Below are 57,671 nucleotides of genomic sequence, written 5' to 3'. Positions count from 1 at the left end.
TCTTTACGGGTGGTATTAGCATCTACAATGGCACCGATAATACTATTTGGTACATCGGCATAATTTGCCCTAAGCTGTTTTGTATCTTTGGGTAAACAGTAGCCGCCATAACCAAATGATGGGTTATTGTAATGTGAGCCAATACGAGGGTCTAACCCAACTCCCTCTATGATTTGGCGGGGGTCAAGCCCATGGGTATCTGCATAAGTATCAAGTTCATTAAAATAAGCGACACGCAGTGCAAGATAGGTATTTGAAAAGAGTTTCACAGCTTCCGCTTCTGTCGAGTCAGTAAACAGCACTTCAATATTTTCTTTTCGCGCACCTTCTACTAAAAGGTTCGCAAAAATTTCGGCACGCACACTTCGCTCACCTACGATGATTCGTGAAGGGTATAAGTTGTCATATAGTGCTCGGCCCTCACGTAAAAACTCAGGTGAAAATAGCACATTTTTGCACCCCAGATCTTCTTTAATACGCGCAGTATAGCCGACTGGAACTGTTGATTTTATCACCAAAACTGCATTGGGATTAATTGAGTTCACCTCTTTGATGACAGCTTCGACAGACGAGGTATTAAAATAATTAGTTTCTACATCATAATCAGTCGGGGTTGCGATTATCACATAGTCTGCCTCTCTATATGCCTCTATTTTGTCCAGTGTAGCCTTAAAATTAAGGTCTTTATTTGCTAAAAAATCTTCAATTTCGACATCAACAATAGGAGACTGCTTATTGTTAAGCAGTCTCACCTTTTCAGGAATAATATCAACAGCTATGACGTCATGATGCTGCGCTAAAAGCATTGCATTTGAAAGACCAACATAACCGGTACCAGCGATAGCAATTTTCATTATCCATCCGTTAATAAATTCTGTTTAATAGCGTTTTTGCAAACGGTTTGCTTTAAAAGTCACTATTAATAGCTATATATTTTATATGCAGGTGTTAACTTATAGTTTTAAATAATTGTCCATGACCCCCGCGCTAATGCGTATTGCTTAATCCTGTCAAATTTTGAGATCTACTTAAGAATGTAAATCCTCGATTAAGCTTTATGAAAACTAAAAACGGCAACCTCTCAAGGCCCTTCAAAGAAGCCTAAATGATGTTTGTAGTGGCATAGTGAATTTGGCCAGCTAGTTAGAGGTGATATCATCACCTCATAAGTTAACAGGTGACACTAAGAAAAACGTAGTCTGAAAGCGGCTATTTAAGAAGGTTATACGCTTTCCGCTTAGGTTTAAACAAATGTTTTACAAGCTACTTATAAGGCAGCAACATCTAGATTTTTTATCAGGGTTTTAATTGATGCTTGCCAATCGCAAGCCTCGATGTCCCAGGCAATTTTTATCTGTTGGCAATCAAGCACACTGTATGGTGGCCGCTTTGCTGGCAAAGGATAATCCAGTGTATTTATCCTCTGGAGTATAGGGACTGTTAGTAGCTTACGTTGTACACTAGCTTCCTCGACAATGGCTTTAGCCAATCCATACCAACTAGTACTAACATTACCGCAGTAATGAAAAGTACCCCAGGTTGTTTTACCCAGCGCGATTTGTGCAGCCATGTGTAATATCGCTTTAGCTAAATTCCCTGCATAAGTAGGACAACCTATTTGATCATCAACAATACGTAACTCATTTCTATTCTGAGCGAGTCTAATAATTGTTTTAGCAAAATTATTACCATATTCGCTGATTAACCAAGATGTTCGAATAATGACATGTTGAGAACACGCTTGTTGAATAGTTAACTCACCTTGACGTTTTGACGCGCCATACACATTTATGGGACGCGAAGAGTGAGCCTCGAGGTAGGGAATTGTCGCTTGTCCATCAAATACAAAATCAGTCGAAATATGAATAATAGGGATATTGGATTGATTAGCAACCAAGGCTAAATTTCTAGCGCCTTTATGATTAACATTGTAAGCCTTATCAATATTCGACTCCGCATTATCTACCTCAGTATAAGCTGCTGTATTGATAATGAGTTTAGGCTTATGAGTAAGAACAAAGAGCTTTACCGCATCAAAATCGGTGATATCAAGCTTGAACGGTTTCGTTCTCGAGGCTTTCAAGCTAAAAGATTCCGAACTAGGATAGTCAGGGTTTGTGTGGACTGATTTAACCAGATCAATAGATGAAAAAACCTGATTGTCTATCAACGCTTGTTGTAAACATTGCCCCAACTGACCACTCGCACCAACTAACCAACATTTCACTTTAGCAGGTCCTTAAATCGCAAACCTTTCTCGTCTTTGTCAGACAATATGACACTCTTAATGGGCCAAGTAATGCCTAATTCAGGATCATTCCACTTAATACAAGCTTCATTACTGGGGTCATAATAATCTGTGCATTTATATTCCACATCAGCTATTTCAGTGAGCGCGACAAATCCATGAGCAAAACCTTCAGGAATATAAAGCTGGCGCATATTAGTCTCGGTTAATTCTACGCCGACCCATTGGCCAAAGGTAACTGAGCCTTTGCGAATATCAACGGCCACATCAAAAATGGTACCTTTCACAACACGAACCAATTTAGCTTGAGGATTAACTTTTTGATAGTGTAAGCCACGCAAAACACCTTTTCTAGAGCGAGAGTAGTTATCCTGAACAAACGCTTTATCAATACCTAACAAACGCTGATATCTATCGGCTTGGAAAGTCTCGACAAAATAACCACGAGCATCATTAAACACTGAAGGTTCAATCATTTTAACGTCAGCAATCTTAGTATCAATAACCTTCAAAATTGGTGCTCCTTACATAATGACATTAAGTAATCACCATAAGCGGTTTTGCAATGAAACTTGGCCTGGATAATTAATGCATCTTGAGTGAGCCAACCATTGGCGTAGGCAATTTCTTCTAAACAAGCGACCTTTAAGCCTTGTCTTTTCTCAACGGTTTGCACAAAGTGACTCGCTTCAAGTAACGAATCATGCGTACCGGTATCTAACCAGGCAAAACCACGACCTAAGGTTTCGACACTTAAATCACCACGCTGTAAATAAGCCATGTTCACATCGGTAATTTCAAGCTCCCCTCGAGCTGAAGGAGTAATAGATTTAGCTATGTTAATGGCATCATTATCGAAAAAGTATAAGCCTGTTACGGCATATTGAGATTTAGGCAATGATGGTTTTTCATCAATGCTGAGCGCTTTTCCGTCAGCGTCAAACTCTATTACACCGAACCGTTCTGGGTCGCAAACATGATAACCAAAAATCGTCGCACCTTTAGTTTTAGAGGCAGCATTGAGTAGCTTATCTCTAAAATGATGGCCATAAAAAATGTTATCGCCCAACACTAAAGCCACATTATCTTCAGCAATAAAGTCTTCTGCGATAATCAGTGATTGCGCAATACCTTCAGGTGCAGCTTGTATCTCATAACTAAGGTTAATACCGAACCTTTCCCCTGTACCAAGTAGTCTTTTAAAGCTTGATAAATCTTCTTCGGTACTGATGATTAACACATCTTTTATACCTGCCAGCATTAACACAGAAATTGGGTAATAAATCATGGGCTTGTCATAGACAGGTAATAGTTGTTTAGACGTACCTAAAGTAAGCGGGAATAAACGGCTACCAGTGCCTCCCGCCAATACGACTCCTTTATAGGCTTGCTGATTAATTTTGTGCATCAGCCTTGCCCTTTTCACCATCGTTAATATTTTTAATGCTCTTTTCTTCACACACACTATCAATATCGATATGATTTTTAGACAGAGTATTTTGAGGTAATGTTAACCACATCCCAGCATTCGCGATATACCATTTAACCGTTTTTCTAAGGCCTGTTATAAAGGTTTCTTTCGCTGACCAAGCTAAATCACTTTTGATTTTAGAAGCATCAATAGCATAACGTTTATCATGACCTGGTCGATCGTTAACGTATGTGATCAAATCCCTAAATTGATCGCCTGCTTTGTATTCTGGTGCTAACTCCTCCAGCAAATCACAGATCAGATTAATCACATCAATATTAGTGTATTCGTTATTTCCACCGATATTATAGGTTTGCCCGACTTGCCCTTTTTTGATGACGTTATATAAAGCATCGACATGATCATCAACAAACAGCCAATCTCTGACTTGTAAGCCATCACCATAAACCGGTAAAGACTTGCCAGCTAAGGCACTTAAAATCATGTGCGGAATTAATTTTTCAGGAAATTGATAAGCGCCGTAATTATTAGAGCAATTACTGATGATAATAGGGAGACCATAGGTTCGATGCCAAGCACTGACTAAATGTTCTGCAGAAGCTTTTGATGCCGAATAAGGTGAACTTGGCGCATATGGGGATGATTCAGAGAAAGGTTCATCCGTTGGGGATAAATCACCATAAACCTCATCAGTAGAAATATGAAGGAAACGAAATTGAGACTTTTTGTCACCACTCATCTTGTGCCAGTAGGTTCTAGATGCTTCAAGCAACTGAAAAGTACCTACAATATTAGTTTGTATAAACTCCGAAGGTCCTGAAATAGAACGATCCACATGACTTTCTGCCGCTAAGTGCATCACAACTGAAGGTTGATAATGTTCGAAAACTCTCTGCAACGCCTCAGCATCACAAATATTAGCTTGAACAAAGTGGTAACGAGGTGAGTCAGAAACCTCTTTTAAAGCATCTAAATTACTTGCGTAAGTTAACACGTCAAGATTTAACACTTGCTCTTGAGTGTGATTTATAAGGTAGCGTATTAGTGCGCTGCCAATAAACCCCGCCCCACCGGTTATCAAAATCATTTTTATATCTGACCTAATTCTATATCGAAAACACTGAAGGAATGCGCTTTATTACCTATATAGTAACAAATAAAACAAAAATGCCAGAGCATCGCTCTGGCATTTTTAATTTGTATTTAGTTAAGTCAGTTAACCCCGACTAAACAATGATGTTCAAGCTAATAAATCAATTAGCTGCAGATACTGCATCGGCAATACTTTGAGCTTGAGTCTGCGTCATATCTTCACAAGTTGATTCAACCATCACTCGAATCAGTGGCTCAGTACCAGATTTACGTAACAAGACGCGGCCATTGTCACCCATAACAACCTCAGCAGCCTTAACAGCTGCTTGAACCTGCTCAGATGCAATAATTTCATCAGCGTTATCTGCTTTAAGGCGCACGTTAATCAAGATTTGTGGCAGTTTAGTCATCCCAGATTTGACTTCAGATAAGTTTTTACCTGAATCAATCAAAGCATTTAACACTTGAAGCGAAGCAACAACACCATCACCTGTGGTGGTGTGTTTAAGGCTTAATATATGACCCGAGCCTTCACCGCCGAGTTGCCAACCAGTCTCTTTTAATTGCTCAACCACATAACGGTCACCCACTTTGGCGCGAACAAAAGGAATATCCATCTCTTTTAGCGCTAACTCAAGACCTAAGTTAGACATTAAGGTGCCGACTACGCCACCTTGTAATTCACCTTTAGCTCGTGCGGCTTGAGCTAGAATAAACAAGATTTCATCACCATCAACTGCATGGCCATTATGATCAACAAACAAGACTCTATCGGCATCACCGTCTAACGCAATACCTAAGTCTGCTTCATGCACCATCACTGCGGTTTGCAGGCTGTCTAAGTGGGTTGCACCGCAACGCTCGTTAATGTTGAGACCATCAGGCTTGTCATTAATGCTAATCACTTCTGCGCCAAGTTCAGCATACACTTCTTTAGCAATGTGGTAAGCAGCACCATTGGCTGAATCAACGACAATCTTAAGCCCTGTAAGTGATTTATCTTTATCGAAAGTTCCTTTACAAAACTCAATGTAACGACCAGCAGCATCTGATATACGACGTACCTTACCTAATTTATCTGAATCAACACAGGTCATCGCGCCGTGATTAATCGCTTGATCAAGTAAATGCTCAATTTCTAACTCTTGCGCATCATTAAGTTTGGTTCCCGAATTAGAGAACAGCTTAATGCCATTGTCATAATAAGGGTTGTGTGACGCACTAATCACCACGCCTGCATCGGCTCTAAAAGTCGATGTTAAATAGGCAATCGCAGGTGTCGGCATAGGCCCAACTAACGCACAATTAATACCAGCCGCAGAAAAGCCAGCTTGCATTGCCGTTTCAAGCATATAACCACTGATACGGGTATCTTTACCAATAATCACTTCTTTGGTACCAGCAGAGGCTAAAACCGTACCTGCCGCCCAACCTAACTTCATCGCAAACGATGGGTTAATCGGAAACTCACCCACTTTGCCACGCACCCCATCGGTGCCAAAATACTTACGAGACATTATCACTCCATTAAAAACTACAAGCTCATGGCTGACTGCTGATGGCACTTAACACATAGCTAACAGCTCACAGCTCTTTTAAAAAATCGAATGCTTTGATTCACTGTGGCTAAGTTTACCTAATTTTTAGCCAAGTTTAACCATATTTATTGACAGGACATCATTGAGTTCGAGTTATGTCGCACTAAATTTAATTTCAGTGACCGACGTAGCATTAGCTAAACAACTTATCTGTTGCTAACTTTAGAGTAACCTGAGCATGGCTAAACACTATTATACAGGTCTTGCTAATGCCAGCTGCTTTATAGGCGAAGTTACAAAAGGCGCTGACATTAAGACTTAAGATGAGATTTTTTTGAGGTGATGTGCTGTTAGTTGTTGGTAATAAAATAACTTACTTCCCATACTGCAGATTCATTATGGGAATAGAATTAAACACATCAAAATCCATCGACATATCACTTCACAGTGATGTAGTGATTAGCAATTAAATAGTTAATCACTTGCTTGGCGCAGGCTTCAATGTCTTTTTCGGCCGTTTTAACGTGGACTTCAGGCGTTAAAGGGATGTCATAATCCGAGTCGATACCTGTGAAGTGTTTAATCTCACCCGCTCGTGCTTTTTTATAAAGCCCTTTAGGGTCTCGCTGCTCGCAAATTGCAATAGGCGTATCAATAAACACTTCAATAAATTGTCCTTGATTAAGCTGCGCTCGCACCATTTCTCTGTCTTGTAAAAATGGCGAGATAAATGCTGTAGAAACAATCAACCCAGCATCCACAAATAGCTTTGACACTTCACCAATACGACGAATATTTTCAACTCGGTCAGTATCACTAAAACCTAAATCGCCATTTAAGCCATGACGAACGTTATCACCATCTAACACGTACGTTTTACAGCCCAAATCATAAAGCATTTTATCTACTGCATTGGCGACGGTAGATTTACCTGAGCCACTTAACCCTGTAAACCACAACACCGCAGCGCTATGTCCATTGAGCTTGGCGCGTTCATCATGGCTAACACTAGCAAGGTGCCAGACAACATCGGTTGATTTTTCAGCGCTAACGTCAATAGACTGATAAGGCGTTTGTGACATGGTAAATCCTTGTAATACTTAAGCCGTTAAAAAGGAAAGAAATATGGCACTGCCAGAATAACAATCGCACCATAAACTATACTGACGGGCAAACCGACTTTAATAAAGTCATTAAACTTATACTGACCGGCATTAAACACCATCAAATTGGTTTGATATCCATAGGGGCTAATAAAACTGCCACTGGCGGCAAATGCAACCGTCATCACAAACGGCAAGACATCGACTCCAAACCCTAACGCCACACTGTAGGCAATTGGAAACATCAGTGCGGCTGCGGCATTGTTGGTTACAAGCTCTGTCATAAACCAAGTTAAAAAATATATAATAATCAATGCTAAGTAAACATGATTACTGTCAAATCCATCACTTATCCAATCACCCAACAAGCCAACAACACCGGCATTGGCCAATGCATGAGATAACAAAATAGCCGCAGAAACAATTAACCAAATATCAATGGGCAGCCTACGCATAATTTCATTAACGCTAATCGACTGAGATAAAATAAGACAGCCAAGTAAAATCACTAACCCTTGAAATAATTCAACCCATCCCAAAGCCGCTAACGCAACAGTAGAAACAAAACCTCCCACCGCTAACCACGCCCGCCAGCCATTTAATCTAACTTCAGTTTCAACACCACTCAAAAAGATAAAGTTTTTACTGATATTACGGCGAGATTTAAAATCTTCACCGACAGCAAGTACTAAAAAATCACCCGCTTTAATGCACACTTCACCTAACTTACCCGACACTTGCTCACCATCACGTCTAATCGCAACAACAGCAGCATCGAACAAGGCTCTGAAGCCAACATGTTTAAGTGTTTTTCTAATTAAAATACTTTCAGGTCGAACAACGACTTCAGTCAAATTGGCGGTTGTCAGTTCATTTTGATGGGCAAAAGTTTTAAGGCCTGAGAACTGAGCTAGTTGTTCAACTTTAGTTATGTCACCTGAAAAAATTAATCTGTCATCTTGCCTGAGTATTTCACTAGGAGAAACAGGGCTGATTAAACATCCATCACGCACCACTTCCACCAAAAATAATGACTCTAAATTGCGTAAGCCATTATTTTCGACAGTTCTTCCTATCAACTCAGAATGCTCGGTTATTTTGGCATCAATAAAATAGCCCTTACTACAATCCGACACGGGCGCATTTTCAGGTAAAAATCGAACAGAAAAGGCCAATACCCCACCACAACCAACAACCAATAAACAACCAATGGCTGTAAATGAGAAAAAAGATAACGATTGCCCTGCAGTATCCAAATAGAGACTGTTGATAATTAAATTAGTAGATGTACCAATCAGGGTTAATGTTCCCCCTAAAATGGCTGCATAGGACAAGGGCAGTAATAATCGACTAGCAAAATGGTGTGGGTTATTTCGAATCGGCGAAAGTAGTGTCGCCACGACCGCGGTATTATTTAACAAAGCAGAACTGATCGTTGTTAACGAAAACAGCCGAATAAAAGTAGCCTTGTAGCTTTTTAAAATCATTTTAGAGGCTATAAGGCGTAAGAGACGGGTTTTTTCTAATGCGAAAGAGCAAATGATCAATAACACTAAAGTGATCAACCCAGGATTAGCAATACTAGATAACAGCTGTTGCTGGGTTACTAAGCCTGAAGCCACTAGTAGTAATAAGGTTACGCCAAAAACGGCGCCAGGCCGATTCTGAAAGCGCAATAATGCCACGATAGTGGCAACAAAAATAAATACTGTAACGTAGGCTTCAAATGACATATAACAATGGTTCACGCTAAGTAAGTAAAAAAATAGGACTAAAGAGCACCACACACTTTTAACGAAAGAATAAGCACCTTATTAATCAGTGCCATCACTTCTATTAACTCTATCAATGTGTGGTTTCCTCAGTATTCGCAGCCATGTTTTATAATTCGCTTGCGAAAGGGTAGCTTGCAATAGTCTTGGCTGTTTATATTGGTTAAGCGTTAGCTAGCGGTTTACATGTGATAAAAACAACTCATTGCAATTACAACTCCCATGACAAGCTAGCCAATCACTTTGGCTCCCCAGTGTGGAAAGTGCTTACGTACTAATGCATTGAACTCAACTTCAAACTCAGAGTATTGATGCTTTGAACTTACCTCGCCTTCAACCGCCGAGCGGATCATTGCAGCGCCCACTGTCACGTTAGTCAGCCTATCAATAATAATAAATGCGCCCGTTGAACGATTTTGGCTGTATGAATCAAATTGCACTGGCGCTGTTAAGGTAAAATGACAGTTACCCATTTCATTGAGTGCCAGTTGTTGGGTACTTTCGGTAGCTAATGTATTAACATCAACTTTAAAGTTAAAAGCATCCACATAACCGTATACCGACTTGCTGCCTGCTTTGATTTCATACTCACGGTCTAGTTGAAGTGGTTCTTCAGCCATCCAAACAACATCAGCTTCAAGGTGATTAGATGAATGAGGTTGATCATGGGGCCTAACAAGCATGTCTCCACGGCCAACATCAATTTCATTCTCTAAGGTAAGCGTTACTGACATACCAGCTGAGGCTTTTTCTAAGTCACCATCAAAGGTCACAATCGATTTAATTTTGCTTTCTTTACCTGATGGTAGTGCAACTATAGTGTCACCTACCCGGATTTCACCTGACGCTACAGTGCCGCAAAAGCCTCTAAAGTTCAGGTTTGGGCGGTTAACATATTGAACCTGAAAACGGAAAGATGCATTAGTATCTTCAGTAATAGATACCGTATTAAGCAACTTAAGTAACGTAGAACCTGGGTACCATTTCATATTGTCACTTTCGTTGACGACGTTATCGCCTTTTAAAGCAGAAATAGGCACAAAACGGATATCATCAAAGGCTAAATCTTGGGCAAATTCACGGTAGTCTTTCTTAATGTTTTGATAAACGGATTGGTCATAATCAACGGCATCCATTTTATTAATCGCAATAACAACGTGCTTAATGCCTAATTGTGAACAAATAAAACTGTGTCTGCGAGTTTGAACTTGAACCCCATGGCGAGCATCAATCAAAATAATCGCTAAATCGGATGTCGATGCGCCGGTCGCCATATTACGGGTGTACTGCTCATGGCCTGGTGTATCAGCAATGATAAATTTACGTTGCTCAGTAGCAAAATAGCGATAAGCGACATCAATGGTGATCCCTTGCTCACGCTCAGACTGCAAACCGTCAACTAATAAGGCTAAATCGAAAGCTTCATCAGTGGTATTAAAGCGCTTTGAATCTTTCTCAATGGCCGCCATTTGATCTTCAAAAATCATTTTGCTATCAAACAATAAACGACCAATTAACGTAGATTTACCGTCATCAACACTGCCACACGTTAATACTCTGAGCATGTCTTTATTTTCATGAACGTTTAGATATGCTTCGATATCAGATGCAATTAAGCTTGTGCTATCACTCATTACTTTTCCTTAACTACCGCAGTTATTCTGGCGCTAGTTTTATCAATTCTATTTGGGTTAACTGGACGAGATAAAAACGAATGTATTTCTGTTATTAGAAATATCCTTCCATTTTTTTCTTCTCCATTGAGCCTGCTGAGTCATTATCAATAACGCGACCTTGTCGCTCAGATGTGGTGCATAACAACATCTCTTGAATAATTTCAGGTAGAGTTGTAGCTTCTGATTCCACTGCGCCCGTTAATGGGTAACAGCCTAAAGTACGAAAACGAACCATTTTTTGTTCTACCACTTCATTAGGTTCAATTGGCATACGCTCATCATCGACCATAATCAAGGTGCCATCGCGCTCTACCACAGAGCGAGGTTTTGACAAATATAGCGATGGGATTTCAATGCCTTCAAGGTAAATGTATTGCCAGATATCCAGCTCAGTCCAGTTTGAAAGCGGAAATACACGAATACTCTCGCCTTTATCAACCTTGCCGTTATAAATGTTCCAAAGTTCTGGTCGCTGGTTTTTGGGGTCCCAGCGATGCTTACTGTCGCGGAATGAATAAACACGCTCTTTAGCGCGAGACTTTTCTTCATCACGTCTTGCACCACCAAAAGCAGCGTCAAAGCCATGCTCATCTAGCGCTTGCTTAAGCCCTTCAGTCTTCATAATGTCGGTGTGTTTAGCACTACCGTGCGTAAAAGGGCCAACATTCATCGCCATTCCACGAGGGTTTTTATGCACAATTAAATTAAAACCATGTTTTTCGGCCATTTGATCACGAAAAGCAATCATTTCTTTAAATTTCCAGTTGGTGTCGACGTGCATCAACGGGAATGGAATTTTTCCTGGGTAAAAGGCTTTTCGAGCCAAATGAAGCAATACTGAGGAGTCTTTGCCCACAGAGTACAACATCACGGGATTATCAAATTCAGCGGCGACTTCACGCATGATTTGTATGGATTCTGCTTCAAGTTGCTTTAAATGAGTCAATTGTGTCGACATATCAGTTCCAATAAACCTTCAATAATTCATATGAGAAAAAGAGACCCAAATGTCAGAGTCATCCCTTTAATAATTGTTAAGCTGAATTTACATATAATTATATTACCAGCATCAAACAATAGTAAAAGTTATTAATGGCGAGTTTAGTATAACGAAAAGGAATATAAAGGAATGAAAGGTTTGCAAAGTAACTCGCCGCGGACAGCTTGTGCCTGTAAGTGGCACAAGTGAGGCAAAATGAAGGAGGAATTATTGATGATAAAAAAGGTGGGATGAAAAACAAGCTTGATTAACTTAAATAGTGACGCTAACTCAAACAGAAAAAGTATTTACATTATATCGACTATAGTATGCAGCATTGATGTCAAGTCACTGCAAACGCTATAACAAAATTAGATAAACCAACTATCCTAGAGAATCAAAAAATTGAATGGCTCTAGCTTAAAAAGCTCGAACTTAAAAGGCACTAACTTAAAAGGCACTAACTTAAAAGGCACTAACTTAAAAGCTGTTAACTTGAAATCCAACTCCTTAGGAGTTGCAGTAAAAAGGCTGTTATTCTTTGCCTATAACAACCTCACAATCAGGTAATAATTGCTGGTATTTTTCAGCCAAGGCTAGTTTAGCTTCTTCATCACCATGAACAATGCGAATATGCTTAGGCTTGTGATGCATGCATTTTACAAAATTAATTAAATTAGATTGGTCTGCATGGGCAGAGTAACCACTAATGGTATAAACCCCTGCTTTAATATTAATTCGATTATCATCGAGCACCACATATCCGCCTTTAGGGCCGTAAGTTTGAATATCGCGCCCCGGGGTACCATGCGCTTGATAACCGACAAATAAAACATCTGCTGTTGGCATACCTAAAAAACGTTTTAAATAATTCATTATTCGCCCGCCACTACACATACCCGATGCCGCAATAACAATTGCAGGTTTGCTACGATTACTCAGGTAATTAATTACAGCTAAATGGTCTTTATGGCTGTCTATGGTATATAGCTGCTTAAAGTCTAAAGGATGCCGGCCAGTGCTAACCACCTTTTTAGCCTCTTTATCCCATAATTGCTGGAACTCAAGGTACTTCTCGGTGAATTTAGCCGCCATAGGTGAGTCAACAATAATATCAATTTGTTGCCACATAGCGTTATCTGGGTTGCGATTAATGATTTGTTCAAATTCGTATAATAATTCTTGGGTGCGGCCAATACTAAATGCAGGTATTAACACTACGCCTTTGTCCGCCACGCATTTAGTCACGATCTTCTTCAGCAGTTGAGTGCGGTGCTTGCGGCCTTGATGGTTTTTATCCCCATAAGTGGACTCAATCACTAAGGTATCTGCACGATAAGGGCTACGGGGACTCGCTAATAAAGGGGTATAAGTTGCGCCTAAATCACCAGAAAATACCACTCTGTGTTTATCCTTACCCATCAAGTCAAACTCAACATACGCCGAGCCTAAAATATGTCCCACAGGTTTAAATTTAAGCTTGATTGAAGAGACATCACACTGAGATGGCACAGCATTATTCTTGGCTGCAGGACTAGCGAAATCATTAGAATTCGCTTTAGAGTTGGAGCAATGTCTTTGACTTAAGTTGGCGTTAAGGGAAACGCTAGAGTGAGTATTAATCTTAAGGCTAACCCATTGGTTATATTCAACAGGACGAATAAGAGCTCGCAGTTTTTTCAAAAACGTTTTAATTAAGTTTTTGTCACGGGTAACACCAACTTTAAGGGCATCTTCAATTACCAAAGGTAACAAAGCTGCTGTGGCTGTTGTTGCGTATATGGGTTTATTAAAGCCTGCAGCAATGAGATACGGTATACGTCCCACATGATCAATGTGGCAATGAGTCACAATAAGCGCTTGAACAGCACTAATATCAAAATCAATCTGTAATTGCTGCGCCGAAGATTTACCAGCTGTTTCAGCCCCTTGAAACAAGCCGCAATCGATAAGATAACTTGAAACAACACCTAGCTCATTCACATCTAACTGATGACATGAGCCAGTGACACCATTCACAGCGCCATGATGAAGTATCCGCATATAAAATCCATTTTATGATTTAGATACCACTAACTTAGCATACAAAATAAGTAACACAATTATAGTGTTCAAGAAATGACTATGAGTTGTAAAATGCCAATGAGGTACAGGCCAATAGCGTCAAGCATTCGTAACAAGTTCTATCATTTAGATCACTAAATGTTGAAATATAAGCACCTGAAATAAAAGAACCTGAAATGAAAGATCCAATTGTACGCAAATGTTTAAAAGACTTTTATAAAAGCTTGAAAACAAAAAAGGCCTCAAGTTTTCACTTAAGGCCTAGTATTTGTAAATATTTATCGGTTAACTAGCTAAAAGGCATTGATCAAAGTATTAAGTTCAGCTTTAAAGTCTTTACCCAATTTTTTATCACGCAAACCGTATTCAACGAACGCTTTCATGTAACCGAGTTTATCGCCACAATCATGTGATTTACCAGTCATATTGAACGCTTCAACTGTATCTTGTTCAATCAGCATATCAATCGCATCTGTTAACTGGATTTCATCTCCTGCACCTGCTGGCGTTTTGGCTAATAATGCCCAGATTTTTTCAGATAATACATAACGACCAACAACCGCTAAGTTTGACGGCGCACTACCAATAGCTGGTTTTTCTACCATAGCTTTGATTTTAGCTGAATCACCTGGGGCAATTTCTTCTCCATTACAGTCTGCAATACCGTATTTATTCACTTCATTATCAGGTACTGGTGCAACCATAATCTGACTAGCAAAACTGGTATGATAACGTGCCATCATCGCAGCTAAATTGTCAGTCGTTTGATCAGCTGTATATTCATCTAAAATAACGTCGGGCAGTACAACTGCAAAAGGTTCATTACCGATACAAGGTTTTGCACACAATACCGCATGCCCTAGTCCTTTAGCCTCACCTTGACGCACACTAATCACCGAAACATCTTTAGGGCAAATAGATTGTATCTCATCTAAAAGCTGACGCTTAATACGCTTTTCAAGGGTTGATTCAAGCTCGTAAGATTTATCGAAATGGTTTTCAATGGCATTTTTACTAGCATGAGTAACCAGTACAATTTCTTTCACACCAGCAGCAACACATTCATTAACGATATACTGAATAAGTGGCTTATCTACGATAGGCAGCATTTCTTTTGGGATAGCTTTTGTTGCAGGTAACATCCTTGTCCCAAGACCTGCAACGGGAATAACTACTTTCATGAAAACCCCTATTTAAATAGATGACTGAAAAGTAATGATAAAAATATACTAGACTAAATTAATCACATTTTGAACAGTTGGTTTGTTTTTTTCAGTTTGCTGAAATAATAAATCACAAATACCATCAGTAGGAGCAAAACCTGTAGGGGTTTTTAGCAAAATATCTCGAATAGTTTCGTGGTCAAAAGCGTGACAAGCAACATCTAAGCGCTCAAGAATTTTAGAGTATTCAGCCCAAGAAAGATGAACCTCATTGGCCGTCATTATTCTTTCATGCTCGGTACCCGTGACATCATCACCGATCAATAGTTCTTCATAGAGCTTCTCACCAGGGCGTAATCCACTATATTCAATCGCTATTTCGCCTTCGGGGTTAAACTCATCACGGACATCAAAACCACTCAGTCGGATCATTTTACTGGCTAGGTCGACAATTTTGACAGATGCCCCCATATCTAAGACAAATACATCACCGCCTTTACCCATAGCACCAGCCTGAATAACAAGCTGCGAAGCTTCAGGGATGGTCATAAAGAAACGGGTGATTTCTGGGTGAGTCACAGTAACGGGGCCGCCATTAGCAATTTGCGTTCTAAAAAGCGGCACTACTGAGCCTGATGACCCTAAAACATTGCCAAATCGAACCATACAAAAACGAGTTTGATGCTTCTCTTTTGAAAAAGCTTGTAACACAAGTTCTGCCATACGCTTGGTTGTGCCCATAACGTTAGTTGGTCGTACCGCTTTATCTGTTGAAACTAAAACAAAGGTTTCAACTTTGGCTGCAATAGCAGCTCTTGCGGTATACAAGGTGCCAAAAACGTTATTTCGAACTCCTTCAACCACATTAAGCTCTACCAGAGGAACATGCTTATAAGCCGCTGCATGATAAACCGTTTGTACCCCAAAAGATTCCATAATCGCCTGAACACGATTTTCACGTTGAACCGACCCCATCATTGGCAAAATGCGCACATTAAGGCCAAGCTCTTTTGCTGTTGCTGATAATTCTCTTTCAATGGCATAAAGCGAATATTCAGACAGTTCGAATAACACTAATTTTTTTGGTGATTTTTTTAAAATTTGACGACACAGTTCAGAGCCAATAGAACCGCCTGCCCCCGTTACCATAACCACCTTGTCGGTAATATTAGCGGTTAATAAGTCTTGTCTAGGCGCTACTGATTCACGACCTAATAAATCGTCTATTTCAACTTCTTTAATATCACTATACAGTTTATTACCACTCACCAGATCTGCCATAGCTGGGATGGTTAATATCTGAGTTGACAGAGACTCTAAACGATCAAGAATTTCTTTCCTTTTAACTCTAGTTGCACTCGGTATTGCCAGCAGTACTTTCGTTGCTGCTTTTTGCTTGATAAGTTTACGTATGATTGAAGGCGAATGAACATGAACACCTTGTATTACACTGCCATGCAGTGCTTTATCATCGTCCACAAAAGCGTAAGGATAATACTCATGACTTAATACCAGAGAATTCAGTAACTGACGACCACTGACCCCTGCGCCATAAATAATAACAGGCTCACCGTCGCGTTTAACCCCTGAGCCAACTAAAGAGCGAACAAGTGCACGCGTGCCCCCAACAAACACCAAAGCAAATGCGGCATAAATGATAGGAACAGTACGAGGTAAAGTCGCATCGGTAAAATAAGATACAAACACTAAGGTGACTGTTGAAGCGACAACACCGAGTAAAATAGCCGTCAATGCTTGTAAACTCATATAACGCAGCACGGCGCGATATAAACCGAGCTTAGCAAAAGCTAATATGCTGAAAGGTATAATCGTAGCGAGTAAAGCCCAATTGTTTGTATTAAGCAGTACACTAACATCATCAACTCTGACTAATAGCGCTGCCCAAAAAGCAAAACTTAGAAAAACAGTATCAATTGCGATACTTACTAAACGTTTCTGACTACGCTCTAAACGAAACAAACGTTGCAAAAAATCCATTTTCCGCTCCATAAACTTAAAAATCATAGTGTATTACTTCTTTAAATACGAACGCCACACCAATATACCACTAACAATGGTAAAAAGAGTAATGCGTAAAGTTAGCTTAAGGTATTATATTTGACTGTGGTTGATAGCACGAAAAAAAAGCCCCAACTTGTGGACAACTCGATGGTTCGAGTTGGTAAGTGTGACGGTGATAAAAAGCTGATGAGACACTTTATATCGGCTTTTTCTATAATGAGGCAAAAATAATTAGCGCAAGTGCACACAAATCAACACACTAGCGCTAAAATCATAATGATAAGTCTATTCTGCCATAGCGTTAAAAATTATTATTCAAGATAATAAGTCTTAGTTAATATCGCGGCCTTGTTTGCAACTAATAACTCAATTGTCATATCACTTTCGGCCACACTAACCGACCAATAAATGCTCCACCTTTGTATTTCACCCTGAATGATATCAGGAGTCAAAACGGGGAACTCATATTCTGTTAAACCAGCCAGTAGTTCCACACACGATTTAAAAGCTTGCTCATGACCTGTAAACTTGCCTTGTTTTGCGTGCTCAGAGATTACAGCTTTTGCAATCGCATCGACAATTACAACTAACTTACTCATCTATCGCTCTGTAATATTGTTCTGTAGCCAACATAAACTCTCCTAGCTCACCTTTATTCAAAGCATTAATACCTGCAGCTGCAGCGCGGCCACCACCGGTTTCAAACTGACTACAAATATCACCAGCACCTTGCTTATTTGTTAAAGGTGCACGTAAAGAAACTGTATAAGTATCATCCTCATTATCGGTTAATACCGCATGAGCTAAATTGGGGTTTTTATTGGCTAAATAGTTACCATAAACACCACTAATGCGTTTGGCCCAAGCTTCATTGGGTAGCTCAAAGACGGCTAGATTACTACTCTCATGAAGCGCATTTACCGCTTGTGCTTTCGCCATGTCTTGACCATAAGCGGCCTGCAGTTGATAAAAGGGTGAAGCCTTATCTGCTATTGCGTCAAATGGGTTTGGATACGCTTTAAGTGCGGTATATAACGCCGCAGGCTCAAAGTGTAAATCACTGATGCTACTTCCATAACCATTATAATTAATTAAAGTACCAAGCTCATTTAGTTGAGCGGCCTGCTCAGCGGTTAATCCCGCAAGCGAGCATAATTCATCAGCGGCTGCCATCAGGTTATCGCCATAAGCGGCTGCAATAGCCCAATAGTGATATTGACCCTTTAAGTGTTTATCGACAATCAAAGAAGTACATGTATTAGGGTCTAAATCGATATGAGCAGATAAATTGTCACTTTCAGGTATAGCGCCACTACGATGATGGTCGGCATAAAAGACCTTCACCCCAGCGGCTAATAACGGCGTTAAAGCATCGATATTTTTTTCCATTGAAATATCAAGTACGGTCACGTCATCACCAGGCTGAGCAGCTACTTTACGTAGCAATTGAATGTCTCTTTTTACCCCGGTAATTAATGTACTTTCAATCGGGTTTGCAAGACGTAACTGCAATAGTGCGATGATGCCATCTGCATCACCATTAAAAATATCATAGTTCATAAATATGTCTTATTTTGAGGCTAGGTAGCCATGTTCCATTAAGTAAGTAATCACTTGTAAAGCGCACTGCTCGATGTCTTGATCTGCCGTCTTAACATGAATTTCGGCTTTCGTCGGTGCATCGTAAGCGGAGTCAATGCCGGTGAAATGCTTAATTTCACCTGCTCTGGCCTTTTTATATAACCCTTTAGGGTCACGTTGCTCACAAACAGTTAAAGGAGTGTCGATGAAGACTTCAATAAACTCATCCTTCGCTAACAGGCTACGCACCATGTCTCGGTCGGCGTGAAAAGGCGAAATGAAAGCGGTAGATACAATAAGCCCGGCATCGACAAATAACTTAGACACTTCGCCTACTCGTCGAATATTTTCTACTCTGTCCGTATCAGTAAAACTTAAATCACCATTTAGGCCGTGACGGACGTTATCGCCATCCAGTACATAGGTTTTACAGTTAAGGTCATGAAGCATTTTGTCTACTGCATTTGCCACTGTAGATTTACCCGAGCCACTTAACCCTGTAAACCATAATACCGCAGGCTTATGACCGTTCAGCTCAATGCGCTCTGTCCGAGAAACGCTTGCTAAGTGCCAAACAACATCGGTTGATTTCTCACCAAGTACATCGACGTCTTGGTAGGGTGTATTTGACATGATAATTCCTTGTTCAATCTTATAATTCTGATAAATAATATGTTTTTATTGCTTAAGCGTGCCCACTAAAACGGGAAAAATATTGGCACCGCTATCATAACGATTAAGCCGTAAACAATGCTGACGGGTAAACCGACTTTAACAAAGTCTTTTAGCTTATATTGCCCTGCATTAAACACCATTAGGTTAGTTTGATAACCATAAGGGCTAATAAAACTACCACTGGCCGCAAATGCCACGGTCATCACGAAGGGTAAAAAATCCACCCCAAAACCGAGCGCTAAGCTGTAAGCAATAGGAAACATTAACGCTGCAGCGGCGTTATTCGTTACCAGCTCAGTCATTAACCATGTGAGAATATAAACTAAAATAAGCGCTAAATAGGCATGCTCTTTGCCCACACTTTGATTAACAAATCCACCAATTAACTCGACGACCCCCGCATTAACCAGTGCATGGGAAAGTAAAATAGCAGAGGCGACAATGAGCCAAATATCGACAGGTAAACGTCGCATGACTTCATTCACATTAATAGACTGACTAAAGATAAGCAGCCCCAGTAAAATGACTAACCCTTCCAGTAAATCAATCACCCCAAGGGCCGCAAGGGCAATTGAAGCTAAAAAGCCACCGACAGATAACCAGGCTTTCCAGCCGTTAAGGCGTATCTCAGTTTCAACACCGCTCAGTACAATAAAGTTTTTACTTAAATTACGGCGAGACTTAAAATCATCACCGACAGAGAGCACTAAAAAATCACCCGATTGCAGCTCAACATCACCGAGCTTACCAGAGATATTCTCGCCATCCCTGCGAATGGCAACAACGGCCGCATCAAATAATGCTCTAAAGCCCACTTGCTTTAATGTTTTTCTAACAAGAATACTTTCTTGTCTAACGACAACTTCAGTGAGGTTTGAGTCTTTTAAATCATTTTTATGGGCAAATGTTTCAAGTCCTGAAAACTGACTTAATTGCCCTAACTTGGTGATGTCACCACTAAAAATCAGCCGGTCATTTTCTTGTAATACTTCAGTGGGGGCTACAGGGGTAATTAACCGGCCCTCTCTGACTAACTCAACTAAAAATAACGACTCTAAATGACGTAGACCATTCGCCTCTACCGAACGGCCAATGAGTTCTGACTTATCGACGATTTTAGCATCAATAAAATAGCCCTTGCTGCCATCAAGTAATTGTTCATTTTCCGGCAAAAAACGCACGCAAATCGCTAAAACTGCCCCACAACCTGTGACAAGCATTAATCCTATGGCAGTAAAAGAGAAAAAGCCTAATGAATGCCCTTCAGCATCAATAAAAAGACTGTTTACTATCAAATTGGTAGACGTACCAATTAATGTCAATGTGCCGCCTAAAATGGCAGCATAAGATAAGGGCAGTAATAACTTACTGGCAAAATGATGTGGATTATTACGAATTGGAGACAAAAGTGTGGCAACGACGGCGGTATTGTTGAGTAACGCGGAACACATGGTTGTAACGCCAAAGAGCCTTATCAAAGTGGTTTTATAGCCCACCACAATCACTTTTGATGCTATCAGCCTGAGCAAACGGGTTTTTTCTAATGCGAAAGAGCAAATAATTAACAGAATAAGTGTGATTAAACCGGGGTTAGCAATACTCGATAATAATTGCGTTTTTGAGACGAGCCCCAGTGCAACAAGTGATAATAGTGTCAAACCAAAAACGGCTGCAGGACGACTTTGATATTTTAATAAACCGCAAATCGTTAATAGAAAAATACTTATTGTTAAGTATGCATCTGTAGACATAAATAGAAACCAACTTCAACGTGACGAAATCAAAAAAAAGCTGCAAGCTTTCATTCGCATTGCAGCTTTCAGACAAAGCTGAGGTGCTTAGCCTATAGCTTTTGCGCCCCAATGAGGATAATGCTTTCTAACCAGTGCATTAAATTCGATTTCAAATGCTGAGTGTTTTGTGTCAGTGGTTGACGCCTTTCCTTCGATGGCCTTTCTGACCATACCGGCACCAACAGTGACGTTGGTTAAACGGTCAATAATGATAAACGCACCAGTAGTTCGATTAATATCATAAGCATCAAACTGCACATCTTCATTGACAGCAAAGTTACAGCTACCCATTTCATTGAGCTCAAGTTGATGCGCATCAAATGTCTCTAGGGTGTTTATATCCACTTTGTGATTCACATTTTCGACATAGCCATAAACAGATTTACTGCCCATCTTGATTGAATATTCACGGTCAACATGTAATGGCTCTTCTGTCATCCACACCACGTCAGCCTCAAAATGACGGCTTGATGATGGCAGTTCATGTGGACGAACCAGCATATCACCACGGCTGATATCAATTTCATCTTCTAAAGTGATAGTAATTGCCATGCCAATGGTGGCTTTCTCAAGTTCGCCATCAAAGGTCACAATGGATTTAACTTTACTTTCTTTTCCCGAAGGTAAAGTCTTAACCGTATCACCAACGCGGATATCACCAGAAGCAAGCGTGCCGCAAAAACCGCGAAAATCCAGATTGGGACGATTAACGTATTGCACTTGCATGCGAAATGCGTGGGTTTTATCTTTGGCAACCGACACGGTATTTAACAGCTTCATCATGGTTGAACCAGGGTACCAAGTCATATTGGCGCTCTCGTTGACAACATTGTCACCCTTTAATGCTGAAATCGGCACAAAGCGAATATCTTCAAACTGAAGATTTTCAGCAAATTCACGATAATCTTTTTTAATGTTTTGATAAACGCTTTGGTCGTAATCAACCGCATCCATTTTATTAATGGCAATGATTACGTGCTTAATACCCAACTGAGAGCAAATAAAGCTGTGACGACGGGTCTGAACTTGTACGCCGTGCCTTGCATCAATCAAAATAATGGCTAAATCAGCAGTCGAAGCACCTGTAGCCATATTGCGAGTATATTGTTCATGACCTGGGGTATCAGCAATAATGAATTTACGTTGCTCGGTCGCAAAGTAGCGGTAAGCCACATCAATAGTAATACCCTGCTCACGCTCAGACTGCAGGCCATCGACTAATAACGCTAAATCGAACGATTCATCGGTCGTATTAAACCGTTTTGAATCTTTTTCAATGGCCGCCATTTGGTCTTCAAAAATCATTTTGCTATCAAACAACAAACGACCAATGAGGGTCGATTTACCATCATCAACACTGCCACAGGTTAAAATGCGCAGCATATCTTTATTTTCATGAACTTTTAAATAAGCTTCAATATCTGAAGCGATTAAATCGGTATTAGACATCATGTATTCCTTTAACTAACGCGCTGGCCTGAGCATATATTCAACGCCAGCACATTATCACTGTAATGGTTCAAACAATTAGAAGTGCAGCACACTGCACAAAAATGAGGTTGTTAAAAAGCCTAGAAATAACCTTCCATTTTTTTCTTTTCCATTGAACCCGATGAATCATTATCAATCACTCGTCCCTGACGTTCAGATGTTGTACACAACAGCATCTCTTGAATAATCTCAGGTAAGGTTTGCGCTTCCGATTCAACGGCACCAGTGAGTGGATAACAGCCTAATGTTCTAAAACGCACCATTTTATGCTCAATGACTTCGCCTTCTTCAAGCTCCATTCGGTCATCATCAACCATGATTAAGGTGCCATCACGCTCTAATACGGGTCTTTCTGCCGCTAAATAAAGCGATGGAATTTCAATGCCTTCAAGATAAATATATTGCCAGATATCTAATTCAGTCCAATTTGATAATGGGAAAACACGAATGCTCTCGCCTTTATCCACTTTACCGTTATAAATATTCCACAGCTCTGGGCGTTGGTTTTTAGGATCCCATCTATGCTTGCTATCGCGGAATGAATACACACGCTCTTTGGCGCGGGACTTTTCTTCATCACGGCGAGCACCGCCAAAAGCGGCATCAAAGCCATGCATATCGAGCGCTTGCTTTAAGCCTTCAGTTTTCATGATATCAGTGTGCTTAGCACTACCATGAACAAACGGGCTACAGCCCATTTCGATACCGCGTGGGTTTTTATGCACGATTAAGTCAAACTCGTACTTTTCAGCCATTTGATCGCGAAATGCAATCATTTCCTTGAACTTCCAATTGGTATCCACATGCATTAAAGGAAATGGGATTTTACCTGGGTAGAAAGCTTTACGCGCAAGATGCAATAAAACAGATGAATCTTTACCCACAGAATAAAGCATTACGGGATTATCAAATTCTGCAGCAACTTCACGCATAATCTGAATAGATTCTGCTTCTAGCTCTTTCAAATGGCTTAATCTATCTTCATTCATGGTATTTACTCAATTCCTAACTTGTAAAAAATTGCAAGCCTATATTCTATAATGATTTTTTTGATGTGATAAAATTACAATCACTGCACTCATAGAAGGTGTCTTATTTAAATGACACAAGAATATTAAACTTAAACGTTAACGATGTATTATTTTAAAAATAGTTTTAAAAATAATACATACGTCACTATAAATATTATTACCCTTTACATAATCAACATAATATTTCTGCTTGATAGGTAGTATTATATCAATATATGCTTGACGATGATCACTATAACCGGACAAAATCTCATTTTCGTCAACCATTTCAATTGAAGCAAGATCTGTAATTCCTGGTCGTACAGATAATACTTCTTGTTTTATTTCATCAGGATAGAAATCGATAAACTCTTGAACTTCGGGACGAGGACCGACTAAACTCATTTTACCAATAAGCACATCTATCAGTTGAGGCAACTCATCAATTTTTGCCTTTCGGAGAAATTGGCCAGAGCGAGTGACTCTCGAATCCTTCCCGACAGTCAAACGACCTACAGATTCACTATTTACACCCATTGTTCTAAATTTGTGAATTGAAAACGGGACACCAAATCGACCAACTCGTACCTGACGAAAAAAAATTGGCCCATTTGAGTCCAGTTTTATCCAAATAGCAATAAGAATAAAAAGTGGGAATAAAACTAGAAGACCACACAAAGCACAAATGAAATCAAAAGATCTTTTAAGCATTTTTTAACACCTGTGTCACAGCGCTTACAACTCGATGTAAATCATCTACTGTCATTTTAGTATACAAAGGTAAGGTTACTTCTGTTTCAAAAGCTTTTTGAGCGATTGGAAACATATCAGGTGTCAATTTATACGTATCACGCCAGTAAGGGTGTAAATGTAAAGGTATAAAATGCACCGAACAGCCAATACCTATTTCCGCCATTTTTTCAATAAATATATCTCTAGATACAGGCGCTTCTAGTTTAAGTCGAATTGGAAATAGGTGCCAAGCATGTGTATCACCATTTTTGGGGGTAGCAGGTAAATCAATAGGTAAATCTTTTAAGGCTTCTAAATAATACTCTGCCATTTTTTGGCGTTTAGCTTGAAAACCAGTAAGCTTAACTAGTTGATGAATCCCTATTGCAGCTGAGATATCAGGCATATTATATTTATACCCAGGTGCCACCACTTCATAGGCCCACGAAGGTTTGGTTGAAGTATACCTATCAAACGCATCGCGACTAATACCATGCAAACGCATAATTTTACAACGCTTTGCAATTTCTGGATCAGCAGTAACAACCATCCCCCCTTCCCCAGTAGTCATGGTTTTATTAGCGTAAAAACTAAAAACGGTAGCATCACTCTCTAAAGTACCAATAAGCTTCCCATTATAAATAGTCGGTAAAGCATGGGCAGCATCTTCAACGACCTTTATTCTGTGATTTTTAGCAATTCTAATAATTGCCTCCATATCACACGCTAAGCCTGCAAAATGAACTGGCACAACGGCTTTAGTTTTTGTGGTGATAGCATTTTCGAAATGCTCAGCGGTCATGTTGAAAGTTTTTTGATCAACATCAACCATTACGGGAGTAGCGCCCAAGTAACGGACTATTTCAGCTGTAGCTGTAAAAGTATAAGTAGGTACGATTACTTCATCACCAGGACCAACGCCTACTGCTTCAAGGGCAAGGTGTAAACCAGAAGTAGCTGAGTTTACCGAAATAGACTCAATACCATCCACCCCTAAAAATGCTGTAAAATCTTCTTCGAAACGTTTAGCTTTAGGGCCCGTTGTAACCCAGCCTGTACGCAGGGAATCTATGACTTCATTAATTTCTTCTTCACCGATTTCAGGTAAAGCAAAGGGTAGAAAACTATTTGACATTACAGCCTCTTAATTTGATATTTTTGACAAAGCGAAGCATGATTCTGTTACCTGACTGACAAAACTCAGAATCTTGAATATAATTAGATTTTAAATAAAAACTAACGACTCGATCGTTACCAGTTTTATCAGTTATCAAATAGACTTGTTCAAGTTCACTTATTGCTTTCACTTGAGCTTCAAAATCATTTAGTAATGATGTACCTAATGATTTTCCTGAGCAACTTGGATCTACAGCAATACTACTTAATAAAGCTGCACCTCTAAGAGAATCTACCGTATCGCCTTTATAAAAAACTGCATTAAAAAGCTTCTTGATTACAACTGAAGGGTTTAATATTAAACTTGGAAAAGCAGAAATAAGAAAGCCAAACCACTTTACTTTCCTCAATTCTGTAAAAAATATTTCAGGTGCTATAGTACCAGCAGAAAAACCTACTAAATTATTATCGACTATGACAATGCGCAATATGCCATTTTTATTTAGCAGAAAACCTTCATAGAGCATATTAAGAAAACGTTCTCCAAGCGTTGTTAAAAAAAAACCAGGAAAAGCGAACTTATGTACTTTTACAATTTGAGGGATATCATCTAATAAAGCATCACGAATTATCATAACTTATTTACTGCCTTTTTTAGCACATCGTCTAATCTAGAATAACTGACTAGCATAGACATATTTTTTGAATAGAATGCACGAGAATTTTCAGCCATTTCAGGCCACTCTTCACGCCTAGCTAATAATTCCCTTATTGATGCTATGATCGAACTTACATCATCTGGCTCAGCAACAACACCTGCATTTGCCGACTCCAAGATAAAATTAGCTTCCCCTCCGACAGCCATTAAAATAGGTTTCCCCATAGCCAATGAAGATTGAGTTTTAGATGGAATAGTTATACGAAAAAGAGGATCATCACGCAAATGAACAACTAATACATCAGCATCCGATAAAACCTTAAATATTTGACTCGGAGGAACATAATCTTTAATTATTACATTTGAAATTTCTTTTTCTTTGACTAGCTTCTGTAGTTCCTGCTTTTCAACACCTCCACCAATTAAGGTAAAAATAACATCATCTTTACTAAAAGTAGATACAGCATCAATCATTGATGCTAAAGATTGTGCAGCCCCCATATTACCAGCATAAATAAAGTGTGCAGGTTTATGTTTTACGCATGGAACAATGGACTTTTCGGATAAAACCGAATCGATACGGGCCTCTTCAGGACACCAATTATAAACGACTGTAATATTTTCAGCCTTAACTCCCCGCTGGACTAAAGCTTTCTTGTACCCTTCAGATAGAACGATAACTTGCGTAGCATTCTTATAAATGACTTTACACCACCAACCAAGCACTTTAACTATTAAACCACTCTTATTCATCCCAGTGGCAATCAATGCATCTGGCCAAAGATCTTGTACATCAGTTATAAAAGGCACTTTTTTTAACTTATTCATTATCAAACCAATCAGTCCAGTTGTTGACTGAGGATGATATGCATAAACCAAGTCTATATTTTTTCGATTTAATGCAGTAAATAAAGCCATAAGTGTGAAGGTTATATAAGAAAAGGCTCTTGAAATTTTAGATTTTGAATGTGATATATGAGACCAGAGACGAGTTACTTTGACACCATTATTTGTTTCAGAAGAACAAAACTTGACTTTGTACCCATCAAAAACTTTCCCAGTTGGATAATTAGGGAAAGTTGTAATAACTTCAACATCATGCCCTTGCTCGCGCCAATATTGCATTAAAGCTGAACCTTTAATTGAATACTCTGGGTCATACAGTTGACTGATAAATAAAATGCGCATTAATACTCTTTCCAGACTACTCTCTTAACATAGTCAGTATATGAATGGATGATTCGCACCATTTTATCAGATACATTTGGCATGCTATAATCACTAACAGGACGAAGTAGGCGCTCATTACCGCAAGGTTGCGATTCAAGGACTTGTAATGCTTGCATTACTCGTTCCACTTCAAGGCCAACCATCATAACAGAAGCTTCTTCCATTCCTTCTGGTCGCTCATGAGCCTCTCGCATATTGAGTGCCGCGAAGTTCATAATTGAAGATTCTTCATTAATAGTTCCACTGTCAGACAAAACAGCCTTTGCATATTTTTGCAGATGGTTATAGTCATGAAAACCTAACGGTTTAAGCAGCTTAATATTTTTATGGAATTCTATACCTTGAGCCTCAATACGATTCCGTGTACGAGGGTGAGTAGATACAATTACTGGCAAATCATAATGAGAAGCGACTGTATTTAATGTTTCGGCTAATTTAGCTAACTGCTTAGGTGAGTCTACATTCTCTTCACGGTGGGCACTTACCACAAAAAACTGTCTTTTCTCTAAATTTAATCGACCTAATACATTCGAACTATCAATTTGGGGCATGTAATGATTTAACACCTCAAACATAGGGCTACCAGTTTTAATGACACGATCTGCAGGCAAGCCTTCAGCAAGTAAATAGTCACGTGCAATTGAACTATATGTTAGATTTATATCTGCTGTATGATCTACTATACGTCGATTCGTTTCCTCTGGCACACGTTGGTCAAAACAACGATTACCCGCTTCCATATGAAAAATTGGAACTTTGCGACGTTTAGCTGGGATGGCTGAAAGGCAAGAGTTAGTGTCACCAAGAACAAGCATACAGTCCGGTGTTATTTCTTCTAATGCTTGGTCAACTTTAATAATAACCTGACCAATAGTTTCCGCAGCATTTTTACCTGCGGCATTCAAAAAGTAATCAGGTTTACGTACACCTAAATCATTAAAAAAAACTTCATTTAATTCAAAGTCATAATTCTGACCGGTATGAACCAAGATATGCTCACAGTGTTCATCTAATTTAGCTAAAACTCTAGAAAGACGAATGATTTCAGGTCGAGTACCGACCACTGACATTACTTTTAGTTTTTTCATTTTATTTACTCTTGCTTACAGTGGATTGGCGATTGTATCAGGCGCATTTCTATCAAAAATTTCATTCGCCCAAAGCATAACCACCATCTCTGTATTTCCAATATTGGTCACATCATGAGTCCAACCAGGAGCAGTTTCTACAATCCGAGACTCTCCACCTTCAACAGTAAGTTCGTATGTTTCACCTGTTACAATATGTCTGAACTTATACAAGGCCTTCCCATTAATAACTAAAAACTTCTCTGTTTTCGTATGATGGTAATGTCCACCACGAGTAATACCTGGGTGAGCCGTGAAAAATGAAAACTGACCAGAGTCTTTAGTTTTAAGCATCTCCACAAATGTGCCACGGTCATCGCTATGACGAGTAACTGAGTAAGCAAACTGGTCAGGCGCTAGATAACTGACATAAGTGGAGTAAAGCGCACGAACAAAGCCTTCACCTACTTTAGCCGAAATCATACTATCTCGACTGTTTTTAAACTCAGTAAGTAGCGAAACAACTTCACCGACTGTGGTTTCATAAATAGGCTCAACAATACCATACATGTCAGTTGATTGAGGTGCGCTAGTTAGTCTCTCTACAAAAGACTTACAAACGTCATCAATATATACGAGGTTGAGTGCTGCGTCTGGATTATGAATCGTGATTGGTAAATCATTTATCGTGTTATAGCAAAAAGTAGCTACGGCAGAGTTATAGTTTGGAAGACACCATTTACCAAACACATTCGGTAAGCGGTAAATATGGGTAGCTGCACCAGTGTGTTTCTTGTATGCCGCAACAACTTCCTCTGCACCCGCCTTACTTGCGCCGTAAGGATTGTCTAATTCTGCTTGAATAGATGACGTTAAAAGAATTGGAGTATTACGCCCCGATTCTATAAGTGTATCTATAATTTTTTGAGTTAAATCAGTGTTGCCTTTTTTAAACTCATAATCATTTTTAGGGCGGTTAATACCCGCAAGATGGTAGATAAAATCAGCAGATGTCACCTTTTCGACTATATTATCTTCGCTATCATCTAATGTGATTTTTTTTACATTCTCAAAACCGGCCTCTTGTAAAAAGACACATAAGTTTTTACCAATAAAACCTGCCGCTCCTGTCACTAGAATATTCATTTACACACCTTCCGGAACAACTAGTTTGCCAGCCTCAATCTCACGCATAAAATCAAGCTTACGCAGTAATTCTTTCATACCTTCAACATCTAAACGCTCAGTATTGTGTGAGTTGTAATCTTCAATAGCTGAAAGGTCTTGTTCACCTTCTTCTGTGTATTGTGCGTAATTTAGGTCACGATTATCTGCGGGAATTCGGTAGTAATCACCCTGATCTTGGGCAACAAACATCTCTTCACGGCTGCATAATGCTTCAAATAGTTTTTCACCATGGCGTGTACCAATTACATTTACTTTATGTTCTGGCTTGCCAATCATTTCTAGAATTGCGTGTGTCAAAACTTCAATCGTTGCAGCAGGTGCTTTTTGGACAAAAATATCACCGTTTGTACCATGCTCAAAAGCGTGAAGAACTAAATCGACAGCATCATCTAGAGTCATCATAAAACGAGTCATAGATGGATCGGTTAAGGTGATTGGTGTATTCTCGATTACTTGGCGAATAAAGAGTGGGATAACAGAACCGCGCGAAGCCATAACATTGCCATAGCGAGTTCCGGAAATCACCGTGTTTGTGCCTTCCAAATTACGGCTTTTAGCAACAATTACTTTTTCCATCATAGCTTTAGATATACCCATCGCATTGATTGGATAAACAGCCTTGTCAGTACTTAAACAAACAACGCGACTAACACCATGGGAAATAGCAGACTCAAGGATATTCTCCGTACCTAAAACATTGGTTTTAACTGCTTCTAAAGGATAGAACTCACAGGAAGGTACTTGCTTTAATGCTGCCGCATGAAACACGTAATCAACACCTCGCATTGCTGTAGAGATACTTTGAGGATCACGGACATCGCCGATATAAAACTTCAGCTTTTCTGAGTTGAATTTTTTCCTCATATCATCTTGTTTTTTTTCATCTCTAGAAAAAATACGAATTTCTTCTATATCAGTATCTAAAAAACGGTTTAATACTGCATTGCCAAAAGAGCCTGTACCACCTGTAATCAGTAAAGTTTTCTCTTTAAATAACATTAGTCAATAAACTCCATAATTATATCTTTCATTTCATCATCCCAAAACTTGAAACAGTTAAGTTTGACAGGTTTCTTAGTTCTGTTAATTTTACTAACTTTCTCTATTGCTTCAAACAAGGAATACGGGGTTTTATAATCTATCAGATGAAATTCAACAAGATCATTATACCTTTCTACGGTTGACACCCCAAAATTAGATATAAAAGGTGTCTGGCTTAATACACAATCCCACCATTTATTCGGTTCAGCTAACCTGTTAATTTTAATCGATGGATCATAAAGTGAAATAACTAAATGAGACTCAAAGTAAAATGATAATGCTTCCTCATTTGATAAACGTCCTAAATAATTGACATTATCAAGTGTTAACAATTCATTCGACATGCTAGTGGCATCGCCTGCAATTAAAAATTTTACTTTCTTTGAATACTTACTAACTATAGCATCGGATATTTGATGCAAGCCTCTATTTTTAGTGATCCAACCGTTTATATATACAACATAAGATTCATCTAGATTATTATCTCTAGAATTAAATATTAATTTAGCTTTATTATATAGAGAACGGCTTGGTTTATTAGAAATGATACGTACATTATTAAGAGAAGTGAAATTTCTAGATAAACCAGGTACTAGATGAATTTTTGCTCTGGCTGCAACTAAACATTCAATTTTATAAATAACTTTCTTTATTATAGAAGGCCATTTATATGTAGAATGAAGATTGTCCCTATCTGCATATAGATATGATATATTTTTAAATAAGGACACTAAGAATAATGGGAAAGCATTTTCGAAGCGAGAACATATGAAATACTTTTCCTTTGACAAAGAAGCAAATAAAAATACTTTTATCATCCACAAGAAATATTTTAAAACTAAAATAAATTTTACCTTTGTTTCTTTACTCTTATATAAAATAGTAGTTTCTACATTATCTGGGTCTTTAGCTGTAGTAACATCATCTTCTCTTACCCAAGTTACAAAATTTGTTGCTATACCTAATTCACATAAGACATTTGCTAATTTAGCCATATAAGGTGTAAATGACATCACTGGACCATTCCCTAAACAAATAACCTTTTTCACAACTTTATCCTTTTACAAAAAAATAAAATAACCATCTTTAATAAATATGCTGAAAATATTAATGTTACTATATGGGAAGTTACACCGAAGAATTCCGCATTTACATATCCGAAAACCCTGAATATAACTGCTGAGTATAAAGCAATAAAAACAACGCCATCGAAATAAAAAACCAACCTAAAAATTCCGGATAGTAATAGTAAAAACAATCCAGGTCCTAAAAGCATTCCTATTGGACCAAAGTTTAGATATAACTCCGCCAAAATACCTGTTGTGGTAGAACTAATGTTTTCTGAATTTTGATCATAGGAACCTGAGACAATTAAGTTTTGCATTACAGGCCCTCCCCCGAGAGGTTTGTCCTTCCAAATAGCACGTGGAATGAACCCCAAAAAAGTGGCTAGATATGTATAGCCATAAAGGTATTCCCTGGGTTCATCATTCTGAATAAGCCACAATAAATTTTCCGAACTACCGTAAGTGAATGCTAGCCCATGAACTAGCCCTTTACTTTGAACTTCACCAATTGAATCTAATTTATTAGACATTACAGCTTCTCTTACTGCACCTAGATTAATTGCTACAACTAGTAAACAAAGACCAAGAGAAATTGGTTTAATTAACTTTAAGATATTTAAAGATCCTTTAAACTTAATTAGCAGACCTATAGTGATAATACCTACAATAGGTATAAATATTTGACTTCTACTTCCCATTAATATAGCAGGGAAAATTGCAAGAAAAAGACCAAATAAGAAGTTAAAATAATTTAACTTCTTACCTTGATTTCTATATAAAACTAACTGATTGGCTATTACAATTAAACCTGCCAGTTGTGAAATTTTGAAACTTGCCAAGAGAAAGCCTAAACCTGAAAAAAGTATTATTCGGTTTGAAAAATAGACATCTATACCTACAGATAACATGAGGGAAATTAATTTAATACTTCCTGGAGCGATTGATATAGAGGCAAAAAGTAATATAAAAATCTCAACTTTTGAGCTGAATGGCCTAGTCTCAGTTAATTTACTATTTATAACAACTGAAAGGTTATTGGCGAAATTGGAAAAATGTAAAAATACGAAATAGGATAAGGAGAATAACATTAATAAAGAAGCATAAATATAATGTGCATACAAATCATACTGAGCTCCGACAATTCTAGTGTAACCTCCATTTATCAACAAATATATAATAGGAAATATTGATTCCACAATAACAGCAAAAAAAATAATTGTTACTGGGTTTAGAAAATTGCGTGATACTTTATGACTAAAGAATAGGAATAAAGTAAAAAAAAGCATAAAGAAATAAATAAAAAAATATTCATACATAAAATTATCTTAATAATTCATTTAAACTGTAAAGCTCAAAGATAGCTTTCAATTGATTATCATTACCATTATCTTTCAAATTAGTTAAGTAAAGTGAGATATCTTGCCCTTCAGGTAATACGAAGAAATGCTTATCCCAACACCTCTGATTATTAACTCTCTTGCATTTTACATCAGAAAATAAGGCCATACATTTGATCCAAACATCATCTGCATGTGGGGCTAATTTCATAAATACTTCTTCATTAAAAACTTCGGGGTTAAAACAATTTGGAGGGAACAAAGTACCTCCACCCGTTGTAATAAATGTTAAGTGAGATGGGACATCATCCAATACATCTATATCCCATCTTTTATAAGGTAATATCTTCCCATTAAGTGCGGTTGTAATTCGATGAGCTCTATGACCAATAATAACATTACTGTAAGATACATGTTCCATCAATAACTCTTCAAGAAAATTGTACGGATAGATGATGTCATCATCAACAGTTATATTAATATCGTTTGGATATAGCAATAAAGCTGGAATGATTTTTTTGTATGAACGAATATTTTTTGTATACTTAACTTCTAGACCACGATTGATAAAGTTAGAAATCACTTTCGGAATGGATGTGTTACAGAACTCATCTTCATCTAGCCATAAAATGATCTTATCAGGCTTAACTATTTGTTCAGACAATGACTGTAATACTAAGTGAACATCTTTAATTCGCTTACTGTATGTTGTTAAGTTTATTATGACTTTTTTATCTTTCAATTTTTTATCTTCACAAATCAAACTAGACTTAGAAGTTAACGCCTCAAAAAGGAGTTTTTCAGATTTTAAACAAATGGTGAGATTTTTTTCATGTTTAGAGTTGCTCATGATTTTTTTTATTAATCGCCTTAGCATTAGTACTTACTCATATTTAGATGTCCAAGAAAAAGTTCTGCCTGTAAGTTTTTCTAAATTCGAAAACCTACCTTTATAAAAATCATTCAAATAGTTTACATCTTCATTTTTTATAGTAAATTTATCTGTTTCATTTTTATTATAAACTCTACTAATATTACGCTTTAATTTTGAGTCATCGAGTCCTAAAAAGTTAAACAAATTCGTCATTACCCCATTATTATTTAACTCCGATATATCAATAAAAAAGAATTGCTCTCTTGGAAAATATTCAAACCATCGTTCAATTTGCTCCTCATATAAACCTCTTTTTTTATAAGAGAAATACTTATATTCATAAAAATATTCGGACTTACCTTGTATATCGTATCTCGACTCTTCTTTTCTAATAGAATTAGAAAAACTCATCGGATCATTAGCAATTGTTTTTCTGGTAAAATTCTGATGATTATATTGAGAAAAAGCTCTTTCTATTGGGTCCCTTAATACAATTACAAACTTCATGTCAGGGTTAAACATTTTAATACGCTCAGGAGCCCTGTGATAAAATAAATAATCAGGTGTAGCCTCACCGCTGATTGATTTTTTTTTCCTAAAAATTGGAAATTGAGCGGTATAATATTCAATGCCTCGATAATAATTTTCAGAAAAGAAATATAACTCTTTATTCCTCGGGCTGCAAAAATTATTAGAACTGGAATTTATTGTATAAAATAAAGATGTCGTACCTGCTTTTTGTGCACCTAGGATTAGAAAATCTGGCTTAGAGCCTAGTTTAAATAAAACTTTTAACCTATTTAATATAAAACCAAAAAATCTTTTCATTTAAAAAACTCCTATACTATAACCGAATTTTTTGTATATCACATATCGACTAGCCAAATTCCAAAAAACTATTGAAATTAAACTAGCAACTGAAGCACCAACTAAACCGTAATAAGGTATCAGAGTATAATTTAAAAATACGTTAATAACCGTAGCAAACATCATTATTTTATTAAAGATCACTTGACTCCCAGTCATATTCAAAAAGTGACCAACTGAACCACATGCACAACCAACCAGTTGGCCAAAAGAAATAATAACTAAGGCATAATATCCAGATACAAATTCACTACCAAATAATGCTAATATAAACTTTCCAAATACTAGTAATATTAAGATTATTGGAAGAGTTATATAAAAAGTTAACCTAGCAGTTTTTTTTGTTAGCTCTTTCAGACCAATCTCGTCAGAATTATAATATAATAGCGCTATCTTCGGAGCTAAAATCATATTAACACTAGTAAGAATAAAACTTACTAGCATACCGATCTTCGCAACTATAGAGTAGATACCTACTTCGTCGTTACCAACCATAGATGAAAGCATTAGAATATCAGTTTGAGAAATAATCAACCACATCGAAGATGTGATAAACATAGGCAAAGACATTATAACCAAATCTTTCAAACTATATTTAGTTTCTTTTTCCTCTATGGTAATTAAACCAATTAATTGTTTGGATGTAATTACAAAAAGTATTAAGTATGTAATAAATAATGAATATACTATTGTATTTGAGTAATCCAGCCACCCAAAGCCAATCGAAATAACTAAACATAGAAAAAGAAACGGTTGAAAAAACTGAAAAAAGGCAAAACTTCGAACTTCTTCTTTAGCCCTATATAAAATTAAATTTATATTGTATATTGAGAAGAAGAAAAAGAATAAAGACCCTAAACCTAGCAAATCAAGATATTTTCCGTCAAAAAAGTATAGGGATAAACTTTCAGATAATGTATACATTAAAACAGAAACAAAAATAGAAGACAATGTTATCAAAAAATAAACTTTTGTAACTGTTCGCCCAACTGAATTTAGTTTATCTTGTTTAGACTCAGGTACTATTCTTAATAATGAAGTAGAGAAACCAATATGCGAAAATAAGCTTCCAAAGATATATATTGTTGTAAAGACAGCTAATATACCAACAGCCTCAGCTCCATAATTCCTCGCAAGATAAAGGTTAGTTACAAAGCCTAAAAAAACACCTAAAATTTTAAAGATAAAAGTGTAACTAGCACCTTTAATTATATCAAAAAATCGGGAATCAAAGCTTACAGCACTAATAATACTCTTTTTCTTCTTGTGAAACTCGAACAAATTACAGTATTCCTTTGGTATCAATTATGGTAGCCCCATTAAATTTAATGTTTTTAAACTCATCATGGTCAACCAGTAATAAGGCTATGTTAGATTCTTTACAAGCTTTTTCTATAGGACAGATTTCTATCGGACTTTCATTATTGTTAACATTTGGTTCAACAGCTAAAACTTTACCGACATGAAATTTTAAAATTGATTTTGTAATTGATAGAGCAGGACTTTCTCTAAGATCATCTATATTAGCTTTAAATGCTAAACCGAAACAGCCTATAGTTACATCCTTAGCGGTTTTTGTCGGATTTGCTTGCAAGAAATCAGCTATGGCTAACTTGACTTTATCAATAACCCACTCAGGCTTCGAATCATTCACTAATCTAGCAGTGTGGATTAACCTCGATTCATCTGGGGTCTTAGAAACAATAAACCAAGGATCTACAGCGATACAATGACCACCAACTCCCGGTCCTGGCTGCAATATATTAATACGAGGATGGCGATTAGCTAAAGAGATTAGTTCCCAAACATTAATATCTAACTTGTCACAAATGATAGATAGTTCATTGGCAAATGCAATTTGTACATCACGACATGAATTTTCAGTTAGCTTTGCCATTTCAGCGGTACGTGCATTTGTTATGACACAATCGCCTTGAACGAATGCTTTGTATAACTCAACAGAACGCTCAGAACAACGAGAAGACATACCACCAATTACACGATCATTTTCAACTAATTCACGTACAACATGACCAGGTAAAACTCGCTCAGGACAATGTGCTACATTCACATCGGCTTCAATTCCAGCCGTTTGAGGGAAAGTGAGGTCTTGTCTAGCTTCAGCAAGCCACTTCGCCATTTGTTCCGTTGCTCCAACAGGAGATGTCGATTCAAGTATTACTAAGTCTCCTTTTTTTAGTACTGGAGCTAATGCTTTCGACGCTGCTTCAATGTACTTTAAGTCAGGCTGTGGAATTTCACCTGCGCCACATTCTTTAAAAGGAGTTGGAACAGCAATTAAGAATGCATCTGCAGGTTCAGGTGTCGTAACAGCTTTTAAGAAGCCTTCAGTTACAGCAGCATGCACAATCATATCTAAATCTGGCTCTACGATATGAATCTCACCACGGTTTATTGTATCTACTGCATGTTGGTTAACATCAACACCGATTACTTTCTTTTGACGTGATGCGAACATTGCTGCTGTAGGTAACCCAATATAGCCAAGACCAATAACTGAAATAGTTTCAAATGACATTTTAATTTCCTAAATCTTATTTACTTAATTCGTTTAAAATTCTTTGACAAGCTTCACCATCACCATATGGATTATGAGCGAAGCTCATTTCTTTATATGCTGATTCACTAGTAAGCAACTCGTTGAGGTTAGATACAATCGCTTCTATGTCTGTTCCAACTAACTTGACTGTGCCGGCATCTACAGCTTCAGGGCGCTCTGTGGTATCGCGCATGACTAATACAGGCTTACCAAGAGACGGTGCTTCTTCTTGAATACCACCAGAGTCCGTCAAAATAATATGAGCACGACTCATTAAGTAGATAAAAGGTAAGTACTGCTGCGGCTCAATCAAATGAATATTTGAAACATCACCTAAAATACGATTTACAGGCTCACGTACATTAGGGTTTAAATGCATTGGGTATAGTATTTGAGATTCAGGGTGTGCTTTTGCTGTAATTGCAAGTGCTTCACAGATTCGTTCAAAACCACCACCAAAACTTTCACGTCTATGCCCTGTTACTAGAATCAATTTTTTAGATTCATCTAAAATTGGAAATTGATTTTTTAGTGTCGTGTTTAAGTCTTCATCATTTTCAATTTTATCTTTAACCATCAATAAAGCATCGATAACGGTATTGCCCGTTACAATTATATTTGCTGGGTCAAAGTTTTCTTTAAGAAGATTTTCTTTTGATGTTTCTGTTGGTGCGAAGTGATACTTAGTGAGTACACCAGTTAAGCGACGGTTTGCTTCTTCTGGCCAAGGGGAGTAAATATTACCTGTACGAAGCCCAGCTTCTACATGCCCTACTTCAATTTGTTCATAATATGCAGCTAAGCTTGCCGCAAAAGTTGTGGCTGTATCGCCATGTACTAACACCACGTCAGGTTTAAATTCCTGTAAAACAGGTTTAAGCTCTTGTATAATTCTTGCTGTTACGTCATTTAATGTTTGACCTGCCTTCATTAAATTTAAATCGTAATCTGGTGTTATTTCAAATAACTCTAATACTTGATCAAGCATTTCCCTGTGCTGTGCTGTAACACAACACTTTGCTTCAAATCGTTCATCAGATGCTAAAGCGTGAACCAAAGGTGCCATTTTAATTGCTTCTGGTCTAGTACCAAAAACAGTAAGAATTTTCTTTTTTGTCATTACTTTCCGACCTAATATTGAACAATATCTAGAACTAGAAATTGAATTACTACTCATGTTCATCTCAGCCTTTTAAACTAAGCTGAGACACTTTTTATCCATTTTGAGACAGTCGCTCTTATTGCTAAGTAAGCGCTATCCCTTGTAAGCTCTGGGTTTCGCTGTTTTTGTGTTCTTTAAATTAAAACAGTCCCAATAGGCTCTTTCCTGGATCTTTTTTTCTTAAAATATTTTATTACCGAAAAATTCATAACTTACTTATAGCTATAATTATAATAACCATAGTTGTTGTAACCTGTACCGGTTTTCTCGACCATATTAAGAATGGTACCAGCGACTTTAATACCGTCATTATTAAAACGGTTATTGGCTACTTCAATTTCTTTAACCGGATTACCGTCATATTTAACGACCATTAACGTTGTGCCTGATTGACTGGCTATAATTGAAGCATCGGTAACGGCTAAAATTGGTGGCGTATCCACAATTACAAAGTCGTAATTTTCACTAGCCCAATTTAAAAACTCAGTTAAGCGATTATGCATTAATAACTCTGAAGGGTTGGGCGGTATTAGCCCTCGTGTTACCACATCAAGGTTCTCAATCACATTTTTGTCAATGACTTGCTCAATTGTTAACTTACCTGACAAGTATTCAGACAAGCCATTTTCGTACTTAATACCAAAGTGGCGCTGCATATAGCCCTTTCGCATATCGGCATCGACCACTAAAACTTTTTGGCCTGACTGGGCAATAATTGCCGCTAAGTTAGCTGATATAAATGACTTACCAATGCTTGGTGACGGACCTGAAATTGAAATGACATTGTTTTTAGCTTCCATCATCGCAAAGTGTAAGCTAGTCCGTAAGCCACGTAGTGCTTCGATACTTAAATCTTCAGGGTTAGAGTAAGCAAGTAAGTTTTCTTCTAAGCCAACTTCAGAGCGTTTTTTTGACTTACCAAATATAACATCACGTTTCGTTTGAATCTCAGACTTTGGCACAGTTGCATATACAGCTAAGCCCAATGCTTCAATGTCATCGGGTGATTTAACACCGCGATTAAAGGCCGCTTTTACCAACACGCCAGCAATTGATAACATGGCTCCTAGCAGTGTGGCTAACACCACGATTAACGGCTTTTTAGGCTTGATAGGTAATAAAGCAGATTGTGCATTATCCAAAATACGCACATTACCGACGGTGCCCGCTTTTAAGATATTCAACTCTTGTACTTTATTGAGTAGCTGAATATAAATTTGCTGGTTAACCTCAACGTCGCGGGTCATGCGTAGTACTTCTCGCTGGGTTTTAGGTAGCTTTTGTATTTGTCGATTTAAGCGCTCGCGCTCGTTTTCTAAGGTCAGGCGTTTATCAAGCAACGACAGGTAAGCGGGATGCTCTTTGGTGAATCTTTGGCTAATTTCGCTTTCTTTGAATGTTAGTTCATTCATTTGTGCTTCAAGTTCAACCATTACTTTTAAAATTGATTGTGCTTCTAAGCCTAAATCAATCGAGTCGTTGTCTTGTCTAAATCCGTTTAGCGTGTTTTCAGCGACAGTTAATTCACCTTTTATACCGGGTAAATGCTCATTCAAGAAAATTAAGCTTTTTTCAGCCTCTGCAGAGTTACGGGCAATATTTTGTAAAAAATATCGCTGACTAATGTCATTTAAAATAGCTTCTATTTGGACTCTATCTTCACCACTATATGATAATGATAAAATACCACTTTGCTTGCCACGTTCTGAAATCGCAAGATTACTGTTTAACTGTTGGATAACTTGCAAGCGATTGCTCAGTGACAAAGTGAAATCATCACCAGCTTTAGCGGATAAGTCACGGACAAATAATTTAAAATCATTATTTTCAGCTAGCTCACCGACAACACCTGAAAGTACTTTTTGTTGCAGTTCATCAAATACTTCATAGCCTTTATTATCAGCAGTGATTTTTAATATAAAATCAGTCCCTTGATGACTGCCTGGTATTTCAAAACGTGCCACACTGATACTATGTTGCTCACCGGTTAGTCTTGCTAAACCTTTGCCTATTATCGGAAGATAGTTAGGAGTGGCGTTAACGGTTAAGTTTAGTTTTTCAACCGTTTCGCCAATAATCATCCGAGATTTAATAATCTCAATTTCAGTGCTTGCTGATGACTCTGAAGAAAACATTTCTCCCATGTCACCCACTAACGCCGACATACCACTTTGTTTTTGCTCAACCTGTAATAGTGCATCTGCTTTATAGATTGGTGTTGCTAATAACGCATAAGCAATACCCAAAACAGCAAAAACTCCAGTAACCCCAATAATGGTCCACTTTGCACTTAATAAGATATGCAACAATTTACCTAAATCTATTTCATCATCGGTTTGTGGCTTACGGTTTTCGTTTGAACTCATTTTACAACCCTAATTTAATACTGACAGTACGGCGGACATTGAATATGTCGTCAGATGAAGTCTTACAAAATTAGCTTGGGCTAATCTTTAGTTAGTGCAGTTTTCGGTTTTAATGCTATTTCAATTTAGCTGCCCAGCCATGGGCTGCTAAATCAATGGCTTTAAAAACAATTTCAAATAATTCTTTACTTTGCCTGTAAGGGTCTGGAATGTCTTTTTGGTTTTGCCAATGGCCAAACAGCATAGTTTTACCTCTCGCCTCTGGTATCATGTCTGTTACTGCACGAATATGCCCCTTTTCCATCACCAGTATTAAATCATATTGCTGAGCTAACTCTCGCGTTAACTGTTGTGATTGATGAGCTGATAAATCAAGGTCATAATTTTTAGCAATCTCAATTGCTGTCGCATCTGCAGGTTTACCCACTAATTCACTTTTAAGTGATGCGATACCTGCTGACGCCACTGTTTTGTTGGGTAATAACTTTTTAAGTGCGGCTTCACCGGTTGGTGACCGGCAAATATTCCCCACACATACAACTAGAATTTTTTCAAACATGTTTTAACCCTACCAAGATCTCACGCGGTTAACACCTTCAGTGAGATTATTAAAACCGGTAATTGTTGGTAATAATTGCGCAATTACACGATTCCAACGGCTTAGCGGTGCTGCGGTTACATACACCACATCATATGGTTGTAATTCAAATTCGGTTCCTAATGCTAATGCAGTGGCTTCACTTACATCTAATTGGTATACATTAGCGATTGCCTCACCTTCTGCCTGTGGGGTGCTACGTATAACAAATACACCTGTCGCATCAGCTTGGTATTCATTTATACCACCAACTTCGGCTAACGCTTCAGTCAAACTCATACCCACTCGATCAATTTTTAGCATTTGAGGGTCGTTAACCTCTCCTAACACAAAGACCTTTTGATCATCATTACGTGGAATATGCAATATATCCCCTTCGCGTAATAATCTATTTTGTGTTAAATCGCCTTGTTGCATCAACCCATACAACGAGATCTGTTCAGTTTGACCATCACGTGTTAACGCCATTTGCTGCCAAGCTGCATCTTCAGTTATTCCACCAGATTGATTAACCGCATCAAGTAAGGTTAATGGAATATTAGTAATAGGCAGTACACCAGACTTGTTCACTTCGCCGGTAACATATACTTTTTGAGAACGAAATGCTGCTAAATTGACATCTACTTGTGGAGCTTCAATAAATTGACTTAAACGCATTGCAATATCAGCTCTTATCTCTCTAACTGATTTATCTGCTACCTTTACGACACCGATATATGGATAAAAAATGGTTCCATCAGAGTGTACCCAGTTACCTGACTCGGCGGAGCTACGATAAGAACCTGCTGGAATAGTTAACTCTGGGTGATCCCATATCGTGATGTTAAGCACATCGCCAACACCAACTCGATACTCATAACGTTGAATCTCTTGTTCTAAGGCATTATTTGCAGTTGACTGAATTTCAGGCTTTTTAAATTGAGAAATTGACTCAGGTGTTAAAGCATAAACATTTACTTGTGTTTCGGTGCTTTCTTGTTGATTGGTTTCTTCATTATCTAAAGAAATGTGACTGCCAGGCACTGTACAACCAGCGAGAAATAAGAAGGAAATTGCGAATAAAACTTTTGGTTTTGTATATAATTTCATTTAAATTTTCTTAAAAATCCTAAGTTACTGATTGATGATGAGATAAATTGACTGGTTCGTGTTTAAGCTGCTTTTACGAAGCAAAACTGCTCAACAAAAGCACTAAGCTCTAAAAAAACCACGCTACCGCCCTTAGATTACAGCTTCTAAAGTGCTAAAAAAATTATTTTGTTAAATTTGTTAAATTTCAAGCTTATTTTAGGCTAGTAGAAATAATCGAAATTTAAGTTTACGGATTCTATCCTAATCAGGCGCAAAAGTGCATTGAAAACCGAAGTTAAAAGCTTAAAAAACACAATTCAGCACAATGAATCACACTTATTTGACTTAGTGAGATATTAAATTATTTTGAACTATTGAAATGTGTTCTAAAGCTAAATTTCTATGATTCAAGAATATTATAAGAATTTTATGTTACAGAAAATTGAAATTATCTATTTATGCAAAAACATGTAGCAAGACAAGAGAACAAATTGGATATGCAGTAACTAAAGGTAAGCAGGTAAGCAGGTAAGCAGGTAAGCAGGTAAGCAGGTAAGCAGGTAAGCAGGTAAGCAGGTAAGCAGGTAAGCAGGTAAGCAATAAAATTAAGAGTCATTAAAAAAGCACTACAAATTTACGCTATAACTCTTCATATATTTGTAACGCTTTCTGTAAATCATCATAAAAGGTTAATTTTCCATCATGTAAGATAATTGCACTGTCGCAAAACTCACTTATTTCTTTTATATCATGACTGACCATTATCACATTTGCCGTTTTGCTTCTTTTCAATAAAGCTGACTTGGCTTTCTTACGAAACTTTTGATCGCCAACAGAAGTAGCCTCATCAATTAAGTAGATGTCAAAATCAATTGCAATACAGCACCCAAAAGCCAGCCTTGAACGCATACCACTGGAATAGTTTTTTACAGGCAAATCGTACTTAACACCTAACGCTGCAAACTGTTTAACTTTCTCTTCGTAATCAGATAAATCACCCACCCCATTGACACGACCAATAAAACGAGTATTTTCTCGCCCCGTCATTTCTTTATGTATACCGGTGGCAAGCGCAACTGGCCAAGACAGCTTTTGATTTGTGATGACTTTGCCTGAATTTGGATACTCACTACCTGCAAGTATCCTAAACAACGTAGACTTCCCTGCGCCATTAGAACCTAATAAAGCAATGTTATGGCCACTAGGAATCGTAAAATCAATATTTTTAAAAATGTATTGATTGCCCAACTCTGACGGATAGTATTTAGTCAAATTTTGTAATTTTATCATTTCTATTTAATATCTTAACTGCAGTGTTGTTTAACTTTATATTGTATTAATCAAATCTAGGTAATGCCTGGACACTTTTAAATGACAAAATTGTTCCTCAGCTTTAACTCTACCTAACCTGCCCATTTCAAGTCTATTATGATGGCCCATGTCAATGATTTCTATCATTGCATTTGCCAGCTCTTCAATGCCTTTTGGTGGCACCAAATATCCATTAACACCATCATCTACAGTATCTCTACAACCCACATTATCTGTAGTAATAATTGGTTTCCCCATTGAGCAAGCTTCAATTAAGCATTGAGGTAAACCTTCACGATAAAAAGATGGTAATACAACACAATCTTGCTCTTTTACAATCGAATAAACATCATCTGTTTCACCAAGATAATCAACAACAGAGTTTTTATCTATTTCTGACAATGCTTCATGAGATATTCTTTGAGGATTTTGTTCATCAACAAACCCAAGTAAAGAAAACTGTAATTTAACCTTATCAGTCGCGTTTGTATCACGTTTAATTAAAAACGTTGCAACTTGCTCAGCAGCTTCTACAAACTGTAACACACCTTTTGTTTTAAGCATTCTAGCAACAAGAATGAACCTGACACATTGATCATCTTTGGATTGATGCAACGGAAATGATTTCAAATCTAAACCGATTCCGTAAACACGTGAACTATTCAATTTATTTACTAAGCCATTTGAGAGATAGATATCCCAATCTTCCATGTTTTGAAATACGACATGATGTGCTAGCGGTTGAGTTAATTTGAGTAACATTTTGCCAAGTGAAGACTTGATCCCTTTCTCGGTAAAAATTGACCCCAAACCAGCGACACTGTTAATGACCTTAACACCTTGGAGTCTTGATACTAATGTTGAGTATATGTTCATCTTAGGTGTGAAATTTAGCACTACATCCGGTTTTATTTTTTTAATACAACTGTATAGTCCTGTAAATGTTTTGAGCTCAGAAACGACATTGGCACCAGCACGGTCAATTTCAATTTCATGATATATGCAGCCTAATTTTTCTATTTTTGTTGAAAATTTGTCTAACGGTGCAATCACATAAACTTTGTGTCCGGCTTTCAAGAACTCTATAATACTGGCTTTAAAGAAATTATAAACAAACCATGAGGTATTAGAGGTTATTATGATTTTTTTCATTATTATTCTGTAACTTATATGGGTGAGGCACACTTTGTCTTTTTTTAAAAATAGTAAAATTAGATTAATTTTTCAGATATTTAGATACCTAATTTTACTACCAATAAATCTACTTTGTTCTATTATCCCTGTATCGCGCAATGTATGGGTATTTGGGCATATACATGGTTATACAGACAATTCAAAATATGTTTTTAAGTACGTTCAGCAGCATTATTCTGAAATTAATGCTATTTGGATCGTTCAAAATAAAACAATAAATGTGGATACTTTGTATAAGGACAAATTTTACTATAAATATAGTTTGAAAGGTATATTTTACACCCTGGTAGCCAAAAAGTTTGTTTACGCAACCGGTTCATCAGACATTTCTCCGTTAGTGCCTTCATTTGGCAGAGATAAATATCAACTTTGGCATGGTTGGCCAATTAAAAAGCTTGGATTACTCTCACCTGAAACATTTCCTTCTTCTATGCCTATTATAAAAAGTATTATAGCCAAGTTATTAATCACCCGATTTGACCAATATAAGTATGTGTTCAGTCACGATAAAGCAACTGAATTAATTCTTTCACAATCATTTTCGCTCCCTTCTCACAAAGTAGTTAACACTGGCTGGCCTAGATTCGACAAAGCTAGACCAGGACCTATTGTTAGAAATAAACAAGCGTCAATCGTTACAATACTATATGCACCTACTTGGCATACTGATAACAGTACAGTTATTAACCTACAAAAACTCAGTAGTGAAGCATTTCAAGAGTTTCTTTCAAAGAATAACTACCAATTACTCGTGAAACTGCATCCCCTAGAAAAAAATATAAACATCATTGAAACTGATAATTTTATGTTGGTGCCAAAGGAAGATACTGTAGAACAACATTTGTTATCATCAGATATTTTTATAAGTGACTTTTCCAGCCTACTTGTTGACGCTTCAATTGATAAAGAAGTATATCTTTTTGGACATAACTTACAGAGCTATATTGATAGTAGAGGAGTTAATAAGCAGTACTTAAACACATATCATGATTTTTTTAACGATGAAGTGAATGATCTCATCCAATCTATCACTCACAAACAAACTGTTGATTTTTCTGTCAGTTTGAAAAAAAACACATGCAAATCAATCATTGAAAAAATACAAGCAGATTAAACGTAAAAGGTTTAATAATTAGTCATAATTCTGTGTTCAATTTCTGCAACAGCAAGATTTGCATCGTTATCAAAATGATATCTGTTATATAGTTTATTATATTGTTTAGAATCATTTAATTCAGTATAGCTCGACAAATAGCTTAATGTTTCAATGAAACTTTTGTGCACTTTAGATGGAATAGAAATTTCAAAATCATTAATAAATCCATGATTTTCTTTGTAATCATCTAGATCAGGGCAATAAAAAACAATTGGTTTTCTCTTTAATAAATAATCGACCCAAATACTTGAATAGTCGGTGATTAATGAATCAGTATATCTCAATAAAATATTCTGATTTTTTATGCTACTAACATCGACTATATGAGGGTGTTTAAAAAATGAATCATTACTACATGATGAGAACTTATGATACCTCACTAGTAGCAAAATGTTTTGACTTATCAAGTATTGATGTAAATAACTGATTTCTTCTCTGGTTAAATTTAATGGATCATTAAATTGATGGCTATCGCCTCTATATGTAGGAGCCCACAACAAAGTTTTTTCAAATCCCTGAATAATGTCCCTTATTTGAGTATCGTCATCGTATAGGTCGATCTTTTTTAATTCAGTTTCGTTACAAGTCGTATAAATATTACGTGGCAAACCTGAAGCTAATAGCTTGTCATCACTAACATTAAAACACTTCTGCATTTGAACTGAATCAAAATCTGAGTTTGATAATATTAGATCTGTAACGTTTGATTGATAATCAAGAAAGTCTTTTGAAAATCGTTCTTTAAGTAAACATCGAATATTTTTAATCGGGCTGCCATGCCAGACATTTATACAATAATGATTACCCTTGATTAGGCCCATTGGCAAACTATGATCAAAAATTACAACTTTAGAACGATAAATGTTATAAAAGCACTTTAAACTTCTTAAAGGCTTAGAACTGGATACATGATTTCCATCAACCACAATTACTTCAAATTTATCTTTATACTTTGTATAAAGTATTTGTTGATTGGGATCCCAACTAGTCCTTGCTGTGATAAAAAAACAAACTCGAGACTTTTTAGGAAGGCAAACGTCAAATAAATTTAATACCTTCCTCAAAAATGATTTATACATTAACTAAACTTACTAATTATTTCATTTTTTCTTTCTGTCGTCGATACACCTTCAGTTCTTGGTAGATATACGACTTCACAATACTCTTTCAAGAAGTCAAACTTACCTTCCCAATCGTCTCCTATTACAAAAACATCAATGTTATTCTCAACAACATCTTTTATTTTTTGATCCCAATTTGTTTCTGCAATAACTTCGTCGACATATTTAATGCTGCCAACAATTTCTGCTCTTTCATAGTATGGTTGTGCACAAACTTTATTCTTTGACTTAAGATTGAAATCATCAGTAGAAATAGCAACCGTTAAGTGATTGCCTAATGCTTTTGAACGTCTTAGGAGGTTCAAGTGACCTATGTGAAATAGGTCAAATGTACCGTACGTCAATATTTTCATATTCCATCCAATAGTTTAGGTTAAAATTATGTTTAAAGTACATTACTTTAGTAACTGATTGTTAATCGCTAAGGATATTCTCTGTCGCAGTTAAATCATAAATTATTTCTACATCCATCGGTAAAAATTAACCATTACATTGGGATGTAAACCATCCTTTGAGAAAGTTTGTAATCCGTATATCTACTGACAATAGATATAATGACCCATTGAGTTGAAAATAATAAGGCAGAAATTGTCTTTTTATGTATGGTAACTCTGAATTTACAATGTTAATAATTTCAACATTTTAAAGTCATTTATCAGCTTTTTCAGGTATAGCTTTTGGCTCGTAAACTGAAATAACACCACCACACTCTTCGTTCTTACTTTGAATATCAAATACACAAACTATGCTTTGAACATACCTTAGTGGGACCGTTGGTTATAACAACATAAAGCACCATTATCTATTAACGAAAATCATCAATTGCATGTCTATAGTATCATGGGAGGATGTTAGCAGTAGATAAGGTTGCTAGTCATGTCCATATCTCTAAATTTAATCGCAATTAATTTGCAATCTGTTTAGAGATATACTTTATAAAATAATACCATTTATGTCCAATTTCGATTGCACAGCAATTTAATATTAATTGCCATTATAATTATGTAATAGACAATAATCGCCACTAAAAAGGTTTAACGATGATAATATTTACAAGACGCCTACAAACAGGCACCTTGTAAATTTAGGTTCTTATAATTATTGTAATTAATTTTTAATATTAAGTTCACTTCTTAATTTTTCAATAAAGAATTTTTTAGGTGATTCATTTATCGATACGCCTAGAGCTTTCCTTCTTAACTCTACCATATCATGATATAAATCTTTGCTATCTGCCTTGTTAAGGAACTCTTGAACAAATACTTCAAAACCATCTTTTATCAAATCTTCAAAGTTCAAGATAAATGCTTGCCTTGCTAATAAATTCTCTTTATAAAAAACATCTAAATCACTTTCTTGAGATATGACGCTAAATGGTTTTGCTGATGCAATCCAATCAGCAATAACGCTAGAAACATCAGATATCATTATATCTGAATTATTAATGCAATCACTCATTTCAGGATGAACAAAATCAAAACGTGGATCATTTGAAATACAACTATTCATTCCAAATTCTTTATTAGATTCTTCAATAATTTTATATATATCATTTATTAATGCTGCATCATGCTTATTACTATAGCTATAAGGGTGAGCACGAAAAATAACATTATGACCGGTATTGATTAAGAACTTTATTACATTTGATGCTGCATCAAGGGAAGTATAATTGGAGTCAGCATGGAAACCAGACCAAGTAGTTGCATAAAAAACAGTTTTTTTACTATTGGAGGTACTATCGATTTCTTGGATAACAACATCATCTACTTGAGGTCTACCAACAATACAAAAAGCCTCATCAAAAATTCTAACGTTATTTTCTTTGTATCTTTGTATTGCAATACTTCCTGCTACAAATAACTTATCATACATGACACTAATAGGATTAAAGCTAGACGATTTATCACTTTCTCCATGCAAAAGTTGTACATGTGTATATTCTTTGTACCTAATCATATGAGTGTTTTTCATACCATTATTTACATAAAATATGTGCTGCACATCCAATTTTTTAATATATCCTAAATCTTTAATTGTTGGTAAGTAAATTACCGGCAATTGTTTTGACCAGAGAATATTATACGTATCTTTAGAACGTGTAATGACTACATATTTATCAGAAACCTCCGAAAAATATGGCAACCACATTAGCAGTTGATATTCTGATCCTTTTGGGGCATCAAAATAAAAGCAAAAATCTAAATGGACTGTACCATCAGGTAAGTTTGATAAATTATCAGCAACACCTTTAGCATTGACTAAACCATTTACAGTTGAATTCTTAATTTTTAATTTTGCTTTAGGCTTTTTCCTAAAGTTGATAAAGTCTTTGATCAGATTTCTTAACTTATTTTTGTTGAACTTCAAAAAAACAGTTATTAGAATAAAGATACAAAGAAATACTATTATACTAGCTATAAAATTGTTTGTTAATGCTACAACAAAAAGTGCTATATAGCTTGATATTAGAAAATTTAAACAGATAGTAATCATTATAATCTTACAACCATATTTTCACTATCGATAAAATGTCCAACATCACTCAATAATAATTTAATCACGTTAGCAACATCTTCAGGCTGCATGATAGTGCTTTGGTCTTCATTCGGTGCCAAAACTCGTCTTAAACTTGTTGCACAACGACCTGGTGAAATACAACTGACTCTTGTACCCAAGGGTAATAACTCTTCGCGTAAAGACTCGCTGAAAGCAGTTAAAGCAGCTTTGGAGCTACTATAGGTAGACCATCCAGCTCTTCCCTTTATACCAGCAGTAGAAGCAATATTAACAATATGTTGGAATTTATTACCACTTTTAAGCAATGATTGAATAAGCTGAAAAGGCGTATATAAATTAACTTGCATTGTAGACATTAGCTCTTCCAATGATGATTCGAAAATAGTTTTAGGAATCGTCAAACCTGCATTGTTAATTAGTATGTCAACGTTTTTGAACGATGATATTACATTCGCAATAAAATCATTAACTTCATTTTGTTGCAATAAGTCAACTTCATAACAATGAACAGAAATTTTGGTATTCTTTTTGAGTTCAGTTTTTAAATCATTAAATTCTTGAGATGCTCTAGCAACTAAAATCAACTCCGATATATTTTCTTCCGCCAACATATAAGACACTGCAGCTCCAATACCCTTCGAAGCTCCTGTTACCATTGCAACATTATTATTTATATTATTCATTTTAACCTACACTGTATCTGAATATTAGACTGAATCTATTAACCCACATTATTATTTTAAAAGTTTATCCACTATTGTTCTGAATAACTTTCATCATTAATTTTACTGAGTATATATTCTGCCAGATGAATATCTTGTGGGGTTGTAACCTTAAAGTTTTTGTCTTGTCCATATAAAGTATCGACTACTTCGCCTTCAGCAATTAGCATTGAGGCATCTTCAGTAAAACTTTGCTTTGAAGCATTATATTTATTATGAACTAACTTAAGTATGTTAGTATCAAACTTCTGTGGCAACTGAATGTTAACCAATTCATCTCTATTTAAATTTTCTGTTAGCAATGAAGATTGACAATCTTTTTTCAAAACAGTAAAAGGTATATTAAGTACAGTAGAAACATTAAGGCTTTTAGAGGCAATTAATTTCTTGAAATCATTTTTATCAACCAATGGTCTTGCTGATTCATGAATAATAACACTTTCGCTCTTGACCAAGCTTAACATTTTATAAACGGATTCTTGGCGCGTTTCACCAGCATCAACAAATTCAATATTAGTTTTTATTGCATAATCAGAAATCAATGTTTGTATCTGTTCTTCCCAACCTTTTGGCGAGTTGATGACAACCTTGTTAATTTCATTTAATTCATCAGCGACTCTTAATGTATAAATAAATAGTGGAATACCGTTAACTCTAACAAGTTGTTTAGGCATCCCAGCTTTAGCTCTGGTTCCAACACCACCATTTAAAAGTAACAATGTAGTCATTTAAAACTCCAATTTCTCATTTGATAAACATTTATATAAACAATTAATATTATACATAAACTTCTCACACCAATCAACACACCGACATTTCATATAGAGGACTAAATCTCCATATAACTTATAGGATAATTAGCGCTAACATTTAAACTATTTATCTTATTAACACAAGGGAGGTTAAACCATTAAAATACAAAACCAAAGGAGAGCAATTTTCTAAAAACATAAATTTTGAAGAGTAGAACAAAACATTTTATTACACCCGCAAAAAATTACATTGCAAAAACACTCTTAAAAGAACAAACTAATTCATATCTTGAGTTTTCAAATAAACTTAACGATGCCAATTAACTAAATTCCCAGTGCCAGATGAAAAGCCTTTTTAAGACAAACTCAGATTGGCAGGTTATTATTAAATTTAATATTTATTTATTAACGTCAAATTAAAACCTTCTATTTAAAAAATATTTTAGGCAATTCTATATTGTCGAAAAACACATCATATCAAAATCTGTTCTCAACTTATATCAAGATCACTTTATAGCTAAAAATTCATTATGCATGGATAAAAACTCTTATAAATAATAACCTGTAAAACAATAGGTACAATTAATAATTTATTTTAACTCATTGAATGTAGAAACTACTATTTTGAATATTCCAAAAATCAAAAATAATACAACACTTAAAAGCGCTATATTATAAATAACCTTTGGGTAAAGGTTATCTTCAGGCTTAGTTGGCTGCTCAACAAGAATCAGAAATTTTAACTGCCTATAGGCTTCTACTCTAGATTTTTCCATAGAGATTATTGAAGAAGCAAAACTTTTAATCGCAAGTTCTAGTTCAAGTTTTAAATCTGAAAACTTAGCTAAGACCTGACTTATTGATAGGTCTGATTCTTTGGAAGCTTCATTTTGCTGAGTTAATCTTGTTTTCTCAAACTGAAGCTGCTCTTGATATGCTTTAATTTGGTTTTCGACATTAACGACTTGGGGAGCTTCATCACTCATAACGGCCCTAAGTGTTGTCAATTCCGTTTTTTTAGCTGCTATTTGAGCTTCTATTCCATAAGCTATTTGAGCTAACGCTTTACCCTCTTCTTCAGGATTTAATAAATTATACCTCTGCTGAAATGCAAGCAAAGATTTTTGTGCATTTACCAATCTACCCTCTACTGTTAAATGCTCTTGTTTTACAAATTCAAGTTGCGCGTTGGCTAGTTGATGGCTTATATCATTGATATACCATTCGGCCTTCTCGCCTATTTGGGTTGCTAATAATGTTGAATAATCCGAACTAAAGCCTTGCACTCTTACTGTAATAACTGATGATTTTTCGTCAATAACAACATCAACCATTGAGTTATAAAACTGGCTAAATGCTTCTTTAGATTGCCAAGAATACAGCCGACTAAATATATCTGCTTGGCTGCTTTCAAAATGTTCTCTTAATGAAATATTGTCATTTAAGTACTCAAGCATATCATTGGAGAATATGTACTTCTGCACTATTTGTGTATCTGTATTTGTTGCTGCGCCTCCAAAGCCTGTTAACAGTGCCATACTGGGGTCTAATGTTGACATACCATCAGGTTGTTGCACAATCATTTGAAATCTACTTTCAAACCTGGGACTAGCCCAAACAATTTGATAAAATGAGAATAACAGGATAGGAAGCAAAACACATAAACCAAACGGTGTGACGAAGTGTTTGAGGTAAGGACTGCCCTGTATTTTGAGTTTCAGCTGTTTTAGTTTATCAGTAACACTGCTCGAAGACGGCTTAGCCTGTAGCTCATCTTTTACAGGTACCTCCCCTATCTTTTCGTCCGCTTTATTCACTTAGTAAATCTCTTTTAAGTTTGTAAACATAATAGTTACCATTAACGACTTATCGCTTGCTTCCATGACAGTGTGTAACAACAGAGTGAAAAGAATGTAATTGTAAGAGTAAAAAGAAACAAATATAACTCACTCACACCAACAGCCCCATAAATAGGGTAGGCAGCTAATCTCGACAGTTCAATAGCATGTAGTACAGGGTTCCATTGAAGGTATATCCATATATTTTCAGGCAAATCTTGTAAGCTAAAAAAAACTCCCGAAATAAAAAATAATGGACGTTGAAGCATTGTCCTCACCTTATCGACTTCAGGAATGAAGGCTCTAGCTAATGCAAACAACATGCCGGTACTGAGGGCAATTAACCATATCGATATCAGGTAAATCAAGATACGTAATGGATCATAAATGCTTATTTCAATCTTTATAAAATACATGATCAATGCCAGAACACTGATTACCACTACTTTGTTAACTAGTTCAAATAAAGCGACTGCAATGACAGAAGCAATAGGTTGTACTTGCCTAAATGAAAACAGTTGTTTATTTTTTTTAATACTTCCTGACGTAGATGTCAATGTAGTTAGGAATAGTTGGATACAAATCATGCCATAAACCATAAACACAAATGTAGGTATTGAGTGTGTTTCGCCACCTTCTATAGAACTTCGCATATAAGATAATACAAAAATAAAAGATACCGGTTGAGCTACAGCCCAACTAATCCCCAATTTATCACTAAATTTACTCTTTATTTCTCTTACAAAAATAGCAAATATGACATCCAACCAAATTTGTAGAATAGTTCTGTGCTTTACAAATGCCATAAGCTACTCAGAAAAAGCTATATTAAAACTAATCATTGTCAGATTAATTAATTGCGTTTGCAGCAACTGCAATTTGATAAATAATTTGGGTTACATCTTTTACAGATTGCATTATTTTCGCATCGACTTTTGGCAATACAAGGATTTGATCTCCAGCCATTAAATTACCCGTTGCATTCATTTTTACCATGCCATTTTGGCGTATGACCATTATTTGTTCGTGATCAGCTCTTTCTGAAAACCCACCAGCCCACGCTATATAATCTGTAATTAATGCTTCATTATTAAAAACAACCGCTTGAGGCATGAGAACTTCGCCACCAATGTGTATTAAATCAGTTTTAGGAGGTATAAATACGACATCACCAGTTTCTAATAATACATTCGCAACTTTATCGGAATCGGATACGATGACTTTCCCTAGGGGTTGAACTAGCCTTGCCCGTTTAGTAAATTCCAATACCATTCTTGCTTCTTCGGCTCTGATTCTAGCTTCACCATCTGATGATGCTGGAGCAGTAAATATACTTCTTTCTAGCCTATTGAGTGAGTCGTCAATCATTTCCTTTTGTTTTAATGCCACACTTTTTCTTTGAATATATACATTGGAAAAGTTTGTTTGATACTGTTCAATTGGAATATTTGCCAATAAATCATGCAATCTAGTGTTCTTTTTTACTGCAAAATACGAAGGCCCTAAGTAACTACCCGATACTTGTATATCGATGACTTGTGCCCTTAAATCATCGTTAAAAAACAATTTATCGCCATCACTTAAAATAAAACCTTCAAATTCAGAAAATGACATATATCTTGAAAATGGTCCTGTTGCTCTGTCACCTATCACACCGACATGGCTCACTTTAGCTAAAGGTCTAGCATAATTTATGACTTCATTTCCGATTGCTGAACTTTCTTTTAATTCAAATCGAAATGGATACCTTACACTACCAGCTACAACAACTGATGCTCTTTGCTTTGAAACCAAAATCACATCTTTATCTTTGAAATTGAAGGTAGGTAAAAAACCTCGAACCATAAAGTCATATAGATCAATCTGATGAATGAGTTTATTATTTCTTAATACTTTGACATCACGATAACTTCCACGCTCTGGGTCAATGCCACCTGCACGCTTTAAAAAATAAAGCAGGCTATCTGACGCTAGGCCAGCATATTGACCTGGCCTAACTATATTTCCGGTAATAAATACACTAACTGGTGTAGAAGTTAACAGATTGACATAGATTTGAACTGAGTCTTTGTAGGTTGCTCTAATTTTTTGAGTCACGACTTGATTCAAATTACTCGCTTTAACATCTTTTACTGTCACAGGCCCTATATTTGTGATGAATATATTCCCTTGTGAATCAACAGTTAACACTTCGGATATAGATACTGCTCCCCAAAGCTTAATTGACACTTTGTCACCTGCGGCGATTAAGTAATCTTCATTTAAGCCATCAAGTCTTTCTGTTTCAAACCCACCGGCAAAAATATTTGAACCGAAAGGAGGCGGTAAACCATCTTCACTTACAGGTAACAATGTCGATATATCATTTTCGCCAGGTAATAGCCTACCTTGTCGAGAGTTCTGTTGATAACTTCCGAGTTGGTTCTCATTACTTGCATCAGATTGCGATTGAAGTGATTCGAAGGTATTAGCAGTTTCAGATGATATAAACTCATTACTCAGGACGGGGTCTGCAGCGAGAACATTGGTTGACATAAACACAAAAAGTAAAACTAAAGCTTTTGGTAGATTGTTAAATTTATTCATATTTTCAATTGCCTAGCTCAATCTTATTATTATTATCGATTACATTAGACATTAGGTACCAAGCTTCACCAGTATTAGCTTTACAACTTATTCTTTCGAACTTATCTGCTTTTATATTTGCTATTTTGGAAATGTAAATTTTTCTACATTGTAGACCTAAAGCAGAAAAGTATAATTCACCCAAAGAGATCGCTTTACCATTGTATGAAATAACTTCATGTTCTTCTTTAAGTTCTAATGCCGTCCATAGGGTTTCTGGGACCAATTTCGCTGATTCCAAAACTTGATCGTATTTAATCATACTCCGGGAGGCTTCAACCCTAGGAGGCGAAGAAGAGCAAGCACCAAGCGAAGTGATAAGCAAAAATACAATTAGTGTAACTTTCATATATTGTTCTTTTATTAGTGACTTATAGATCATGGTTTTGTGCAAAAATACGTTTGCAATATCATACCACTAGGTTAGAAATTTCTAAAAAACTTAATAACATTCCAAATATTTTGTAGTGCAAAGTTATATGCAAAAAATACAGCTATAAATCCAACAAACATAATCCACTCAGGGATATCATTTATATCGGCCCAGCAACCAATTATAGCAAATAAAGCACCAGTTGCACTGATCAGAACTAATGTTTGTTCACGGGTGAAACCTGCCCGTTCAAAAATATGATGTAGGTGCTCTCGGTCGGCTTTAAAAGGAGAAAGCCCTTTTTTTAGTCTTCTGTACATGATTGCTGCCATATCCATAAGAGGAATAGCTAACAAATATAATGCTGTTACAGGTTTAAATGCCGGTTCTGAAGCATTAGTACCTATGACCATTAACCATACTAGTGTTAGACCGATAAACATATTACCTGCATCACCCATAAATACTTTTGTAAGGGAAGTATGAGAGCTCAGGTTAAATATTAAATAAGCAATAAGTGCAGGTATAAATAATATAGGCAACAGCACCCATTCGCTATCAGCTCTGTGTAGTAAAAATGCAATACTGGTAAAAGCAATCAGACTCACAGAGCCTGCGAGACCATCAATACCATCCATCATGTTAACCGCATTTATGCCACCAATTATTGCAACAATGGTAAACAAGGCGCCTAAAAAGCCTAACTCAATGCTAGTAAATCCAATTATATAGCCTAAAGATGTAAAGTGTTGTTCTGTACCAAAAATCATTAAAGAAGCAACAATAACCTGAGCAATCAAACGTACTTTCACACTTAAATCATATCGATCATCTAAACTGCCAACAAAAAGAACCATCGCAGCCGCTACCAAGTAAATATTTAATTCCTGACTATGACTAAAGAAAATCATTGAAGCTGTAAGAATTGAAATATATATCCCAATTCCACCCACGAGTGGAATTTCTCCCACGTGCAGTTTTCTACCACCGTTAGGTAAGTCCACTAATCCCGCTCTAATAGCAATTGGTCTAGTAAGAAAAATAGTAATTAATGAAAGAACAAAACTAATTAACAGCGGGAGTAAATAATCCATTATTTATTCTCCATAATTCAAAGTTGTAATCATTTGGCAACATACTCATGTTAAATTTTAGTAAAGAGTTAGCTATAATTATGCTACCGCCCTTAGATTCGGTCCCTAAAGTATCTAACGTGCTTAATGTTTAGTTAGTTGTTTGAGCTAAATCTCTTTTTATTATAACTAGTTTGGTATAATGAAAAATTTATACTGTGTAAAAAGAACAGTAAAATTTTAAATCATATTCAAATGTCGAATTCAAGAAGCACAAATGTGTTTTTACTAATTAAAATACAATAACTTAAGCTTTAATATTATTAAAATGGCGAATGCCAACTCTCGAATCACTATAGCTAATGTCTCACATACTGAATAGACTAAATCCTTCAGTGGACATTAGGATTCAA

At 36.6% G+C, this 57,671-nt stretch carries 51 protein-coding genes (2 of these 51 only partly in view); 2 read left to right on the top strand and 49 right to left on the bottom strand.

The window, feature by feature from the left end:
* From L2737_RS02335 to cysD (L2737_RS02290), 10 genes are all read right to left on the bottom strand, one after another.
* A protein-coding gene (locus L2737_RS02335) for a nucleotide sugar dehydrogenase (protein WP_248954630.1) crosses the window boundary here: on the bottom strand, positions 1-854 show its 5' portion. 313 nt of this gene lie to the left of the window's left edge; the window shows 854 of its 1,167 coding nt (coding positions 1-854); the start codon lies at positions 852-854; its stop codon lies beyond the left edge, outside the window.
* A 413-nt stretch (positions 855-1,267) separates the two neighbouring features.
* Positions 1,268-2,227: a dTDP-4-dehydrorhamnose reductase gene (gene rfbD / locus L2737_RS02330; protein ID WP_248954629.1), complete on the bottom strand. Its 960-nt coding sequence runs from the start codon at positions 2,225-2,227 to the stop codon at positions 1,268-1,270.
* The gene (gene rfbC, locus L2737_RS02325) at positions 2,224-2,760 is read right to left on the bottom strand and encodes a dTDP-4-dehydrorhamnose 3,5-epimerase (RefSeq protein WP_248954628.1); all 537 of its coding nucleotides are present in this window, start codon (positions 2,758-2,760) and stop codon (positions 2,224-2,226) included. The genes rfbD and rfbC overlap by 4 nt, the downstream gene beginning before the upstream one ends.
* On the bottom strand, positions 2,757-3,656 hold the full coding sequence (gene rfbA, locus L2737_RS02320) for a glucose-1-phosphate thymidylyltransferase RfbA (RefSeq protein ID WP_248954627.1): 900 nt from the start codon (positions 3,654-3,656) through the stop codon (positions 2,757-2,759). The genes rfbC and rfbA overlap by 4 nt, the downstream gene beginning before the upstream one ends.
* Entirely contained in the window at positions 3,643-4,767 is a 1,125-nt protein-coding gene (gene rfbB / locus L2737_RS02315; protein WP_248954626.1) for a dTDP-glucose 4,6-dehydratase, read from the bottom strand. Before rfbB ends, rfbA begins: the two co-directional genes overlap by 14 nt.
* A gap of 166 nt (positions 4,768-4,933) precedes the next feature.
* The gene (gene glmM / locus L2737_RS02310) at positions 4,934-6,289 is read right to left on the bottom strand and encodes a phosphoglucosamine mutase (RefSeq protein ID WP_248954625.1); all 1,356 of its coding nucleotides are present in this window, start codon (positions 6,287-6,289) and stop codon (positions 4,934-4,936) included.
* Between the two features lie 458 nt (positions 6,290-6,747).
* Positions 6,748-7,392, bottom strand: a complete 645-nt coding sequence (gene cysC, locus L2737_RS02305) for an adenylyl-sulfate kinase (RefSeq protein WP_248954624.1) — start codon at positions 7,390-7,392, stop codon at positions 6,748-6,750.
* Between the two features lie 26 nt (positions 7,393-7,418).
* Positions 7,419-9,146, bottom strand: a complete 1,728-nt coding sequence (locus L2737_RS02300) for an SLC13 family permease (RefSeq protein ID WP_248954623.1) — start codon at positions 9,144-9,146, stop codon at positions 7,419-7,421.
* A 269-nt stretch (positions 9,147-9,415) separates the two neighbouring features.
* Positions 9,416-10,819, bottom strand: coding sequence for a sulfate adenylyltransferase subunit CysN (cysN, locus tag L2737_RS02295; protein ID WP_248954622.1), 1,404 nt, complete (start codon positions 10,817-10,819; stop codon positions 9,416-9,418).
* A gap of 94 nt (positions 10,820-10,913) precedes the next feature.
* Positions 10,914-11,819, bottom strand: coding sequence for a sulfate adenylyltransferase subunit CysD (gene cysD, locus L2737_RS02290; protein WP_248954621.1), 906 nt, complete (start codon positions 11,817-11,819; stop codon positions 10,914-10,916).
* A gap of 426 nt (positions 11,820-12,245) precedes the next feature.
* Here cysD (L2737_RS02290) and L2737_RS22490 point away from each other — a divergent pair, with 426 nt between their 5' ends.
* The gene (locus tag L2737_RS22490) at positions 12,246-12,410 is read left to right on the top strand and encodes a pentapeptide repeat-containing protein (protein WP_428848366.1); all 165 of its coding nucleotides are present in this window, start codon (positions 12,246-12,248) and stop codon (positions 12,408-12,410) included.
* Here L2737_RS22490 and L2737_RS02285 read toward each other — a convergent pair.
* From L2737_RS02285 to L2737_RS02150, 28 genes are all read right to left on the bottom strand, one after another.
* Positions 12,375-13,883 (bottom strand): MBL fold metallo-hydrolase RNA specificity domain-containing protein, encoded by a 1,509-nt coding sequence (locus L2737_RS02285; protein WP_248954620.1) that lies wholly within the window; start codon positions 13,881-13,883, stop codon positions 12,375-12,377. The two genes, L2737_RS22490 and L2737_RS02285, sit on opposite strands and share 36 nt — an antisense overlap.
* A gap of 314 nt (positions 13,884-14,197) precedes the next feature.
* Positions 14,198-15,085 (bottom strand): UTP--glucose-1-phosphate uridylyltransferase GalU, encoded by an 888-nt coding sequence (galU, locus tag L2737_RS02280; RefSeq protein ID WP_248954619.1) that lies wholly within the window; start codon positions 15,083-15,085, stop codon positions 14,198-14,200.
* Positions 15,086-15,133: 48 nt separating this feature from the next.
* Complete coding sequence (locus tag L2737_RS02275) at positions 15,134-17,065, bottom strand: polysaccharide biosynthesis protein (protein ID WP_248954618.1); 1,932 nt, start codon at positions 17,063-17,065, stop codon at positions 15,134-15,136.
* Between the two features lie 335 nt (positions 17,066-17,400).
* Complete coding sequence (locus tag L2737_RS02270; RefSeq protein WP_248954617.1) at positions 17,401-17,688, bottom strand: hypothetical protein; 288 nt, start codon at positions 17,686-17,688, stop codon at positions 17,401-17,403.
* Positions 17,681-18,649 (bottom strand): DHH family phosphoesterase, encoded by a 969-nt coding sequence (locus L2737_RS02265; protein ID WP_248954616.1) that lies wholly within the window; start codon positions 18,647-18,649, stop codon positions 17,681-17,683. Before L2737_RS02265 ends, L2737_RS02270 begins: the two co-directional genes overlap by 8 nt.
* 9 nt (positions 18,650-18,658) lie before the next feature.
* Positions 18,659-19,303, bottom strand: coding sequence for an adenylyl-sulfate kinase (gene cysC, locus L2737_RS02260; RefSeq protein ID WP_248954615.1), 645 nt, complete (start codon positions 19,301-19,303; stop codon positions 18,659-18,661).
* A gap of 65 nt (positions 19,304-19,368) precedes the next feature.
* Positions 19,369-21,096 (bottom strand): SLC13 family permease, encoded by a 1,728-nt coding sequence (locus tag L2737_RS02255; RefSeq protein ID WP_248954614.1) that lies wholly within the window; start codon positions 21,094-21,096, stop codon positions 19,369-19,371.
* 87 nt (positions 21,097-21,183) lie between these two features.
* Positions 21,184-22,590 (bottom strand): sulfate adenylyltransferase subunit CysN, encoded by a 1,407-nt coding sequence (gene cysN, locus L2737_RS02250; RefSeq protein ID WP_248954613.1) that lies wholly within the window; start codon positions 22,588-22,590, stop codon positions 21,184-21,186.
* Positions 22,591-22,709: 119 nt separating this feature from the next.
* On the bottom strand, positions 22,710-23,618 hold the full coding sequence (gene cysD, locus L2737_RS02245; RefSeq protein WP_248954612.1) for a sulfate adenylyltransferase subunit CysD: 909 nt from the start codon (positions 23,616-23,618) through the stop codon (positions 22,710-22,712).
* Between the two features lie 138 nt (positions 23,619-23,756).
* A complete protein-coding gene (locus L2737_RS02240) occupies positions 23,757-24,350 on the bottom strand; it encodes a sugar transferase (protein ID WP_248954611.1) in 594 nt (197 codons plus the stop codon).
* The gene (locus L2737_RS02235; protein ID WP_248954610.1) at positions 24,343-25,506 is read right to left on the bottom strand and encodes a DegT/DnrJ/EryC1/StrS family aminotransferase; all 1,164 of its coding nucleotides are present in this window, start codon (positions 25,504-25,506) and stop codon (positions 24,343-24,345) included. Before L2737_RS02235 ends, L2737_RS02240 begins: the two co-directional genes overlap by 8 nt.
* A complete protein-coding gene (locus L2737_RS02230; protein WP_248954609.1) occupies positions 25,496-26,122 on the bottom strand; it encodes a GNAT family N-acetyltransferase in 627 nt (208 codons plus the stop codon). Before L2737_RS02230 ends, L2737_RS02235 begins: the two co-directional genes overlap by 11 nt.
* The gene (locus tag L2737_RS02225; protein WP_248954608.1) at positions 26,119-27,333 is read right to left on the bottom strand and encodes a glycosyltransferase family 4 protein; all 1,215 of its coding nucleotides are present in this window, start codon (positions 27,331-27,333) and stop codon (positions 26,119-26,121) included. Before L2737_RS02225 ends, L2737_RS02230 begins: the two co-directional genes overlap by 4 nt.
* Positions 27,333-28,463, bottom strand: a complete 1,131-nt coding sequence (gene wecB / locus L2737_RS02220) for a non-hydrolyzing UDP-N-acetylglucosamine 2-epimerase (RefSeq protein ID WP_248954607.1) — start codon at positions 28,461-28,463, stop codon at positions 27,333-27,335. The genes L2737_RS02225 and wecB (L2737_RS02220) overlap by 1 nt, the downstream gene beginning before the upstream one ends.
* A 15-nt stretch (positions 28,464-28,478) precedes the next feature.
* Positions 28,479-29,588 (bottom strand): UDP-2-acetamido-2,6-beta-L-arabino-hexul-4-ose reductase, encoded by a 1,110-nt coding sequence (gene wbjC, locus L2737_RS02215; RefSeq protein ID WP_248954606.1) that lies wholly within the window; start codon positions 29,586-29,588, stop codon positions 28,479-28,481.
* Entirely contained in the window at positions 29,589-30,629 is a 1,041-nt protein-coding gene (locus L2737_RS02210) for a polysaccharide biosynthesis protein (protein WP_248954605.1), read from the bottom strand.
* The gene (locus tag L2737_RS02205) at positions 30,629-31,720 is read right to left on the bottom strand and encodes a glycosyltransferase family protein (RefSeq protein ID WP_248954604.1); all 1,092 of its coding nucleotides are present in this window, start codon (positions 31,718-31,720) and stop codon (positions 30,629-30,631) included. The genes L2737_RS02210 and L2737_RS02205 overlap by 1 nt, the downstream gene beginning before the upstream one ends.
* Complete coding sequence (locus tag L2737_RS02200) at positions 31,717-33,054, bottom strand: O-antigen polymerase (protein ID WP_248954603.1); 1,338 nt, start codon at positions 33,052-33,054, stop codon at positions 31,717-31,719. The genes L2737_RS02205 and L2737_RS02200 overlap by 4 nt, the downstream gene beginning before the upstream one ends.
* 4 nt (positions 33,055-33,058) lie before the next feature.
* Positions 33,059-33,925 carry a glycosyl transferase gene (locus L2737_RS02195; protein WP_248954602.1) on the bottom strand — a complete coding sequence of 289 codons (867 nt, stop codon included), beginning with the start codon at positions 33,923-33,925 and terminating at the stop codon, positions 33,059-33,061.
* 33 nt (positions 33,926-33,958) lie between these two features.
* Positions 33,959-34,777: a sulfotransferase domain-containing protein gene (locus tag L2737_RS02190; protein WP_248954601.1), complete on the bottom strand. Its 819-nt coding sequence runs from the start codon at positions 34,775-34,777 to the stop codon at positions 33,959-33,961.
* Positions 34,778-36,097, bottom strand: a complete 1,320-nt coding sequence (locus L2737_RS02185) for an oligosaccharide flippase family protein (protein ID WP_248954600.1) — start codon at positions 36,095-36,097, stop codon at positions 34,778-34,780.
* Position 36,098: 1 nt separating this feature from the next.
* Positions 36,099-37,355 carry a UDP-N-acetyl-D-mannosamine dehydrogenase gene (gene wecC, locus L2737_RS02180; protein ID WP_248954599.1) on the bottom strand — a complete coding sequence of 419 codons (1,257 nt, stop codon included), beginning with the start codon at positions 37,353-37,355 and terminating at the stop codon, positions 36,099-36,101.
* 16 nt (positions 37,356-37,371) lie between these two features.
* The gene (gene wecB, locus L2737_RS02175) at positions 37,372-38,496 is read right to left on the bottom strand and encodes a non-hydrolyzing UDP-N-acetylglucosamine 2-epimerase (protein ID WP_248954598.1); all 1,125 of its coding nucleotides are present in this window, start codon (positions 38,494-38,496) and stop codon (positions 37,372-37,374) included.
* A 254-nt stretch (positions 38,497-38,750) separates the two neighbouring features.
* The gene (locus L2737_RS02170) at positions 38,751-40,904 is read right to left on the bottom strand and encodes a polysaccharide biosynthesis tyrosine autokinase (protein ID WP_248954597.1); all 2,154 of its coding nucleotides are present in this window, start codon (positions 40,902-40,904) and stop codon (positions 38,751-38,753) included.
* Between the two features lie 115 nt (positions 40,905-41,019).
* Positions 41,020-41,463 carry an arsenate reductase/protein-tyrosine-phosphatase family protein gene (locus L2737_RS02165; protein WP_248954596.1) on the bottom strand — a complete coding sequence of 148 codons (444 nt, stop codon included), beginning with the start codon at positions 41,461-41,463 and terminating at the stop codon, positions 41,020-41,022.
* A 9-nt stretch (positions 41,464-41,472) separates the two neighbouring features.
* On the bottom strand, positions 41,473-42,591 hold the full coding sequence (locus L2737_RS02160; RefSeq protein WP_248954595.1) for a polysaccharide export protein: 1,119 nt from the start codon (positions 42,589-42,591) through the stop codon (positions 41,473-41,475).
* Positions 42,592-43,212: 621 nt separating this feature from the next.
* On the bottom strand, positions 43,213-43,863 hold the full coding sequence (locus tag L2737_RS02155) for an ABC transporter ATP-binding protein (protein WP_248954594.1): 651 nt from the start codon (positions 43,861-43,863) through the stop codon (positions 43,213-43,215).
* Positions 43,864-43,899: 36 nt separating this feature from the next.
* Complete coding sequence (locus L2737_RS02150; RefSeq protein WP_248954593.1) at positions 43,900-45,036, bottom strand: glycosyltransferase family 4 protein; 1,137 nt, start codon at positions 45,034-45,036, stop codon at positions 43,900-43,902.
* Positions 45,037-45,070: 34 nt separating this feature from the next.
* Here L2737_RS02150 and L2737_RS02145 point away from each other — a divergent pair, with 34 nt between their 5' ends.
* Positions 45,071-46,192: a CDP-glycerol glycerophosphotransferase family protein gene (locus tag L2737_RS02145; RefSeq protein WP_248954592.1), complete on the top strand. Its 1,122-nt coding sequence runs from the start codon at positions 45,071-45,073 to the stop codon at positions 46,190-46,192.
* Between the two features lie 11 nt (positions 46,193-46,203).
* On the opposite strand, the gene L2737_RS02140 is transcribed toward L2737_RS02145, so the two are convergent.
* The 11 genes from L2737_RS02140 to rfaH form a co-directional block, all read right to left on the bottom strand.
* Positions 46,204-47,313, bottom strand: a complete 1,110-nt coding sequence (locus L2737_RS02140; RefSeq protein ID WP_248954591.1) for a CDP-glycerol glycerophosphotransferase family protein — start codon at positions 47,311-47,313, stop codon at positions 46,204-46,206.
* The gene (gene tagD / locus L2737_RS02135) at positions 47,313-47,708 is read right to left on the bottom strand and encodes a glycerol-3-phosphate cytidylyltransferase (RefSeq protein ID WP_248954590.1); all 396 of its coding nucleotides are present in this window, start codon (positions 47,706-47,708) and stop codon (positions 47,313-47,315) included. Before tagD ends, L2737_RS02140 begins: the two co-directional genes overlap by 1 nt.
* A gap of 754 nt (positions 47,709-48,462) precedes the next feature.
* Positions 48,463-49,851 (bottom strand): CDP-glycerol glycerophosphotransferase family protein, encoded by a 1,389-nt coding sequence (locus L2737_RS02130; RefSeq protein ID WP_248954589.1) that lies wholly within the window; start codon positions 49,849-49,851, stop codon positions 48,463-48,465.
* A complete protein-coding gene (locus L2737_RS02125; RefSeq protein ID WP_248954588.1) occupies positions 49,851-50,558 on the bottom strand; it encodes an SDR family oxidoreductase in 708 nt (235 codons plus the stop codon). The genes L2737_RS02130 and L2737_RS02125 overlap by 1 nt, the downstream gene beginning before the upstream one ends.
* 71 nt (positions 50,559-50,629) lie before the next feature.
* A complete protein-coding gene (locus tag L2737_RS02120) occupies positions 50,630-51,325 on the bottom strand; it encodes an IspD/TarI family cytidylyltransferase (RefSeq protein WP_248954587.1) in 696 nt (231 codons plus the stop codon).
* A 614-nt stretch (positions 51,326-51,939) separates the two neighbouring features.
* The gene (locus L2737_RS02115) at positions 51,940-53,166 is read right to left on the bottom strand and encodes a KpsE/RkpR family capsule polysaccharide export protein (RefSeq protein WP_248954586.1); all 1,227 of its coding nucleotides are present in this window, start codon (positions 53,164-53,166) and stop codon (positions 51,940-51,942) included.
* Between the two features lie 41 nt (positions 53,167-53,207).
* A complete protein-coding gene (locus tag L2737_RS02110) occupies positions 53,208-53,993 on the bottom strand; it encodes an ABC transporter permease (protein WP_248954585.1) in 786 nt (261 codons plus the stop codon).
* Between the two features lie 43 nt (positions 53,994-54,036).
* The gene (locus L2737_RS02105) at positions 54,037-55,773 is read right to left on the bottom strand and encodes a polysaccharide biosynthesis/export family protein (protein ID WP_248954584.1); all 1,737 of its coding nucleotides are present in this window, start codon (positions 55,771-55,773) and stop codon (positions 54,037-54,039) included.
* Between the two features lie 4 nt (positions 55,774-55,777).
* A complete protein-coding gene (locus L2737_RS02100; protein WP_248954583.1) occupies positions 55,778-56,161 on the bottom strand; it encodes a putative periplasmic lipoprotein in 384 nt (127 codons plus the stop codon).
* A gap of 74 nt (positions 56,162-56,235) precedes the next feature.
* A complete protein-coding gene (gene wecA, locus L2737_RS02095) occupies positions 56,236-57,279 on the bottom strand; it encodes a UDP-N-acetylglucosamine--undecaprenyl-phosphate N-acetylglucosaminephosphotransferase (protein ID WP_248954582.1) in 1,044 nt (347 codons plus the stop codon).
* Positions 57,280-57,667: 388 nt separating this feature from the next.
* Positions 57,668-57,671: the final stretch of a transcription/translation regulatory transformer protein RfaH gene (gene rfaH, locus L2737_RS02090; RefSeq protein WP_248954581.1), read on the bottom strand. 494 nt of this gene lie beyond the right edge of the window; only the last 4 of its 498 coding nucleotides appear in the window; the start codon falls outside the window, past its right edge; it ends in the stop codon at positions 57,668-57,670.

It is taken from the genome of Shewanella electrodiphila, from assembly GCF_023283985.1.
In the GTDB taxonomy this organism is placed as follows: domain Bacteria; phylum Pseudomonadota; class Gammaproteobacteria; order Enterobacterales; family Shewanellaceae; genus Shewanella; species Shewanella electrodiphila.
Note: the sequence above shows the minus strand (reverse complement) of the source record. Positions and strands in the feature narration are given on the sequence as shown.

What these genes read in the sequence shown, in the direction of transcription:
- cysC (WP_248954624.1), bottom strand. Translation starts at nt 7,392, where the DNA reads ATGTCACAAACGCCTTATCAGTCTATTGACGTTAGCGCTGAAAAATCA.
- L2737_RS02105 (WP_248954584.1), bottom strand. Translation starts at nt 55,773, where the DNA reads ATGAATAAATTTAACAATCTACCAAAAGCTTTAGTTTTACTTTTTGTG.
- L2737_RS02165 (WP_248954596.1), bottom strand. Translation starts at nt 41,463, where the DNA reads ATGTTTGAAAAAATTCTAGTTGTATGTGTGGGGAATATTTGCCGGTCA.
- L2737_RS02270 (WP_248954617.1), bottom strand. Translation starts at nt 17,688, where the DNA reads ATGAGTAAGTTAGTTGTAATTGTCGATGCGATTGCAAAAGCTGTAATC.
- cysD (WP_248954621.1), bottom strand. Translation starts at nt 11,819, where the DNA reads ATGTCGACACAATTGACTCATTTAAAGCAACTTGAAGCAGAATCCATA.
- L2737_RS02190 (WP_248954601.1), bottom strand. Translation starts at nt 34,777, where the DNA reads ATGAAAAGATTTTTTGGTTTTATATTAAATAGGTTAAAAGTTTTATTT.
- cysN (WP_248954622.1), bottom strand. Translation starts at nt 10,819, where the DNA reads ATGAGTGATAGCACAAGCTTAATTGCATCTGATATCGAAGCATATCTA.
- wecA (WP_248954582.1), bottom strand. Translation starts at nt 57,279, where the DNA reads ATGGATTATTTACTCCCGCTGTTAATTAGTTTTGTTCTTTCATTAATT.
- L2737_RS02300 (WP_248954623.1), bottom strand. Translation starts at nt 9,146, where the DNA reads ATGTCATTTGAAGCCTACGTTACAGTATTTATTTTTGTTGCCACTATC.
- L2737_RS02150 (WP_248954593.1), bottom strand. Translation starts at nt 45,036, where the DNA reads ATGAAAAAAATCATAATAACCTCTAATACCTCATGGTTTGTTTATAAT.
- cysD (WP_248954612.1), bottom strand. Translation starts at nt 23,618, where the DNA reads ATGAATGAAGATAGATTAAGCCATTTGAAAGAGCTAGAAGCAGAATCT.
- L2737_RS02125 (WP_248954588.1), bottom strand. Translation starts at nt 50,558, where the DNA reads ATGAATAATATAAATAATAATGTTGCAATGGTAACAGGAGCTTCGAAG.
- cysN (WP_248954613.1), bottom strand. Translation starts at nt 22,590, where the DNA reads ATGATGTCTAATACCGATTTAATCGCTTCAGATATTGAAGCTTATTTA.
- L2737_RS02170 (WP_248954597.1), bottom strand. Translation starts at nt 40,904, where the DNA reads ATGAGTTCAAACGAAAACCGTAAGCCACAAACCGATGATGAAATAGAT.
- L2737_RS02285 (WP_248954620.1), bottom strand. Translation starts at nt 13,883, where the DNA reads ATGCGGATACTTCATCATGGCGCTGTGAATGGTGTCACTGGCTCATGT.
- L2737_RS02195 (WP_248954602.1), bottom strand. Translation starts at nt 33,925, where the DNA reads ATGAGCAACTCTAAACATGAAAAAAATCTCACCATTTGTTTAAAATCT.
- L2737_RS02100 (WP_248954583.1), bottom strand. Translation starts at nt 56,161, where the DNA reads ATGAAAGTTACACTAATTGTATTTTTGCTTATCACTTCGCTTGGTGCT.
- galU (WP_248954619.1), bottom strand. Translation starts at nt 15,085, where the DNA reads ATGAAAGTAGTTATTCCCGTTGCAGGTCTTGGGACAAGGATGTTACCT.
- L2737_RS02130 (WP_248954589.1), bottom strand. Translation starts at nt 49,851, where the DNA reads ATGATTACTATCTGTTTAAATTTTCTAATATCAAGCTATATAGCACTT.
- wecB (WP_248954607.1), bottom strand. Translation starts at nt 28,463, where the DNA reads ATGAAAAAACTAAAAGTAATGTCAGTGGTCGGTACTCGACCTGAAATC.
- L2737_RS02265 (WP_248954616.1), bottom strand. Translation starts at nt 18,649, where the DNA reads ATGAACTATGATATTTTTAATGGTGATGCAGATGGCATCATCGCACTA.
- L2737_RS02240 (WP_248954611.1), bottom strand. Translation starts at nt 24,350, where the DNA reads ATGCTTAAAAGATCTTTTGATTTCATTTGTGCTTTGTGTGGTCTTCTA.
- rfbA (WP_248954627.1), bottom strand. Translation starts at nt 3,656, where the DNA reads ATGCACAAAATTAATCAGCAAGCCTATAAAGGAGTCGTATTGGCGGGA.
- wecB (WP_248954598.1), bottom strand. Translation starts at nt 38,496, where the DNA reads ATGACAAAAAAGAAAATTCTTACTGTTTTTGGTACTAGACCAGAAGCA.
- L2737_RS02120 (WP_248954587.1), bottom strand. Translation starts at nt 51,325, where the DNA reads ATGACTACATTGTTACTTTTAAATGGTGGTGTTGGAACCAGAGCTAAA.
- L2737_RS02140 (WP_248954591.1), bottom strand. Translation starts at nt 47,313, where the DNA reads ATGTATAAATCATTTTTGAGGAAGGTATTAAATTTATTTGACGTTTGC.
- wbjC (WP_248954606.1), bottom strand. Translation starts at nt 29,588, where the DNA reads ATGAATATTCTAGTGACAGGAGCGGCAGGTTTTATTGGTAAAAACTTA.
- L2737_RS02255 (WP_248954614.1), bottom strand. Translation starts at nt 21,096, where the DNA reads ATGTCTACAGATGCATACTTAACAATAAGTATTTTTCTATTAACGATT.
- L2737_RS02225 (WP_248954608.1), bottom strand. Translation starts at nt 27,333, where the DNA reads ATGCGCATTTTATTTATCAGTCAACTGTATGACCCAGAGTATTCAATT.
- L2737_RS02230 (WP_248954609.1), bottom strand. Translation starts at nt 26,122, where the DNA reads ATGATAATTCGTGATGCTTTATTAGATGATATCCCTCAAATTGTAAAA.
- L2737_RS02275 (WP_248954618.1), bottom strand. Translation starts at nt 17,065, where the DNA reads ATGGATTTTTTGCAACGTTTGTTTCGTTTAGAGCGTAGTCAGAAACGT.
- L2737_RS02210 (WP_248954605.1), bottom strand. Translation starts at nt 30,629, where the DNA reads ATGTTATTTAAAGAGAAAACTTTACTGATTACAGGTGGTACAGGCTCT.
- L2737_RS02155 (WP_248954594.1), bottom strand. Translation starts at nt 43,863, where the DNA reads ATGATAAAATTACAAAATTTGACTAAATACTATCCGTCAGAGTTGGGC.
- L2737_RS02235 (WP_248954610.1), bottom strand. Translation starts at nt 25,506, where the DNA reads ATGTCAAATAGTTTTCTACCCTTTGCTTTACCTGAAATCGGTGAAGAA.
- cysC (WP_248954615.1), bottom strand. Translation starts at nt 19,303, where the DNA reads ATGTCAAATACACCCTACCAAGACGTCGATGTACTTGGTGAGAAATCA.
- glmM (WP_248954625.1), bottom strand. Translation starts at nt 6,289, where the DNA reads ATGTCTCGTAAGTATTTTGGCACCGATGGGGTGCGTGGCAAAGTGGGT.
- L2737_RS02110 (WP_248954585.1), bottom strand. Translation starts at nt 53,993, where the DNA reads ATGGCATTTGTAAAGCACAGAACTATTCTACAAATTTGGTTGGATGTC.
- tagD (WP_248954590.1), bottom strand. Translation starts at nt 47,708, where the DNA reads ATGAAAATATTGACGTACGGTACATTTGACCTATTTCACATAGGTCAC.
- rfbB (WP_248954626.1), bottom strand. Translation starts at nt 4,767, where the DNA reads ATGATTTTGATAACCGGTGGGGCGGGGTTTATTGGCAGCGCACTAATA.
- L2737_RS02160 (WP_248954595.1), bottom strand. Translation starts at nt 42,591, where the DNA reads ATGAAATTATATACAAAACCAAAAGTTTTATTCGCAATTTCCTTCTTA.
- L2737_RS02200 (WP_248954603.1), bottom strand. Translation starts at nt 33,054, where the DNA reads ATGTATGAATATTTTTTTATTTATTTCTTTATGCTTTTTTTTACTTTA.
- wecC (WP_248954599.1), bottom strand. Translation starts at nt 37,355, where the DNA reads ATGTCATTTGAAACTATTTCAGTTATTGGTCTTGGCTATATTGGGTTA.